Origin of the sequence: Tardiphaga robiniae (assembly GCF_001618955.1) — a bacterium.
In the GTDB taxonomy this organism is placed as follows: Bacteria; Pseudomonadota; Alphaproteobacteria; order Rhizobiales; family Xanthobacteraceae; genus Tardiphaga; species Tardiphaga robiniae_A.
Window position 1 is genome coordinate 718,580 of the sequence record NZ_LVYV01000001.1, and the last position, 57,671, is coordinate 776,250.

General features: G+C 59.3%; 51 protein-coding genes, 1 tRNA gene, 1 pseudogene and 1 riboswitch (2 of these 54 running past the window's edge). Of the genes and pseudogenes, 23 read left to right on the forward strand and 30 right to left on the reverse strand.

Going from position 1 to position 57,671, the window contains the following annotated elements; all coding sequences use genetic code 11:
• Positions 1-3, reverse strand: the beginning of a protein-coding gene (locus tag A4A58_RS03400; RefSeq protein ID WP_068729774.1) for a cupin domain-containing protein. The gene continues 507 nt to the left of window position 1, outside the view; 3 of the gene's 510 nt are visible here — the first part of the coding sequence; the start codon lies at positions 1-3; the stop codon falls past the left edge of the window.
• Between the two features lie 18 nt (positions 4-21).
• Positions 22-864: an SDR family NAD(P)-dependent oxidoreductase gene (locus tag A4A58_RS03405; protein WP_068729776.1), complete on the reverse strand. Its 843-nt coding sequence runs from the start codon at positions 862-864 to the stop codon at positions 22-24.
• Between the two features lie 252 nt (positions 865-1,116).
• Between A4A58_RS03405 and A4A58_RS03410 the strand changes: the two genes are divergently transcribed.
• Positions 1,117-2,805 (forward strand): methyl-accepting chemotaxis protein, encoded by a 1,689-nt coding sequence (locus tag A4A58_RS03410; protein WP_068730426.1) that lies wholly within the window; start codon positions 1,117-1,119, stop codon positions 2,803-2,805.
• A gap of 44 nt (positions 2,806-2,849) precedes the next feature.
• Here the strand turns inward: A4A58_RS03410 and A4A58_RS03415 are convergent, their stop codons facing one another.
• Positions 2,850-3,650: a transglutaminase-like cysteine peptidase gene (locus A4A58_RS03415; protein ID WP_081421680.1), complete on the reverse strand. Its 801-nt coding sequence runs from the start codon at positions 3,648-3,650 to the stop codon at positions 2,850-2,852.
• A 445-nt stretch (positions 3,651-4,095) separates the two neighbouring features.
• Here A4A58_RS03415 and A4A58_RS03420 point away from each other — a divergent pair, with 445 nt between their 5' ends.
• The 4 genes from A4A58_RS03420 to A4A58_RS03435 all read left to right on the forward strand — a co-directional run bounded on the left by A4A58_RS03420 (position 4,096) and on the right by A4A58_RS03435 (position 14,076).
• Positions 4,096-8,640, forward strand: coding sequence for a cadherin-like domain-containing protein (locus A4A58_RS03420; protein WP_068729778.1), 4,545 nt, complete (start codon positions 4,096-4,098; stop codon positions 8,638-8,640).
• A gap of 138 nt (positions 8,641-8,778) precedes the next feature.
• Positions 8,779-10,536 (forward strand): type I secretion system permease/ATPase, encoded by a 1,758-nt coding sequence (locus A4A58_RS03425; RefSeq protein WP_068730427.1) that lies wholly within the window; start codon positions 8,779-8,781, stop codon positions 10,534-10,536.
• Complete coding sequence (locus tag A4A58_RS03430) at positions 10,533-11,840, forward strand: HlyD family type I secretion periplasmic adaptor subunit (RefSeq protein WP_068729780.1); 1,308 nt, start codon at positions 10,533-10,535, stop codon at positions 11,838-11,840. Before A4A58_RS03425 ends, A4A58_RS03430 begins: the two co-directional genes overlap by 4 nt.
• 10 nt (positions 11,841-11,850) lie before the next feature.
• On the forward strand, positions 11,851-14,076 hold the full coding sequence (locus A4A58_RS03435) for a CHASE2 domain-containing protein (protein ID WP_068729782.1): 2,226 nt from the start codon (positions 11,851-11,853) through the stop codon (positions 14,074-14,076).
• An 839-nt stretch (positions 14,077-14,915) separates the two neighbouring features.
• On the opposite strand, the gene A4A58_RS03440 is transcribed toward A4A58_RS03435, so the two are convergent.
• From A4A58_RS03440 to ssuD, 4 genes are read right to left on the reverse strand one after another with little or no spacing between them, the layout of a single operon-like run.
• On the reverse strand, positions 14,916-15,518 hold the full coding sequence (locus A4A58_RS03440; protein ID WP_068729784.1) for a flavin reductase family protein: 603 nt from the start codon (positions 15,516-15,518) through the stop codon (positions 14,916-14,918).
• Between the two features lie 25 nt (positions 15,519-15,543).
• Positions 15,544-16,395 carry an ATP-binding cassette domain-containing protein gene (locus tag A4A58_RS03445; protein WP_068730428.1) on the reverse strand — a complete coding sequence of 284 codons (852 nt, stop codon included), beginning with the start codon at positions 16,393-16,395 and terminating at the stop codon, positions 15,544-15,546.
• Positions 16,396-16,427: 32 nt separating this feature from the next.
• Positions 16,428-17,234 carry an aliphatic sulfonate ABC transporter permease SsuC gene (gene ssuC / locus A4A58_RS03450; protein ID WP_068729785.1) on the reverse strand — a complete coding sequence of 269 codons (807 nt, stop codon included), beginning with the start codon at positions 17,232-17,234 and terminating at the stop codon, positions 16,428-16,430.
• Positions 17,235-17,252: 18 nt separating this feature from the next.
• On the reverse strand, positions 17,253-18,410 hold the full coding sequence (ssuD, locus tag A4A58_RS03455) for an FMNH2-dependent alkanesulfonate monooxygenase (protein WP_068730429.1): 1,158 nt from the start codon (positions 18,408-18,410) through the stop codon (positions 17,253-17,255).
• 612 nt (positions 18,411-19,022) lie between these two features.
• Here ssuD and A4A58_RS03460 point away from each other — a divergent pair.
• The 5 genes from A4A58_RS03460 to A4A58_RS03475 all read left to right on the forward strand — a co-directional run bounded on the left by A4A58_RS03460 (position 19,023) and on the right by A4A58_RS03475 (position 23,475).
• Positions 19,023-20,744 (forward strand): putative bifunctional diguanylate cyclase/phosphodiesterase, encoded by a 1,722-nt coding sequence (locus A4A58_RS03460; RefSeq protein ID WP_244499681.1) that lies wholly within the window; start codon positions 19,023-19,025, stop codon positions 20,742-20,744.
• Positions 20,745-20,961: 217 nt separating this feature from the next.
• The gene (locus tag A4A58_RS03465) at positions 20,962-21,366 is read left to right on the forward strand and encodes a YccF domain-containing protein (protein ID WP_068729790.1); all 405 of its coding nucleotides are present in this window, start codon (positions 20,962-20,964) and stop codon (positions 21,364-21,366) included.
• Positions 21,367-21,481: 115 nt separating this feature from the next.
• Entirely contained in the window at positions 21,482-22,543 is a 1,062-nt protein-coding gene (locus tag A4A58_RS03470; RefSeq protein ID WP_068730430.1) for a polysaccharide deacetylase family protein, read from the forward strand.
• A gap of 208 nt (positions 22,544-22,751) precedes the next feature.
• Complete coding sequence (locus tag A4A58_RS30715) at positions 22,752-22,928, forward strand: hypothetical protein (RefSeq protein WP_158005640.1); 177 nt, start codon at positions 22,752-22,754, stop codon at positions 22,926-22,928.
• Between the two features lie 46 nt (positions 22,929-22,974).
• Positions 22,975-23,475, forward strand: a complete 501-nt coding sequence (locus tag A4A58_RS03475) for a hypothetical protein (protein WP_068729791.1) — start codon at positions 22,975-22,977, stop codon at positions 23,473-23,475.
• Between the two features lie 8 nt (positions 23,476-23,483).
• Here the strand turns inward: A4A58_RS03475 and A4A58_RS03480 are convergent, their stop codons facing one another.
• The 3 genes from A4A58_RS03480 to A4A58_RS03490 all read right to left on the reverse strand — a co-directional run bounded on the left by A4A58_RS03480 (position 23,484) and on the right by A4A58_RS03490 (position 26,648).
• Entirely contained in the window at positions 23,484-24,572 is a 1,089-nt protein-coding gene (locus A4A58_RS03480; protein ID WP_068729793.1) for an acyltransferase family protein, read from the reverse strand.
• A gap of 112 nt (positions 24,573-24,684) precedes the next feature.
• On the reverse strand, positions 24,685-25,650 hold the full coding sequence (locus A4A58_RS03485) for an amidohydrolase family protein (protein WP_068729795.1): 966 nt from the start codon (positions 25,648-25,650) through the stop codon (positions 24,685-24,687).
• Positions 25,651-25,835: 185 nt separating this feature from the next.
• Positions 25,836-26,648, reverse strand: coding sequence for a class I SAM-dependent methyltransferase (locus A4A58_RS03490; RefSeq protein WP_068729798.1), 813 nt, complete (start codon positions 26,646-26,648; stop codon positions 25,836-25,838).
• Positions 26,649-27,030: 382 nt separating this feature from the next.
• Here A4A58_RS03490 and A4A58_RS03495 point away from each other — a divergent pair.
• Positions 27,031-27,107, forward strand: a tRNA-Arg gene (locus A4A58_RS03495).
• Positions 27,108-27,330: 223 nt separating this feature from the next.
• Here A4A58_RS03495 and A4A58_RS03500 read toward each other — a convergent pair.
• From A4A58_RS03500 to A4A58_RS03520, 5 genes are all read right to left on the reverse strand, one after another.
• Positions 27,331-27,756 (reverse strand): very short patch repair endonuclease, encoded by a 426-nt coding sequence (locus tag A4A58_RS03500; RefSeq protein ID WP_068729799.1) that lies wholly within the window; start codon positions 27,754-27,756, stop codon positions 27,331-27,333.
• 3 nt (positions 27,757-27,759) lie between these two features.
• Positions 27,760-28,842, reverse strand: coding sequence for a DNA cytosine methyltransferase (locus A4A58_RS03505; RefSeq protein ID WP_068729801.1), 1,083 nt, complete (start codon positions 28,840-28,842; stop codon positions 27,760-27,762).
• Positions 28,843-28,882: 40 nt separating this feature from the next.
• Positions 28,883-29,833, reverse strand: a complete 951-nt coding sequence (locus tag A4A58_RS03510; protein WP_068729803.1) for an O-methyltransferase — start codon at positions 29,831-29,833, stop codon at positions 28,883-28,885.
• Entirely contained in the window at positions 29,830-31,203 is a 1,374-nt protein-coding gene (locus A4A58_RS03515; RefSeq protein ID WP_158005641.1) for an ATP-binding protein, read from the reverse strand. The genes A4A58_RS03510 and A4A58_RS03515 overlap by 4 nt, the downstream gene beginning before the upstream one ends.
• An 88-nt stretch (positions 31,204-31,291) precedes the next feature.
• Positions 31,292-32,521, reverse strand: a complete 1,230-nt coding sequence (locus tag A4A58_RS03520) for a DNA cytosine methyltransferase (RefSeq protein ID WP_283804886.1) — start codon at positions 32,519-32,521, stop codon at positions 31,292-31,294.
• Between the two features lie 272 nt (positions 32,522-32,793).
• On the opposite strand from A4A58_RS03520, the gene A4A58_RS30145 reads away from it, so the two are divergent.
• The gene (locus A4A58_RS30145) at positions 32,794-34,671 is read left to right on the forward strand and encodes a sigma factor-like helix-turn-helix DNA-binding protein (RefSeq protein ID WP_139069772.1); all 1,878 of its coding nucleotides are present in this window, start codon (positions 32,794-32,796) and stop codon (positions 34,669-34,671) included.
• A 525-nt stretch (positions 34,672-35,196) separates the two neighbouring features.
• Positions 35,197-35,466: a hypothetical protein gene (locus A4A58_RS03535; RefSeq protein ID WP_139069773.1), complete on the forward strand. Its 270-nt coding sequence runs from the start codon at positions 35,197-35,199 to the stop codon at positions 35,464-35,466.
• 27 nt (positions 35,467-35,493) lie between these two features.
• Here A4A58_RS03535 and A4A58_RS30150 read toward each other — a convergent pair whose 3' ends face one another.
• Complete coding sequence (locus A4A58_RS30150; protein ID WP_139069774.1) at positions 35,494-35,718, reverse strand: hypothetical protein; 225 nt, start codon at positions 35,716-35,718, stop codon at positions 35,494-35,496.
• A 289-nt stretch (positions 35,719-36,007) separates the two neighbouring features.
• Here A4A58_RS30150 and A4A58_RS03545 point away from each other — a divergent pair, with 289 nt between their 5' ends.
• Positions 36,008-36,442: a hypothetical protein gene (locus A4A58_RS03545; protein ID WP_068729814.1), complete on the forward strand. Its 435-nt coding sequence runs from the start codon at positions 36,008-36,010 to the stop codon at positions 36,440-36,442.
• Between the two features lie 461 nt (positions 36,443-36,903).
• Here A4A58_RS03545 and A4A58_RS30720 read toward each other — a convergent pair whose 3' ends face one another.
• Together A4A58_RS30720 and A4A58_RS30155 are read right to left on the reverse strand one after the other, a co-directional pair.
• The gene (locus A4A58_RS30720) at positions 36,904-37,047 is read right to left on the reverse strand and encodes a hypothetical protein (RefSeq protein WP_158005642.1); all 144 of its coding nucleotides are present in this window, start codon (positions 37,045-37,047) and stop codon (positions 36,904-36,906) included.
• 34 nt (positions 37,048-37,081) lie between these two features.
• Positions 37,082-37,561 carry a hypothetical protein gene (locus tag A4A58_RS30155; RefSeq protein WP_139069775.1) on the reverse strand — a complete coding sequence of 160 codons (480 nt, stop codon included), beginning with the start codon at positions 37,559-37,561 and terminating at the stop codon, positions 37,082-37,084.
• Positions 37,562-37,873: 312 nt separating this feature from the next.
• Here A4A58_RS30155 and A4A58_RS03555 point away from each other — a divergent pair, with 312 nt between their 5' ends.
• The 6 genes and pseudogenes from A4A58_RS03555 (at position 37,874) to A4A58_RS03580 (ending at position 42,190) form a co-directional block, all read left to right on the forward strand.
• Complete coding sequence (locus A4A58_RS03555) at positions 37,874-38,131, forward strand: hypothetical protein (RefSeq protein ID WP_068729818.1); 258 nt, start codon at positions 37,874-37,876, stop codon at positions 38,129-38,131.
• 58 nt (positions 38,132-38,189) lie between these two features.
• Positions 38,190-38,629, forward strand: a pseudogene (locus A4A58_RS30160) (IS5 family transposase); the annotation flags it as partial.
• A gap of 271 nt (positions 38,630-38,900) precedes the next feature.
• Entirely contained in the window at positions 38,901-39,218 is a 318-nt protein-coding gene (locus A4A58_RS03565; protein WP_068729820.1) for a hypothetical protein, read from the forward strand.
• Positions 39,215-39,613, forward strand: coding sequence for a hypothetical protein (locus tag A4A58_RS03570; protein WP_068729822.1), 399 nt, complete (start codon positions 39,215-39,217; stop codon positions 39,611-39,613). Before A4A58_RS03565 ends, A4A58_RS03570 begins: the two co-directional genes overlap by 4 nt.
• Entirely contained in the window at positions 39,606-40,061 is a 456-nt protein-coding gene (locus tag A4A58_RS03575) for a hypothetical protein (protein ID WP_139069776.1), read from the forward strand. The genes A4A58_RS03570 and A4A58_RS03575 overlap by 8 nt, the downstream gene beginning before the upstream one ends.
• Positions 40,061-42,190 carry a relaxase/mobilization nuclease domain-containing protein gene (locus A4A58_RS03580; RefSeq protein ID WP_068729826.1) on the forward strand — a complete coding sequence of 710 codons (2,130 nt, stop codon included), beginning with the start codon at positions 40,061-40,063 and terminating at the stop codon, positions 42,188-42,190. Before A4A58_RS03575 ends, A4A58_RS03580 begins: the two co-directional genes overlap by 1 nt.
• Positions 42,191-42,243: 53 nt before the next feature.
• On the opposite strand, the gene A4A58_RS30725 is transcribed toward A4A58_RS03580, so the two are convergent.
• Both A4A58_RS30725 and A4A58_RS29525 read right to left on the reverse strand, forming a co-directional pair.
• Positions 42,244-42,381: a hypothetical protein gene (locus A4A58_RS30725; protein ID WP_158005643.1), complete on the reverse strand. Its 138-nt coding sequence runs from the start codon at positions 42,379-42,381 to the stop codon at positions 42,244-42,246.
• Between the two features lie 324 nt (positions 42,382-42,705).
• The gene (locus A4A58_RS29525) at positions 42,706-43,476 is read right to left on the reverse strand and encodes a carbon-nitrogen hydrolase family protein (protein WP_081421684.1); all 771 of its coding nucleotides are present in this window, start codon (positions 43,474-43,476) and stop codon (positions 42,706-42,708) included.
• 534 nt (positions 43,477-44,010) lie between these two features.
• Positions 44,011-44,094: riboswitch (ZMP/ZTP riboswitch) on the forward strand.
• A gap of 37 nt (positions 44,095-44,131) precedes the next feature.
• Here A4A58_RS29525 and A4A58_RS03590 point away from each other — a divergent pair.
• Positions 44,132-45,319 (forward strand): phosphoribosylaminoimidazolecarboxamide formyltransferase, encoded by a 1,188-nt coding sequence (locus A4A58_RS03590; protein WP_068729829.1) that lies wholly within the window; start codon positions 44,132-44,134, stop codon positions 45,317-45,319.
• Between the two features lie 241 nt (positions 45,320-45,560).
• Here the strand turns inward: A4A58_RS03590 and fabA are convergent, their stop codons facing one another.
• From fabA to A4A58_RS03635, 10 genes are all read right to left on the reverse strand, one after another.
• The gene (gene fabA, locus A4A58_RS03595) at positions 45,561-46,091 is read right to left on the reverse strand and encodes a bifunctional 3-hydroxydecanoyl-ACP dehydratase/trans-2-decenoyl-ACP isomerase (RefSeq protein WP_068729832.1); all 531 of its coding nucleotides are present in this window, start codon (positions 46,089-46,091) and stop codon (positions 45,561-45,563) included.
• Between the two features lie 42 nt (positions 46,092-46,133).
• The gene (locus A4A58_RS03600) at positions 46,134-46,790 is read right to left on the reverse strand and encodes a TetR/AcrR family transcriptional regulator (RefSeq protein WP_139069777.1); all 657 of its coding nucleotides are present in this window, start codon (positions 46,788-46,790) and stop codon (positions 46,134-46,136) included.
• Positions 46,791-47,366: 576 nt separating this feature from the next.
• Positions 47,367-48,149: an alpha/beta hydrolase family protein gene (locus tag A4A58_RS03605; protein WP_244499650.1), complete on the reverse strand. Its 783-nt coding sequence runs from the start codon at positions 48,147-48,149 to the stop codon at positions 47,367-47,369.
• Between the two features lie 470 nt (positions 48,150-48,619).
• The gene (locus A4A58_RS03610; RefSeq protein WP_139069778.1) at positions 48,620-49,138 is read right to left on the reverse strand and encodes a hypothetical protein; all 519 of its coding nucleotides are present in this window, start codon (positions 49,136-49,138) and stop codon (positions 48,620-48,622) included.
• Positions 49,139-49,552: 414 nt separating this feature from the next.
• Positions 49,553-49,747 carry a hypothetical protein gene (locus A4A58_RS30165; RefSeq protein ID WP_139069779.1) on the reverse strand — a complete coding sequence of 65 codons (195 nt, stop codon included), beginning with the start codon at positions 49,745-49,747 and terminating at the stop codon, positions 49,553-49,555.
• A 74-nt stretch (positions 49,748-49,821) separates the two neighbouring features.
• Complete coding sequence (locus tag A4A58_RS03615) at positions 49,822-50,082, reverse strand: hypothetical protein (protein ID WP_068729838.1); 261 nt, start codon at positions 50,080-50,082, stop codon at positions 49,822-49,824.
• Between the two features lie 102 nt (positions 50,083-50,184).
• The gene (locus A4A58_RS03620; RefSeq protein WP_158005645.1) at positions 50,185-51,243 is read right to left on the reverse strand and encodes a hypothetical protein; all 1,059 of its coding nucleotides are present in this window, start codon (positions 51,241-51,243) and stop codon (positions 50,185-50,187) included.
• Positions 51,240-52,508 carry a tyrosine-type recombinase/integrase gene (locus A4A58_RS03625; protein WP_068729841.1) on the reverse strand — a complete coding sequence of 423 codons (1,269 nt, stop codon included), beginning with the start codon at positions 52,506-52,508 and terminating at the stop codon, positions 51,240-51,242. Before A4A58_RS03625 ends, A4A58_RS03620 begins: the two co-directional genes overlap by 4 nt.
• A gap of 290 nt (positions 52,509-52,798) precedes the next feature.
• Positions 52,799-53,863, reverse strand: a complete 1,065-nt coding sequence (locus A4A58_RS03630) for a hypothetical protein (protein ID WP_068729843.1) — start codon at positions 53,861-53,863, stop codon at positions 52,799-52,801.
• 786 nt (positions 53,864-54,649) lie between these two features.
• Positions 54,650-54,997 carry a hypothetical protein gene (locus A4A58_RS03635; protein ID WP_068729845.1) on the reverse strand — a complete coding sequence of 116 codons (348 nt, stop codon included), beginning with the start codon at positions 54,995-54,997 and terminating at the stop codon, positions 54,650-54,652.
• Between the two features lie 532 nt (positions 54,998-55,529).
• On the opposite strand from A4A58_RS03635, the gene A4A58_RS03640 reads away from it, so the two are divergent.
• On the forward strand, positions 55,530-56,414 hold the full coding sequence (locus A4A58_RS03640; RefSeq protein WP_068729847.1) for a hypothetical protein: 885 nt from the start codon (positions 55,530-55,532) through the stop codon (positions 56,412-56,414).
• A gap of 899 nt (positions 56,415-57,313) precedes the next feature.
• Positions 57,314-57,671, forward strand: the 5' portion of a protein-coding gene (locus A4A58_RS03645) for a response regulator transcription factor (protein ID WP_068729849.1). 356 nt of this gene lie beyond the right edge of the window; only the first 358 of its 714 coding nucleotides appear in the window; it begins with the start codon at positions 57,314-57,316; its stop codon lies off the right edge, out of view.

Below are 57,671 nucleotides of genomic sequence, written 5' to 3' on the forward strand. Positions count from 1 at the left end.
CATTCTTCGCTCCCCTGCCCGTCAGCCATTGTCCTGGCCGAACGCCTTGCGCATCGCGACATAGCCCTGCTGCTGCTGGCTCCAGTTGCGACCGCCCGTGACGCCGCCATCGACCACCAGATCGTTGCCGTTGACGAAAGACGACTCGTCGCTGGCGAGGAAGACGGCGGCATGGGCGATGTCGTCCGGCAGACCAGCGCGCGGGATCGGCTGTGCAGCCTTGAACACCTCGCGCATCTGCGCCGGCGTCTGCTCGGCTGCTTCCACCGATAGTCCCAGCGCCTTGCCGAAGATGCCGGTCGCAATGGCACCGGGCGAGATGCTGTTGACGCGCACGCCGCTCTCGCCGAGCTCCATCGCCACGCATTTGGTCAAATGGATGACCGCGGCCTTGGCGGCGCCATAGACCACCGAGGACGAATAGCCGGCGAGCCGGCCGGCAATACTGCCATTGTTGATGATGCTGCCCGAGCCTTGCTTCTTCATATGCGGGGCGGCGTGTTTCATGCCGAGCATGACGCTGCGCACGAGTGTCGCCATCGCCGCATCGAAACGATCGACGTCGAGGCCCTCGATACCGCCGGTCTGCGCAGGACCGCCGGCATTGTTGAACAGGCAATCGATGCGGCCGAATTTCTCGACCGCGTGGCCGATCAGTGCGCTCATCTGCGCTTCATCGGTGACGTCGGTCTGACGGAAACTGCAATTTGCGCCGAGCCTCGAAGCAAGCGCATTGCCTTCCGGCGCACGACGCCCGGCAATCACGACTTTCGCACCCTGCTCGATGAAAATTTCCGCTGTACGGAACCCGATACCGCTCGTCGCACCGGTGATGACGGCAACCTTGTTGTCGAGACGCCCCATGTCGTTTCCCTAATTATTTGTTTTTGTAGTTCGCATTTGACGCCGCGGAGGCGCCCCGGTGCAAGGCGTATTTTAAGCAGGCAACCACGCGCAGTGCACTGAAATTGCGGGCGAAGTCGCTCCACTTCCAATACGTGACCCAATTCGCGGCGCCGTTATCACGATTAAGGAAGTTCTAATCGGCACATGCATATTGTGCAGCATTGTACCGCCATCGCTGCATGGCTCGCGACGTTGCTGGAGATATTTGCCGTGAAGCTGCTCAATAACCTGCCGATTTCTGCAAAGCTCGGACTTCTGGTTGGTGTTACCCTGCTGGGCCTCTGCTTGGCAGGCGTGCAGGCAACCCGTCTGGTCAGCATGGAGATGCGCGCGTCGCGCATGGAGCAGGTTCGCGCCATCGTCGATACCGCGCGCAACATGGCGCTCGGCCTGCAGAAGCAGGTGACTGCCGGCGAGATGACCAAGGATGCTGCCATCCAGGAATTCATCAAGCGCGCGCGCACGATGACCTACGACAACGGCAACGGTTACGTCTTCGCCTATGACATGAACGGCATCGCGCTGGCCACGCCAGATCCCAAGCAGTTTGGCACCAACCGCCTGGACGTTGTCGTTAATGGCCGCTCCCTGACCCGCGAATTGCGCGATGGCGTTGCCGCCAAGGGCGATGTCACGCTGTACTACGAATACATGAAGCCCGGCACGACCGAACCTATTCGCAAGTTCTCCTACGCCGTGGCGATTCCCGACTGGAACATATTCGCCGGTACGGGCGCCTATCTGGACGACCTCGATACCAAGATGACGCCGATCATCTGGTCACTGGCGACAGCGATCCTCGGTATCGCTGTTATTGCCGGCCTGATCGCCTGGTTCATCGCCCGCAGCATCACGAAGCCGCTGAGCCAGCTCGGCACCCGTATGCGGGACCTCGCTGACGGCAAGCTGGAAGCCGAGATCCCCGGCGCCAGCCGTCGCGACGAGATCGGTGCGATGGCCACGACGGTGCAAGTGTTCAAGGACAATGCGATCCGCATGCACGGCCTCGAGCAGGAAGAGGTCGCCGTCCAGCAGCGCGTCGCTGCAGAACGCAAGTCAGCCATGAACAGCCTTGCCGATGGATTCGAGCAAAGCGTCAACGGCGTCGTGAAATCGGTTGCGACGTCCGCGGCCGGAATGCAGGCCACCGCATCGTCCATGACCAATACCGCAAGCGAAACCACCGATCGCGTCGCCAGCGTCAGCATGGCGTCCGAGAAAGCACTGAACAACGTACAGACCGTTGCCGCTGCAGCGGAAGAACTGACCGCGTCCGTCGAGGAGATCTCGCGGCAGGTCGCGCAATCGACCGAGATCGCGCGGCAGGCCGTCGGCGAAGCAGACCGAACGAACGCAACGGTTCAACTCCTGTCCGGCGCAGCCGAGAAGATCGGCGTTGTGGTTCAGCTGATCGACACCATTGCAGCACAGACCAACCTGCTGGCGCTCAATGCCACCATCGAGGCCGCCCGTGCGGGCGATGCGGGGCGCGGCTTCGCGGTCGTCGCGTCGGAGGTGAAGGCCTTGGCAACCCAGACTGCCAAGGCGACGGAGGAAATCTCGGCGCAGGTCGCCAGCATGCAGTCGACAACCGGCGATGCCGTCTCGGCGATCGGCAATATCAGTGCGACCATCGAGAAGATGAGCGAGATTTCGATGGCGATCTCATCAGCCGTCGAGGAGCAAGGCGCTGCGACCCGCGAAATCGCCCGCAATATTCAGGCAGCGGCCACTGGCTCCAGCGAAATCGCTACCAATATCGGCAGCGTCAACGCAGCAGCTTCCGCCACGGGACAGGCGGCCGGCCAGGTTCTCAACGGCGCGCGCGAACTCGACGGGCAGGCCAGCATGCTGCAATCGGCGGTGACGGACTTCCTGACCAAGGTTCGCGCGGCCTAAATCAGGCGGCCGACTGAAGCTTCGACCGATACGGGCCGTTCCGCTTACAGCGCGGGGCGGCCCGATACCCTTTTGGCACTGTATGCCAGCGTGGTCAGAGCTGCTTCATCCGCAACGGGACGCTGCGTAGCTGCCAGCAGCGGCGCATCGACATATTGCCGGATGCCGTTGTGATCCATTACGAAGAGCGGCCTGGTGTTCTTCATGTTGACGTCCTCGACCATCGCCATGCGACGGTTGTCGAGCATGAACCAGCGGCCATCGAGACGGGCTGCCGCAACGGCGTGGTCTTCCTGGCGCAGCGTGTCGCGCAGGATCACGATCCGCAGATCCTCGGCCGCAACGCCAGCGGCACGTAATGCGGTGAACTTGGCGATGGCATAATCCTCGCAATCGCCGGCGCCAGTGGCGAGCAGTGCCAGCGGCGAGCGCCAGACATCCGTTGCGCCATAGAGCACAAGATCATCACCGGGCCGAACCGCCAGATTGATAGCGCGATTGACCTCGCCCATGCGGGCGCGACCGTCGCGGGCGCTGGCATCGCCAACGATATCCAGAAACTTCGCTGCCTCAGGCGAGCAGCGGACGGGCGTTTCGGCACAAAGCTCGAGCGCAAGCTGCTCGTCGTCCTGCTCGCGTTCCACCCCGCGCCATTTGGCTTTGAGCTCGCCTTCCGGCAGCGCCGATGTGGCGAGGCCAAACGGCTCCGCAGGCCGGTCGACAGCGCCGATCGCCTGGTCGGGAAAGGCCGTTCCGGCCAGGAGATCAGCGGGTGCCGCGAAAATCGCCAGCCCCAAGACCAGCACAGACGCGCAGCGCACCCGCGCAAAAGCAGAAGTCCACATTATAGACGCCCCGTCTGTCCGGGCATCGGCAAGCAGGGCTGCTCGCACGTGACCGGATCATTTGTGGGGCTATCTTGAGGCGGGGAATTTTCGACGGAATTAAAAGGGGTTAGCCGGGTCGACGAAGTTCGCGGACAGGCTGAAGGGGGGCTAACCGGCTCGACGACAATTTTATCGAAATGCCCGAAAAGCCCCTGGTAGAGGACTATATTACCTCAGACATTCGTTCCGGCGGCGTCGAGTTCCGTAATCGGAACACAGACCGAACGCGGAACATCGTTAATGAAAATTTACTATATAGATCAGTGATATCCGAACGATTTCACAAAGAAGCCGATAGCTTGAAAACGTGATGCGCAGACGTCCACTATCGCATTGCACCCCGCGGTGGTATGCATGCCTCGGAAATTAGCCAATTAATAACCATAATCATGCGCGGTAGAAATTGAACTACGCGGGTACATTCGAATTTTCGCAATCTAGCGATGCGCCGACCGAACCGGCGGCTGGCAGCGTTGGTATTGGCCATACGTTTTCCGCCCATACAGCCGGTTCCACAATTGTCGTGCAGGATGCCAACCTGCTGTTCTCCGGCGACTACAAGCGCTCCGGCGTCGATCTCGTACTGTCCAAGGACGGGCACGAACACGTTGTCTCCGACTATTTCAAGGGTTCGCTGCGCGCAGCTCTGTCGTCGCCCGATGGCGCACAGCTATCCGGCGACCTCGTCACCGCCCTTGTTGGCGAAGTGCAGGTCGCCCAGCTCGGCGGCGGCGCCAATGCCGCCGCGCAAGTCATTGGTACTGTTAGCAAGCTAGCCGGCAGCGCGACTGCCATCCGCAATGGCGTCTCTGTGATGCTCAATGTCGGCGATCAGGTGCAGAAGGGCGACGTTGTCCAGGCCGGCGGGGACTCATCGCTGACCCTGACTTTCGTCGATGGCACCGTGTTCGGCCTCTCGGCCAACGCACGCATGGTACTGAACGAGATGGTCTACGATCCCAATGGATCGTCGAACTCATCCCTGCTCAGCCTCGTGCAGGGCACGATCACCTTTGTTGCCGGCGAAACTGCCAAGCATGGCAACATGCGCGTCGACACGCCGGTTGCCACGATGGGCATCCGCGGCACTGCCGTGCTGGTCGAAATCGGTTTCGAAGTGCCGGGTCAAGGCAGCGCACCGCCGGTGAAATTCCAGGTTCTGGTCGAGCCCAACGGCGTGACCGGCTCTTATGTGCTGTATAGCAAGACAAGCGGCCAGGTCATCGGCACCGTCAATACGGCCGGTCAGGTCACCAGCGTGCTCGGCAATGGCGATACATCCACAGGCATCGCCGATCCGCTGACGCCGATGGCCCAGGCGATCATCCAGCAGACGCTGCAGCAGTATTTTCCGAACTATGTTCCGAACGCCAATCCGCGCAGCAATGGCTCGGGCGGCGGATCGTCGCCTGGCGATCCCAATTCGGGTACCAGTCCGGACCCGCTGAAATTCATGCCGCCAGATACGTTGCCGGGCCAGCCCTTCCAGGTTCCAATCAACCTGCCAGGCGACTCCCCGACTACGCCGCCGATCAACGTCACGATCACGCGCTTCAACACTGCACCGATCGTCACCGTTGCGCCGGTTGTCGTGACGCTGCCGGTCGACAAGACCAGCTTTGAAATCAAGGATCAGGTCCAGATCACCGATCCCGACAGTGGTGATGTGGCAACCCCCTATGTGCCGGGCACGGCGCATATCATTTCGGCGAGCGGCCCGAGCGGCACGCCCACGTCGCTTGACCTCAAAGCGCTGGTCACCGTCGATCCACAAACCGGTCATGTCAGTTACGATCCGGCGGCGTTCAAGTTCCTCGCCGCGGGACAACAGGCCGTCTACACGATCGGCTTCAGCAGTCAGTCCGGCCCCGACACGACGCAGCAGACACTGACGTTCACGGTCGATGGCACCAATGACGCGCCCGTCGTTGCATCTGTGCTGACAGACGCCGCAACGCAGAGCAATACCACCCAGAGCTTCGATTTGCTCGCCGGCGCGTCCGATGCCGATCTCGGTGAAACGGCGACGTTGACCGTGAGTAATGTGAAGTTCTCACTGAACAATGGCGCGCCGACCAACACCCATGCCGGCGTGACACTCAACGGCACCACGTTGGAAATCGGTTCGAACGCATTTGCCTATCTCGGCGAGGGCGAGACCGAGACCCTCAAGGTCACCTATAATGTCATCGATGCCCACGGCGCGAGCGTGGCGCAGACCGAGACGATTACGATCACGGGTGTCAACGACGCGCCGACGATCACCGGCACATCGATCGAGGTCGTCCTCGGCGGCGTAACGGTACTGAGCGATACAAGCTTCACAGTTAGCGATCCGGACGGAACGACAGACTTCACTTTCACGGTGAGCAACGTCACCGGCGGTGCATTCGAAGTGTGGACCGGCACCGAGTGGGTGCCGGCGACGAGTTCCGTGTTTCAGCTCCTGAGTGTAACCAGCGAGACGGGCACCTCCGAGACCTCCTACACTTTCACGAGCGAACAGCTCGCCCAGCATCATGTCCGCTTCGTCAGCGACGGCAGCACGAGCCAGCCCACCTTTACGGTGCAGGTGGACGATGGCGGCAGCCACAACAATCTCAGCGAACCTTACGACGGCACGGTCGTGCCCGGTGAAAACCACGCGCCGGTTGTCGAGGGTGATGTCGCGCTCACGGCCATCGCGGAAGACCACTGTCTGGTCATCACAGAAGCGCAGCTGCTGGCAAATGCCACAGATCTCGACGGCCAGACGCTGCACGTGACCTGCCTCAAGATTGCGAGCGGTTGCGGAACGCTGACATCGAATGAGGATGGCACCTGGACCTTTACGCCCGCCGCCGATTTTAACGGGCCTATATCGTTCACTTACGAAATTTCCGACGGTGTGACGTCGGTTGCCAGCAGCGCCGCGCTGGACGTTACGCCCGTCAACGATAAGCCTACCGGAGAGGTCACGATCGCCGGCACGTTCCAGGAAGGCGAGACGATCACCGCCCAGGCTGGCGACGTGGCCGATGTCGATGGACTGGGAACGTTTCACTACCAATGGCAGCGCTCCGGCCCAAATGGACCGGTCGCTATTTCCGGGGCCACGGATAGCAGCTATGTCCTGACTGCCGCGGACGTCGGCCTGACAATCTCCGTTGTCATCAGCTACACCGACGGCGACGGGACCGCCGAAGCGATTACCAGTTCCGCAACCGACACGATCATTGCCGCGCCGCCGCCTCACGGAGCGTCAAATTATTGGACTGGCGCCGCCAACGACAACGACTGGAACACGCCCGGCAACTGGTCGCTCGGGATTGTTCCGACGGCAGACGAGATCGTCTATATCAATACGGGGACCGTTACCTTCAATCTCAATGGCCTGCTGGAAATTGCCGGGCTTCACATCGGAGCCCTGGCCGAGCTCGATTTGACCGGCACCGGAACGCTGAATGTCACCGGCACACTGGTGAACGACGGCGATATCCAGCTCACACCGGGCACGACACTCGAAGTCAATGGTATCGTGCAGAACACCGGCACGCTGCTGGTCGATGATCACGCGGCCGGCGCGACCCTGCTGATCCACGGTACGGTCACGCTCGATGGCGAAGGCACCGTGACGCTCGACGGAAGCGCCGACCGGATCACCGGTGACTCCCTGCATTCGAAACTTGTCAATGCCGACAACACGATCAACGGCTATGGCCAGCTCGGCGCCGGCAAGCTCAGCATCGTCAATGAATGCGACGGCAAGATCATCGCATCCGACTGCTCGCACGCACTGATCATCGACACCGGCAAGGGCAGTCTGATCAATTTCGGTATCATCGCGTCGATGGCCACCGGCGGTCTCGAAATCAAGGGCGATCTGGTCAATTACGGGACCATCGAAGCCTATGCTGGCCTGTTCGAGATCGGCGGCAATGTCACCGGTCACGGCACCGCAAAAATCAGCGGTGGCACGCTGGAATTCGGCGGCTGGTCGGACGCCAATGTGACCTTCTCCGGCATCAGCAGCGACGAACTGATTCTCGATCGCGGATCTCATTTCGTCGGAACCGTCTCCGGTCTGTCCTACGGCGACTCGATCGAATTGCAGGGCATCTCGCCCTGGCAGCTCTGGTTCGACCAGCACAACGGCGTCGTCGATGTCCATTACGGCTGGGGCAAGAACGACTATTTCACGCTGACCGATCCAGGCGTACTGAAACATCTCGACATCGACTCCGACCATCACGGTGGCACCGAGATGACCTGGAGCAATGACGCGCCCGACATCGATACGTCATCGGCTGAGCTGTCCAAGCCCCACGACGGCTATTTCAAGATTTCCGACGTGTTCGTGTCGGACAAAGATTGGTCCAGCGGTGAGAACTATCAGCTGGACATCAACGGCACGGTGGTGAAGTCGGGATCACTGTCCTCCATAGACCATTACCTCGAAGACGGTTTCACCTTCAAACCAACCAATTCGGACACGCCTCAAGCCACCGTTGCAGTCACCGTCACTGACGGATTCGGCGCTAGCGAACATGTCAATTTCATCTTCAATACGGCGCCTCTCCAGCCCAATACGCAGGTGTCACTGAACGGCACGGATGGAAAGGACGTCATCTTCGCAACGGCCAACAAAGATACGCTGACCGGTGGCCATGGCTCGGATCAATTCGTCTTCGGGTCGCATAGCGGATCGATCGATCGGGATATCGTCACGGACTTCGAGGTCGGCATCGACAAGATCGTGCTCGACCACATTCGTGGTGTGCCCAATCTTTCAGGCGCCTTCGGCGATTTGAAGCTGACCCTTTGGGAACTGTCCGGTGGAATCGAGCAAAAGGGAAACAATACCCTGATCCATCTCGATGGCGGTGACACGCTGCAACTCAATAACGTGCACATGTCCCAGCTGCACGCCAGCGACTTCATCGTCCACCCCTATTCCAACGTGGCATAACGCGGCACCGTTAACCGTCCCGCGGACAGCACCTGCACAAGTCGCCTGACTGATGGCATAATGGCTGTCAGATCGGTGCTTGGAGCGGCGCTTGGTGCCTGACGAGCGACCGTCCGCATGATCCGCAAAGGCTTGACGATGCAGCGTGGCCTGTCACGAACCTCCAGCCTGCCGGCACGGACCGAGCTCGGCGATGCCTTGCGGGCCTGCCGCGGCGCCTTTCTGGGCGTCGGGCTGATGAGCTGCATGATCAATATCCTGTATCTGACCGGCTCGTTCTTTATGCTCGAGGTCTACGACCGCGTGCTGCCGAGCCGCAGCGTGCCGACCCTCGTCGGTCTCATCGTCCTCGCCGGCGGACTCTACGTGGCCCAGGGTATTCTCGACCTGCTGCGCGGTCGCATTCTGGTGCGGATCGGCAGTTCGCTGGATGAAGTGCTGAGCCCTCGCGTGTTCCAGACCGTGGTGCGACTGCCGCTCCTTGCCGGCGGACACAATGAAGGTCTGCAGCCGCTGCGCGACCTCGATAACGTCCGCTCGTTTCTCTCCGGCATGGGACCGAGCGCGCTGTTCGACCTGCCCTGGCTGCCGCTCTATCTGGCGATCTGTTTCGCGTTTCATCCGATGATCGGCGTCACCGCATCGGTCGGCGCCTTCCTGCTGGTGGGCCTGACGATCCTCACGGAAATCATGACCCGCGAACCTGCGCGCGAGGCCAACGGTCTCGCGGCACGCCGTAGCGGGATTGCCTCGGCGAGCCGGCGCAATGCCGAAGTCGTCGTCGCGATGGGCATGGCCGGGCGTCTGACGCAGCGCTGGCGCGAGGCCAACGAGACCTATCTGGCCGGCAACCAGCGCACCAGCGATGTGGCCGGCGGCCTCGGCGCCATCGCCAAGGTGATGCGCATGGTCCTGCAATCGGCGGTACTCGGCGTCGGCGCCTATCTCGTGATCAATCAGGAAGCCACCGCCGGCATCATCATCGCCGGCTCGATCCTCAGTGCCCGCGCGCTGGCGCCGGTCGATCTGGCGATCGCGCACTGGAAGGGTTTTGTCACCGCCCGGCAGAGCTGGCATCGGCTCAACGGGCTGCTATACGCCTTGCCGGATCAGGCAGCTGTTACTCAGCTGCAAGATCCGTCGCAGAAACTGAGTATCGAAGGCGTCAGCATCGCACCGCCGGGTGAGCAGAAGATCACGGTCAGCGACATCACTTTTGCACTCGCGGCCGGCAACGGCCTCGGCATCATCGGACCGTCGGGCTCCGGCAAATCATCGCTGCTGCGCGCGCTGGTCGGCGTCTGGAAGCCCGTGCGCGGTCATGTCCGGCTCGACGCGGCGGCGCTCGACCAATGGGCGCCGGACGATCTCGGCCGCCATATCGGCTACCTGCCACAGGATGTCGAACTGTTCGCAGGCTCCATTGCCGACAATATCTGCCGTTTCGATCCCGATGCGAAGGATGACGACATCATCACCGCGGCAAGGCAGGCCGGCGTACATGACCTCATCGTCGGCATGCGCGAGGGCTATGATACGCAGGTCGGCGATCACGGCGGCGTTCTGTCCGCCGGTCAGGCGCAACGCATCGCGCTGGCGCGGGCGCTGTATGGCGATCCGTTCCTGATCGTTCTGGACGAACCGAATTCCAATCTCGATACCGAAGGCGACGAAGCGCTGACCAAGGCTGTGCGCGCGGCCCGTACGCGCGGCGCCATCGTCATCGTGGTTGCACACCGGCCGATCGGCATCGAAGGCGTCGACATGCTGCTGGTCCTGAAGGACGGTCGCATGCAGGCCTTCGGACCGAAGGAGACCGTGCTCGGCCAGGTGCTGCAGCGCCCGGCAGCACAGCCGATCAAGATCGTCGCCGACGGCGGAGTAGCCAAGCCATGAGTGCGCCGCTCACAGGTTCGCGCCGTTCCATTCGCCTCCATCTAATGATCGGCCTCGTCGTTGTGCTCGTGCTCGCAGGCGGTTTGGGCGGCTGGGCGTCGACCGCGCAGATCTCCGGCGCTCTGATCGCGCCGGGCTCAGTGGTGGTCGATTCCAACGTCAAGAAAGTCCAGCACCCGACCGGCGGCGTCGTCGGCGAATTGCGCGCCCGCGACGGCGACCTGGTGAAGGCTGGAGATGTCGTGGTGCGCCTCGACGACACCGTGACCAAAGCCGGCCTCGCCATTGTCACCAAGAACCTCAACGGGTTGTGGGCGCGCGCCGCACGGCTTGAAGCCGAGCAGCGCGGTGCTGAATTCATTACCTTTCCGCCGCTACTGCTGGAGCAACTCGCCGAATTGGACGTGAAGAATGTCATCGCCAGCGAAACCAAACTGTTCAATGTGCGCTCGACCGGCCGCGTCGGCCAGAAGCAGCAGCTGCGCGAACGCATCGCGCAGCTCAACGAGGAGATCGCCGGCCTCACCGCGCAGGAGACTGCCAAGACCCGCGAAATCGCGCTCGTGGAAAAGGAACTGGTCGGCGTTCGCGGGCTGTTCGACCAGCAACTGGTGCAGATCTCGCGCCTGACCGTGCTGGAGCGCGATGCCGCGCGCCTCGCCGGCGAACGCGCGCAATTCATCGCTGCGCGGGCGCAGGCCAAAGGCAAGATCACCGAGATCGAGCTGCAGATTTTCCAGATCGACAAGGACCTCGTCAGCGAGGTCTCCAAAGACCTGCGCGAGACCAATGACAAGATCGGCGAATTCGTCGAACGCAAGGTCACTGCCGAGGACCAGCTGCGCCGCATCGACATCCGCGCGCCGCAGGACGGCATGGTACTGCAATCCACCGTACACACGATCGGCGGTGTCATCACCGCGGGCGACGCCATCATGCTGATCGTGCCGCAGACCGACAATCTGTCGGTGGAAGCCCGCGTCAATCCGCAGGATATCGACAAGCTGCAAATCGGCCAGAAGACGCTGCTGCGGCTCTCTGCCTTCAACCAGCGCACCACGCCGGAGCTCAACGGCGCCGTCAGCCGCGTCTCGCCGGATACGACGACGGATCAGCGCACCGGGCAGAGCTATTACACGATCCGGATTTCGATGCCGGCATCGGAAGTCGCAAAGCTCGGCGATGTTCGCCTGATCCCCGGCATGCCGGTTGAGGCCTTCGTGCAGACCGGCGACCGCACCATGCTGTCCTATCTTGCCAAGCCGCTGAGCGATCAGTTGATGCGCGCCTTCCGCGAGAAATGACCCGCCAACCATGAAGCGCATGCGGCGAGTGACACGGCTGGCGCGGCGGTTCGGTTGGGCACGTGCGTTCTGTCTTGTCTTGCTGCTGGGCCTCGCGCTGCTGCGCATCGCTGATCCGCCCGCGATCGAGGAATTGCGGCTGCGGGTCTTCGATACCTATCAAGTGATCCAGCCGCGGGTGAAAACCGCGAAGCCCGTCACGATCGTGGATATCGACGAGAAGAGCATCGCCAAGTACGGCCAGTTTCCATGGCCACGGACGCTGCTCGCGCAACTGGTAACGCGGCTGACTCAACTCGGCGCCGTCGTCATCGCCTTCGACATCGTTTTCCCCGAACCCGACCGGCTGAATCCGGCGCTGGCTGCCGACAGCTTTGCCGGCCTCGACGACGATCTGCGGGCCCGGCTGAAGACGTTGCCGAGCAACGATCAGGTATTCGCCGACGCCATCAGGCGATCCCGCGTGGTGCTCGGCGAATCCGGCCTGCCTTATGAGGTTCCGGGGCTCGACAAGGCGTTGCCGACCACCGGCCTCGCAACTCTTGGCGGCGAGCCACAGCGTTTTATGGTGGATTTCCCGGGACTGCTACGCAATGTCGACGTGCTGGAGAAAGCTGCCGCAGGCCGCGGCCTGTTCTCGATCCGCAACGAACGCGACGGGATCGTGCGACGCGTGCCAATGCTGATGCTGACCCAGGGCGTGACGATGCCCTCGCTGAGCTTCGAGATGCTGCGCGTCGCCTCGGGCGCCGACACGATCCTCGTAAAGTCCGATAGCGCCGGCATCAAGAGCATCCGCGTCGGAGGCTTCGAAATTCCGACCGACAGTGAAGGACGGCTGTGGGTGCATTTCGCCAAGCACGATCCCAGCATCTATGTCTCCGCCGCCGACGTCCTCGACGGCACTGTGCAACCTCAGGCGATCGCACGGCATCTGGTGCTGATCGGTACCTCGGCGGTCGGCTTGCTCGACACCAAGACGACACCGCTCGATGCGGTGATTCCCGGCGTCGAGGTTCATGCCCAGGTGCTGGAGAGCGCGTTGACCAAGACTGTTCTGTCGCAGCCGGCCTATGCGCGTGGCGCCGAACTATGCATTGCGATCATTCTCGGCATCATCGTGATCTGTCTCGCCCCGATGTTCGGGCCTGTCACGCTGGTCATCATGGGCGCAGTATTCGCAGGACTGCTTGCAGGCACATCCTGGTACTTCTACACGCAGCACCGCCTGCTGATCGACTTCACCTACCCCCTGCTCTCGACCACGCTGATCTATCTCACGCTGATCTTCAGCAATTTCGTGCGTGAGCAGGCGCAGCGCCGCCGCATCCGCTCGGCCTTCAGCCAGTATCTGTCGCCGGCGCTGGTGGCTCAGCTCGCGCAGTCACCGGAGAAACTGGTGCTCGGCGGCGAGGAGCGCGAGATGACCATCATGTTCTCCGATGTGCGCGGCTTCACCACGATCTCGGAATCCTACAAGCACGATCCGCATGGCCTGACCACGCTGATGAACCGCTTCCTGACGCCGCTGACCAATGCGATCCTCGATCGCAAGGGCACCATCGACAAATATATGGGCGACGCTGTCATGGCGTTCTGGAACGCGCCGCTCGATGACGACCAGCACCAGATCAATGCCTGCCACGCCGCGCTCGACATGCTGGATCGCATCGACGCCCTGAACAAGCTGCGCGAAGACGAGGCCACGCAAGGCGGCCATGTCTATATCCCGATCAATGTCGGCATCGGCCTTAATACCGGCATCTGCGTTGTCGGCAATATGGGATCGGACTTGCGCTTCGACTATTCGGTGCTCGGCGACAGCGTCAATCTGGCTTCGCGCCTCGAAGGCCAGTCCAAGGAATACGGCTTCCCGATCATCGTCGGCTCGAAGACCGCGCTCGCGGCCAAGGACAAGTTCGCCATTCTCGAACTCGACTTCATCATGGTGAAGGGCAAGAAAGAACCGGAAGTGATCTACGCCATCGCCGGACGTGAGGACGTGACGCATTCCGAACGTTTCCAGACGCTGCGCAATCTCACCATCGAAATGCTCGCCTGTTATCGCAGCCGTGACTGGGACGGTGCGCTATTCGCGATCGAACGTGGTCGCAATTCGGATGTCGCCAATGCGCTCGAACAACTCTACGGCCTCTATGAAAAGCGCATCCGCAGCTATCAGGAGAATCCGCCGCCAGAGGATTGGAGCGGCGCGTTTGCATTGCTGACGAAGTGAACCGTCATTCCGGCCCCAGGGGCGCAGGATGGGTAGAGCGGCTTCGCGAAACCCATCACGTCCGTTTCTTGGGATTGATGGGTTTCGCTTCCGCCTTCGCTCTTCGAGCCACGGCGGACGAGCCGGCGCGATGCGCCTGCGCTCGACTCATCCTACGGCCATCACCGATTCGAATTTCAAACAGCCAAGCTCTCGCCATCTCGCGGCGCCAATGGCGTCCGAGGTGTGAGCAGTCCCCCCTCGAAACATGAGGGGTGGCGGCGCGCCGTGAGGCGCAAAGGGTGGTTTTTGTCGCGATCCGCTCCACCGGAACGCCGGCAAGCTGCAACCGCGCAACGCCTTGAGGGCGCGCCACCGCGGCGATTTCTGTCCCTGGGGCCGTGCTTCCTGGGACGTGGCATCGGCAGATTTCCCCGCTTTGGCCTGTCCCAGTCCAGCCGACAAGCGGCAGAGCCCCGTAGTGGGCCCGGACGGCTACCCAAGGCCTCCCGGGTGCGCGAGGGAACGTCTCCCTCATGCCCGCAGGCACCGCATCCCTGTCCCACTTCAAGACGCCTCATGAAGCGCCCCTCGCGAACCGGACAAGCGGAGGATAATCGTTTTAGGTATATTATCAACAAGAATAGGAAAAAATGTTTGGCGACGTTGCCCTAAACTGTCATTCCGGGCGTGTGCGCATCTTAGCGCACGCGAACCTCAGCCACTCCAATTGGAGTGGCGGGGAATCTCGACATGGGAGTCTCAGAGCCTGAAGCCTCATCGGGATTCCGGGCTCGCCTGCCAGCGGCTTCGCCGCTGACCCGCGCCCCGGAATGACAGGAAGGGAGGCGCGCCGGATGTCAGATCTCGCGCAGCGCCCGCATGCTGGGCACGCTGACTTCGGCGAGCTTCAGATTGTCTTCGTTCTGGTCGATCGCCACATATTGCCCGTCCCAATAGGTCAGCGCGGTGTGCGGGACCGAGGTAATGACATCACGGACGCGGCCGATGACGATGGCATGGGAGTGGCGCTCGATGACTTCCTCGACGTCGCAATCGATCGCCGCGAGGCTACCCGCCAGCAGCGGCACGCCGGTGGCGCGGGTGACCCATTGCGCGCCGACGAAACGATCGGCGCCCTTCAATCCGCCCTTGCCGGAGAAGCGCTCGGCGACATCTAGCTGTTCAGCCGACAGAATGTTGACGCCGAAAACGCCATAGCACTGCAGCAGCGGCCAAGACGACGACTCCCTGTTGACGCTGACGATCAGTGTGGGTGGATCGACCGACAGCGACGAGACCGACGTCACCGTCATGCCCGTGATGTCCTTGCCGCGGCCCACAGTGATGACGCTGACACCGCCGGCCAGCACCCGCATGGCGCCGCGGAATTCCTGCGAAGAGACCTCGCGATCGGAAGAAACCTCACGATCGACGGTGATATTACGAACGACGGAATTCATGGCAGCCTCGCAGGTCACAATAGTCTCACAAGCCGGTGGCGTCGGCTCCCGGGCCGAGCAGATTGCGCAGGATCGAGCCTTCCAGCGCCGCAAGATCTGCCGAGCCGCGCTGCCGCGGCCGGGCGATATCAACATTGATATCGTGTGCGATACGGCCGTCTTCAATCACCAGCACGCGATCCGCCAGCGCCACGGCCTCGGACACGTCATGCGTCACCAGAATCGAGGTGAAGGTCTGGTCGTGCCAGACGCGACCGAGCAGCTGCTGCATCGAAATACGCGTCAGCGCATCGAGTGCACCGAGCGGCTCGTCGAGCGCCAGCACACGCGGATGGCTGACCAGTGCCCGCGCCAGCGCAACACGCTGCTTCTGGCCACCTGACAAGACGGACGGCCATTGATCGCGCTTCTCGGCGAGGCCGACCTCCGTCAATGCACTTTCGGCGCGCGCCTTGGCATCGGCCGATGTCCGGTCGGTCCCCAAGCCAACTTCCACATTCGAGAGCACGCTGGCCCATGGCAACAGGCGCGGTTCCTGGAACATCACGCGGATGTCCTCCGCGCGGGTTTCCTCACCAAAGCTGATCGTGCCGACGGTCGGCGCGTCAAGGCCTGCGATCAGGCGGAGCAGCGTGCTCTTGCCGCAGCCGCTCTGGCCGACAATGGCCACGAACTGGCCAGCAGGAATATGCAGATCGACGCCGCGCAGCACTTCATTGCTGCCGAAGGATTTGCGGAGACCGCGGATGGTGAGCGACAGACCGCGGGACTTCTGCTCGGCCGGACGCCGCGCTTGCGTGGCGAGGGCCTGTTCGAAATCGACGGGCGCATCGATGACCTGAGCATCGGCATGGCTGAGGCGAAGAGACTGTTGCACGGTCATTTCAAATTCTCGCTTCCGAATTTCGCTCAATGTTTCTGAAAAGCCGGGTGCCAGGACAATGTCAGCCGTTCCAGCGCGCGCGAGGCACTGTCGGCCACCTTGCCCAGCAGCGCATAGATCAGAATGCTGAGCACCACGACGTCGATCTGCATGAATTCACGCGCCTGCATCGCCATGTAGCCAAGGCCCGACGAAGCCGCGATGGTTTCCGCCACGATCAGCGTCAGCCACATGATGCCGAGCGCAAAGCGCACGCCGACGAAGATCGAGGGCAACGCACCCGGGAAGATCACGCGGCGGAACAGTTCGCTGTTGCGCATGCCATAGATGCGGCCCATCTCGATCAGTTGCGGATCGACCGTGCGAATGCCGTGCAGCGTGTTGAGATAGATCGGGAAGAATACGCCAAGCGCGACCAGGAACAGCTTGGCCGATTCATCGATGCCGAACCACAGGATGACCAGCGGGATCAGCGCCAGATGCGGCACGTTGCGCACCATCTGCAGCGTCGTGTCGGTGAGCTTGCTGCTGAGCTGCGACAGACCGTTGGCCAGACCGAAGGCAAAGCCGATGCTACCGCCGATCAGGAAGCCGACGGACGCACGCCAGAACGACACCCAGATATTCTGGGCGAGTTCGCCCGAGACCAGCAGCTTCCACCCGGCCAAGGCAACATCGGTCGGCGCCGGCATTACCCGCGCCGGCACGTAACCGGTCACGCAAGCGGCCTGCCAGACGAGCAGGATGACCAGTGGTACGATCCATTGGGTCAGGCCATCGATGCGCGGCAGGCGAAAGCTGCGAACGCGGGGAAGGATTTCAACAATGCTCATGATGGGTGCCTGTCGGAATTACGAGGCGCTCTGCGCGCGATGCTCATTGGCAACGATTTCACCGACCGGGCCGGTGCGCGTGCGTAGCGATGTGACATTGTCGTGCTGTTGCAGCGACAGCAGCGGGAAGACGAGCTCAGCGAAGCGATAGGCTTCCTCAAGATGCGGATAGCCGGACATGATGAAGGTATCGACGCCGACGTCCTGATATTCCTTGATACGCGCCGCAACGGTCTGCGCATCGCCGACCAGCGCCGTACCGGCGCCACCGCGCACGAGGCCGACGCCGGCCCAGAGATTCGGGCTGATCTCGAGCTTGTCGCGACGTCCGCCATGTAGCTGCATCATGCGCTGCTGGCCGACCGAGTCCTGCCGGGCCAAGGTCTTCTGCGCATTGGCGATGACGTCGTCTGTCACATATTGGATGAGTTCGTCGGCGGCCTTCCATGCCGCCTCATTGGTCTCGCGCACCACCACATGAAGACGGATGCCGAAAGACAGCTTGCGGCCGCGCTTTTCGGCAGCAGCCTTGACGCGCGCAACCTTCTCGGCGACCAGCGCCGGCGGCTCGCCCCAGGTGAGATATTTGTCGACGGTGTCCACCGCGACATCGATGCCGGCGTCAGACGAGCCGCCGAAATACAGCGGCGGGCGCGGCGACTGCACCGGCGGGAAGATCAGACGACCATCCTCGATCTGGATATGCTTGCCCTGGACATTGACGGTCTTGCCAGCCAGCAGGTCGTTATAGACGTTGAGGAACTCGCGTGTGACGGCATAGCGCTCATCGTGCGGCAGGAAAATGCCGTCGCCCTTGTTCTCGACGGGATCGCCGCCAGTCACGACATTGATCAGGAGACGACCGTTCGTGACACGGTCCAGCGTTGCGGTCATGCGCGCGGCGACGCTCGGCGACTGCAGGCCCGGCCGAACGGCCACGAGATAGCGAAGCTGTTCGGTCCATGGAGCCACGGCCGATGCGACCACCCATGAATCCTCACAGCTGCGTCCCGTGGGCAACAACACGCCGAAATACCCCAGCTGATCGGCGGCCTGCGCGATCTGACGGAGATATTTGAAGTCGATGTCGCGCGCACCATGGGTCGAAGCGAGATAACGTCCATCGCCGTGGGTCGGCAGGAACCAGAGAACATTGGCTTTGGATGGATTGCTCATCGGCGACGTCTCTCTCGCATCGGGCGACCATTGCGGCATCGCGAGAGGATGGTGTCATGACATAAGTCTGTCGAGTGGCCCGGGAAAATAGCGACGTGCGCACTGTGACTTACGCTGATGACGAGGCGTTCCTTTCAAACTTCCGGGCATATGCAGCGCATTTTTCTCCGCCAACCTTGCATCCTGCGGCGATCACAACCGCGTGGGTCGGAATACAAGAGCTCGGCCGGCGATCAGCGCGACTGAGTGGGGAATTTCATGCTGAGATCGCGGCGCGTGATACTCAGATTGTTTTACTCAAAGGCCGATCATGAGAATGATCATGCACGCCCTTATTGAGCGATCTGGCGCTTTCGCCCTCGTCATTGACGCTTTGTTAATGACGTCAGCACCGCTACCGCTCCAAATCGCGCGGCATTTACACAACTACCAGCGTTTTGCGAACCGATTTAACCAAATCGACAAGGCGTTTTGCGAGGCTCGGCCACCATGCAGAACGCATCCACCCCAGGCTCGTCGGCCTCTCCAATGAACAGCGACCGCCCGACCGCAACCTCTTCGACCGAGGCTGCTACCGGATTCGTGGATAGCGATGCCGCACGCGAATTGGAGATGCTGCGCGAGATCGTACGCATGCTGCCGGCCTCCGTCACTGTGCAAGACGATCAGGGCGACTTTCTGCTGGTGAATGACGCCGCGGCAATCCAGTTCAATGCATCGGCGGACCAATTCAACAGACCCGATCCGCAATCGGACTTTCTGGTGCAGGCATTGACGCATCGACGCGCCACCGCGCTCGACCTGCTGCAGTCCGGCCGCTCTGCCGTGTTCGAGGAACGCGTCAATTCCGAACGCGACAGACGGGTGTTTCTGACCACGCATCGCCCGGTGCGCATCGGTGACCGCAGCGTGCTACTGTCCAGCGCCACCGATGTGAGCCGGCAGAAAGCGATGGAAGAAGAGCTATTTCGTCGCGCCTATTACGACGAGCTGACCGATCTGCCGACGCGGCGCATGATCGAGAAACATGTCGGCGACGTCATTGGCCATTCCGGCGAAACATCACATTTCGCGCTGGCCTTCCTCGACATCGACAATTTCAAGCACATCAACGACTATTACGGTCACAGCGTCGGTGATGCGCTGCTGGTGCAGTTCGCCAAGCGGCTGGCGCTCGACCTGCGCGGCACCGACATGCTGTCGCGGATTTCCGGCGACGAATTCCTGCTGCTGCTGAACCCGATCCAGAGCCAGCAGGAGGTCGCCGAATATCTGGAGCTGCTGGTGCAGCGGCTGCGCGCGCCGTTCTTCATCGACGGCTCCGAAGTATTCGCCTCCGCCTCGATCGGTGTCAGCCTCTATCCCGAACACGGCCGCAACTACGACGCGCTGCATCAGAACGCCGATATCGCGATGTATCGCGTGAAGAACGAGACCAAGGGCGCTGCGGTGTTCTTCGACTCCAGCATGGAGAGCGAGGCGCTGGCCCGCATGGCCACCGAACAGTCATTGCGGCTGGCGATTCTCGACAAGCGGTTCTGCTGCGCGTTTCAGCCGAAGGTCGATATCCGCAGCCTGGAGATCAAGGGCATCGAGGCCCTGGTGCGGCTGCGCAACGACGATGGCGTGATCCAGGCCCCCGGCACCTTCATCAATCTGGCCGTCGAACTCGGCCTGATTGACGAGCTCACCCATCTGGTGCTCGCCGAGATCATGAAGTCGATCGACCTGATCGACGAGACCTTCGGCGCCGCGGCCACTATCAGCATCAACGTCGCTGCCAAACAGGCTGGCAATCCGGAATTCATGCGCGCCTTTGCCAGGGCGATCGAGGAGACTGGCTGCCCGACGCGCTTCATGGTCGAGGTGACCGAAGACGCATTCGTCGCCAAGACGCATTTCCAGGACGACATCCTGCCGATGTTCCGGGCGCTTGGCGTCGGCATCTCCATCGACGATTTCGGCGTCGGCTATTCGTCGCTGTCGGCGCTGGCGGATATCACCGCCGACGAGATCAAGATCGACCGCTCCTTCATCACGGACATCCACAAGCGCCCGCGCAGCCAGGGCATCCTCCGCGCCATCGAGTCGCTCAGCGAGGCGCTGGGCATGGCGGTGATCGCCGAAGGCGTCGAGACCTTCGAGGAACTGGCCTATCTTCAGGCCGCGACCAAGATCCGCTACGCGCAGGGCTATTATTTCTCCGAGCCGATTTTTCTGGAAGAACTGCAGCCACAGACGCGCACCAGTAGCGACGTGCGCGGCGCATCATCGGCTCGCCCGGCAGCAGATGCCCGCCCGGCCTATTCCCGCTCCGGCGGACGGGGATATTAAGGCACCCAACTTTCGTCGTGCCCGGGCTTGTCCCGGGCATCCACGTCTTGGCTGTAAATGAAGGAAGGCGTGGATGGCCGGACAAGCCCGGGCACGACGGAGCTTTTACAGGACCGCCAGCCAGAGCATCATTGCTGGGACGGACTGACCGCCATCTTCCACTTGTTATGCAGGCTATCTATATGTCGGTAGCACTGCGCATCACCAGAGAGCCCCCATGCCCGTCGTCCCGCTGTTTCTGAATATCCTCTGGATCGTGTTCGGCGGATTGGGAATGGCGGTCGGCTGGCTGATCGCGGCCGTCGTCATGGCCATCACCATCATCGGCCTGCCCTGGGCCCGCGCCGCCTTCAATATCGCCGCCTATACGTTGCTGCCGTTCGGCCAGCGTGCCGTCGACCGTGAGGCCGTCACCGGCCGCGGCGACATCGGCACGGGTGTGCTCGGCCTGATCGGCAATGTGATCTGGCTGGTGCTGGCAGGCTGGTGGCTGGCGATCGGCCATCTCATCGCGGCGCTCGCGCTGGCCATCACCATCGTCGGCATTCCCTTTGCCTGGGCACATCTGAAGCTCGCCGGCATCGCGCTATGGCCTATCGGCAAGGTCATCGTACCGGCCTAACGCGCATTGCGTTGAACAAATTCAAATTTTCTCGTTGAGAGTGCGCCGCGCATACGCGTGGTTAACTATTTCGCTCAATGGTGAAACGAGGTGGGCCTCGGGCGCCGGAGTGAATATGCGTAAGCTTCCTTTTTTGATCGTTGCAGGTTCTTTCACGGCGGTTGGCGCCGCGGGCGCAGGCGCCTGGCATCTTTTCGGACCCGCCCCTGCACAGACCGCCAAGGCAAAATCTGACAAGAGCGAGCTGACGACCGCCTCCATCGATACGCGCGCCGCGAAGCCGGGCGCATCGGCCGCGCCGGCCGAGCCGGCGCCACGCGTACAGGCCGTGGCGGCGGCACCGGCTGCCATGCCCACAGCTCCCGCGGTGGAAAAGCGCCCGACCGTGGCCAAGCCTGTCTGCAACAATCCGAATGCGCTCGGCGTGTCGCGCACCGTGCAGATCGACACCACCGGCGGCCCCGGCCTCGGCATGTCGCAATATCGCGACTATGACTTCCTGCAGCCCGGCGAAGTCGTACTCACCTTCGATGACGGCCCATGGCCGGTGACGACGCCCGCCGTGCTGGCGGCGCTCAGCGCTCAATGCGTACAGGCCGTGTTCTTCCCGATCGGCAAGCATGCCACCTGGCATCCCGCGGTGTTGAAGCAGGTGATCGCGGCCGGCCATTCGGTTGGCACCCATACCTGGTCGCACCAGAATCTGGCGACCAAGACGCCGCAGGAAGCCAAGGACGAGATCGAGCGCGGCATCAGCGCCATCACGCTGATGGCCGGCCAGCCGCTGTCGCCGTTCTTCCGTTTCCCGCAGCTGCGCCAGAATGCGGAGCTGAAGGCCTATCTCGCCGAGCGCAACATCGCCGCCTTCTCCATCGATATCGATTCCGAGGATTTCCGCATCCACAATGCGGGCAAGCTCGTCGCTTCGGTGATGGAAAAGCTGAAGAAGAAGGGCAAGGGCATCATCCTGATGCATGACCTGCACAAGTGGTCCGCCGCTGCGGTGCCGGATCTGCTCGCCCAGCTCAAGGCCGGCGGTTACAAGGTCGTGCATATCCGCGCCAAGGATACGCTGCCGACGATCGCGAGCTACGACGCCGCCATCGCCGCCGAGCTGCAGCCGGTGAAAACCAGCAATGCGCGTCCGATTTCCAACGTGATCCAGACGGTCGACTAGCGCCTGATCCACTCGGGTTGAACCCAATCGAGGCCGGTGCGGCACCGCTGCCCCGGCCTTTTTGTGTTTCGTGGCGAGGCGCGCGGCGAAACAAAACGATCCCCCGACGAAACCATTTTCCGTCTTGACGCAGACCGCGTGAAACCCGGCATAGTTATCCATCTGTCCAACGACGCGGCACACGGCGCCGCCCAACGGGGATAGTCACATGCGCATCATCGGTTTCATCGTCGCCTTCTCGTTCGCCTTTGCCGGCCCGTCATTCTCCGGCACCGCGATGAACGACCTGCCGGGCATCGGCACCTTTTCCTACAACGGCGCGCAGATCGCCTCTGAGACGGCGACGGCGAAATTCGCCTATCTGACGCTCACGCGTCGCGCCTGATCGCATCCCTCCCCTCCGACATCCCCAGACATAGAAAGCCATCACCATGACCTCATTCAGCGCAAATCTGATCGGACACACGCTCAAGGCCGCCACTGTCGGCGCAATCCTGATGCTGTCGGCGACAGCGAGCCAGGCCCAGTCGGCGAGCCCCTTTGCCGGCTTTGACGGATCGTGGAGCGGCAGCGGCACCGTGTCGCTGTCGGACGGCTCCTCGGAGCAGATTCGCTGCCGCGCCACCTACAATGTTGTCGGCGGTACTGCATTGAAACAGTCCCTGCGCTGCGCCAGCGACAGCTACAAGTTCGAGCTCAGCAGCGATGTGAAGAGCCAGGACGGTCAGGTGACCGGCACCTGGGGTGAGGCCAGCCGCAATATCTTCGGTAATCTGCAGGGTAGCGCCGGCGGCGGCCAGATCGACGTCTTCGTCGAGGCCGCCGGCTTCGCCGCCAACCTGACGCTGACGACCAAGGGCAACAAGCAGCTGGTCTCGATCAGCTCCAAGGGACAGATCCGCGACGTCTCGATCAATATGATCCGGAGCTGACGCAGAACCTATGCGGCTTGATGCTGTCGACCCACGGCATCAAGCCCACTGCCTGACACGCGTGTTTTGATGCCCGGCTGCCGCCTGCGCCTGATCACGCGAAGCAGCGGGTTTTCAATTGTGAGATGCACGATGATGCCCGCGCCGCCGGCTATAGCGACATAACACAGCATCATCATCGTCGATGCTTCGGGCGTCGGCAGTTGAAGCCATCGCTCATTACTTGTTTTCATGACTTCGAAAACGATCGGATGCGTGAGATAGATGGCGTAGGACGCATCGCCGATCAGAATCAGCGGCTGCCAAGTTATGGCACCGCCGGCATATTCGACAAACAGCGCACTGGCGACGATCACGACCGGCGCGGCTGCGGCGAGCGCCATATAAACCGACGGCGTGACGCTGTTTGCCCATAGCGGCCCCACGAATTGCGACCCATAGCAGAGTGTGACGAGTGCGGCGCCGATCCAGACAATGGAGCGTTGTGGTGCAGCGGGAGCAAAAACCTGCAGCGCATAGAAGATCGCGATCCCGGCGATGAAGAACTGCGTATAGTCGAAGGACAGATAGTGGCAGGCAGCCGCCGTGCAGACGGCGGCCGCGGCATAGTTCAACGCCACCAGACATCCGACGACGATCAGCGGCGCCAGACGGCGGCTGATCGCAAGCGCTGCTGCGAAGATCAGATAAAAATACACCTCGTAATTCAGCGACCACCCGACATTCAGGATCGGATATTTGTCGCCGATCGGCGCGAACATCAGGCTGCGGCCGACATAGGCCCAGAGCGGCTCGGACGAACGGCCATCCAGCGGCTTTGCCCATGTCGCTGCCTCAAGCAGCGCAGATCCGAACATCACGACAAGAAGCACGGCTGTACACAGCCAATAGAGCGGTGCGATCCGCTCCAAGCGCTTGGCGAGAAAATCGTCAGCACCCTTCCGGGTGATGAAACACATGATGAAGCCGGAGATGACGAAGAAGGTGGAGACCCCGAAGAATTCGGTGTGCCAATCGCCGGCGAACTTGTAGCCGGTGTGGAAGAACACCACACCGAGGGCAGCTATGCCGCGCAACACCTGCAGATTTGACAGCATGGGGCTCCCTCGACCGCCCGTCGCGGTCGGGGGCAAACCTCTGGCAGAGACGAGAGTTCCGCCGATCTGGAACTCTTGCGGGACAAAGAAGGCGGCGAGGTGACGCGAGTGGTCAGAAGCCGTAAAGCCGCGCCGGATTGTCGACCAGGATTGTCTTGCGAATAGCCGCGTCGGGCGCCCACACCGCAAGCTGGTTTAGCAGGCGGCCATCGTCGATCTGATAGAGCGGCGTGACATCGGTTGGCTTCCTGCCGGGCGGTGTTACCGAATCCGGATGCGGCCAGTCGGTGCCCCAGATGATCCGCTCCGGATTGGCTGCGATCAGCGCCTTCGCCAGCGGTGCGGCGTCCGGGTAATCCGGCCCTTGCGTCGAAGCGCGATAGGCGCCGGAAATCTTCACATAGGCCTTGCCGGCTTTGACGAGGTCGAGCAGGTCCGCAAAGCCCGGCTGATCCAGCCCGAGCCTGGCTTCCGCGCCGCCGAAATGATCGAACACCAGCGGCATCGACGCACTGGCAACGACCTCCTTGATCGCGGATACCAATGGCAGATTGGTGAACATCTGGATGTGCCAGCCTCGCGTCTTCATGCGCTCGATCGCAGCCAGCAGACGCTGCTTGCCGATGGCGGGATCGCTCACGCCGCTGGTCGCAAGATTGATCCGCATGCCGCGAATGCCCGCGGCCTTCATGGCGTCGAGCTCACTCTCCGGTGTCTTGTCATCGATGACAGCAACGCCGCGCGCGTCGCTGCCGCGTGCCTTCATGCCGAACAGCGTCGCCGAGTTATCAGTGCCGTAGATGCTGGGCGTGACGATCACCACACGCTTGATGCCGAGCGCTTTGTGCAGCGCCGCCATCTCCTCCGGCGACGCCAGCTCCGGCGTGTAGACGCGGCCCGCAAAGAACGGGAATTTTTCGGGATCGCCATGAATATGGGTGTGACAGTCGCAGGCGTCCGCAGGCACCTCGAAATTCACCGGCGTCGCCGGCTGCGCGGCCTTGCCAACCGCAAATCTGTTGCTGAGCACGACCGCTCCTGCGATTGAAGAGAGCAGAACACCGCGTCTTGTGAACATTGGTTCCTCCCTGAGGTCGTGACGCCATTTTGGGCCGGCGTTCACTTGATTGAGGCCAACGTGATCGTTTCGCGATCCATGTCAAGTGTGCTTCCACATGCTGCAAAGCGAAGACGACGGGGACTGCCCTCCTGCTGCACAGCCCCATGTCAAATTGGCTGTGCAGCAGCTCGCTCCCGGTCATGTCACGGTTTGCGGACGGTCACGTGCAGGAACGTCGCCTTCACCGATGTCGTCGAAGGATCGGAGCTTTTATTCTGACTCTCGAAGAGCTTTACAAGCTCTCCCTTCAAGGTGTCGGCGCGACCGTCTTTTTCAGCCGCATCGAAGGCATTCATGGTCGGGCCGTAATATGCCTTGAACTGGTCGACGAACTTTGCCGGCGTTCCAGCAAAGTTGAATTCGTAGGAGTCGCGAGCGAATGAGATATTTGGCTTCGGAATGCCAACCGACGTGAAGCGCTCGACAACATTGTCCTCGATACCCCAGGTCATGGGACTTACGAACCCTTCCGGCGGAGGAGGCGAATAGGACGAGCTGATCTTGAGGATCTGCGCCACCAGAGTGGGATCGTTCGGGATCCAGTTTCCCATCACAATCCGGCCGCCTGGCCGCGTGACGCGAACCATTTCCCTGGCAACATCCGATGGCCTGGGCGCGAACATCGCGCCGAAGATGCTGATGACGAGATCGAAACTGTCATCCTTGATATCTCTTAGATTCGATGCATCGCCTTCCTGAAAACGACACATAACCCCTTCCGCCTTCGCGCGCCCGTTGCCGGCCTCCACCAGATTGCGCGCAATGTCGACACCTGTGACGTTTGCCCCAGCTTTTGCTGCTGGAAGCGCTGTCGTGCCGTCTCCGCATCCAAGATCCAGCACATCACTTCCGCGCATGATCCCGATCGACGCGACAAGCGCTTCGCCGCTGGCACGCATCGTCTCAGCGATACGGGTGAAATCGCCTTTCTCCCAAAGAGCCTGGTTGGGATTCATTAGGACATCCTCCAATGTTCGACATGGGAACGGCCGGCGCCTGGGTCGGTTCGCAGAATGGCGCAGGTAACCGCAGTTATGTCACTCGGCTCCTGTTCTAGGTTCAGCATTCACGATCGGACGTCCCGCTGCCAAACACAGCGTGATTGAGCAAATGGACGAGGTTCCGGGACAATCGCGGGGGCGCAACCTGGTCCCCTCGCCCTCTCGAAATACCCCACAGACCCGCGGAGCGAGCGCGTCTGGGCATCCCGACACGCTTCGAACGTCTGACCGTCGCCTGAAAGAGGGCGCCGCGCCCTCCAACCGAGCCATTTTCGCCGAATCCCGCCCCGGCCAGCCGTTGCCGCCGCCCGGCCAATCGGCTAAATGGACCCTCGAAGCACCCGTAGCTCAGCTGGATAGAGCGTTGCCCTCCGAAGGCAAAGGTCACACGTTCGAATCGTGTCGGGTGCGCCAGCCTTTTCAACGACTTATAGCTTAACCTAGCGTCACTGAGATTCTTTAGGTAAGCACCGGGTAAGCGAGTGAGGTCTGCTCGCCCCTCCCTCATGCGACATTGAGTTCGCTTCCGTTGCAGCCGTTGATCCGTGCGGGAACAATCGAGTTGACGCAGTGATGGACGCGAAAGATCTCGTAGCTTCTCGTGGAAGCGATGGATTCCATGTTGATGGTCGCAGGGCTATCGACTCGCCGAATCGATTTCGAAAAACTCGGCTAACGTGTCTCGCAACGCCGACAGGTCATTCGTCTGACACTGCCAGATGACCAGCGTTCGCCAGGCCTGCGCCTCAAGCTCCCGGATCACTCGCTGATCCCGCTCGACATTTCGTTCGAACTTGCTTTGCCAAAATTCCTCACGGGACTTCGGCATCGTCGCCTTTTTGCAGCCCTCGTGACGATGCCAGAAGCAGCCATGCACGAAGATCGCCACGCGCCATCGAGGAAACACGAGATCCGGTTTGCCGGGCAGGTCCTTGGCCTGAAGCCGGAACCTTAACCCCAAGGAATGAGCCACGCGCCTGACCACCAGCTCGGGCATCGTGTCGCGCCCTTTGACTTGGGACATCAGCCACGATCTTCTCTCGACGCTCAGGCGATCGACCATGTCCTATTCGGCGGCAAGACCCATTGCAGCGTCAAGACCAAGCTTCTTCCGGATCGAAAGGAACACTGCTTCGGAGACGATCGGCGAGACGCTGTTCCCGATCATCCGGAAGCTGTGCCAGATTGTCGGATGGAACATATGGCGATCTGGAAAGCCTTGGAGACGGGCAGCTTCGCGAACGGTAATGACACGCGGCTCTTCCGGATGGAGAGGTCGTACGGCCTGCCGCGATCCCTTATCCGCACCTGTGCCGGCCCGCAGTGTCGGGCATTGGCCGTCCCACGCCAATCGTGGATGACGACCGACTGAATCCGTTGATCCCGGAGCTACCGACGCGAACCGCCGAGCGACGTCCGCCTTGTGTTCCACCATCCGATGGCCCGCGAAACATCCGTCGTTACTCCGGAGAAGGCGGGCATACTCGGAGGGACGACCGCGTTTGGTGATCCGCCAATAGTCGAAATCGTCTTCCGCAATTCCAAGCGATTCTGCATCGACAAGATCGGCAATTGCCGACTTGACGGTCGCCGCCGGACGTTCGAACGCACGAATGTCTTCCAATTGCAGGGGAGACTTCGCCTTCTTGTCTATTCCGATAACGAAAACACGACGTCGGCGCGTCGCTGCTCCGAACTCGGCAGCGTCCAAGATAACTGGACCAAGAACATCGTATTTGTCGGCGACTTGTTCGATGGCGGAATCCAATAGGCCCCGCGTGTCGTCAGAGACGAGCCCTCTGACGTTCTCCATAACGAAGAACGTCGGCTTGATCTCGGACACGATCCGAAAAAAGTGCGACAGAAGCTTTCGGCGCGGATCGCGAACATCTCGTCGACCGATGTCGCTGAAACCTTGGCATGGCGGACCGCCAAAAACACCAGTAACTGGCCGTCCAACCAGTTCGACGATCTCGCCACCTTTAAGTTTTCCAACATCGCGCAAATGGAGGCGCGTCTTTGGAAAATTCACCTTGAACGAAGACGTAAGGGTCGCATCGATGTCGAAAGCGGCTGCAACTTCGAAACCGGCATTATGCGCTCCCAACGAGAAGCCGCCACATCCGCAAAAAAGATCGACGAGCGTCATTGCGATCCGCTCCAAACCCTCGGAAGTCGGGGGGATTTCTTCACGCTGCAAGCTCCCCGAAGATCGGGTATTCCAAATAGAAGCGCTGATAGGCTTCGACTTCACTTGGCCGCAGTTCGAACTCGAGTTTTTTCCAGTCGAGTTTGCCTGCAGAGGGCAAAAGTTTATCGAGCGCGCGCTTCTCTTTTTCGGTGAGAATGGGAAGCTCGATGTCGAAAATCGTCAACCCTGTGGCTACCGATAGACTGAGGACTCCTGAATCCTCAAGCTTTGTCCGGTCTGCGCTGTTTGCGATCATTCCGCCTACGGTGACCATGGTCGCACCATCTGCGTAACGATACGACCAAATCGGAATATACTCGCAGCCTGGTTGCTTCTCCAACACGGCCGCTTTGATCCGGTCATGAATGATTTTTGCAGCCAAAAGTGGGAAGTCATTCAGCGTCAGTTGATTCCCACATTTCAGAAGTCCTTCGTCATCGCAAATGTCCGCCAAATAAGCCTCTGGCGAAACTTCTTCATCGTCCGCCTTATGTCCGCGGAGCTGATCCACCAAAGCGTTCACACTTACAAGAAGCATGCTGCCCGAGGACATGGCGCCTACTGCCGTTTCAAGATCGCCAGTCACAGCATTCTTAAGTGGTCCATCGTAATCGAGCCACACGATGCTTGGCTTCTTATCGTCAAGAACCTCGCCGAGTGCCACCGACGCCTCGTCCATCCGAACACTGATGCAGGCGAACGGCTTGTTGAACTCTACGCGCTTCTGGCGGCTCTTCTGATTTTCGATGGTTACAAGGTCGCAAATATTGAAAACTCGATGCATAAGAATGAAGTCTGAGAACCACATCGAGCCGAAACCGACATATCGGTAGTTCGGAATATCAAACTGCGAATGCAGCTTCTTCAACGTCGCGACGAATAGTTTACGTTCGACATTCTTGTTGGGGCGCAGCATGTAATTGATGGCCTCGAAAGAGCGCTTTGTCATCGAGTTACTTCTCGTTTGAAGAAATACTCGAAAGTTTGGATACCGACCTCTGCCGGCGACGATCCAACAAGACCGAGCGCCTGTGCCGCGGCCGTGACGTCGGCAGCCTCGCGAGTATATTCGATTCTCACGAGGTCGTTCGTCGACGTTATTGGCAGCCGCATCTGTTCGTTCGCCGTGACACGCGAAACGGGAACCTGCTTCGCTGCCTTCTCGATCTTCTTCAAACGCTTTGAATCGGCGCGCCGATTGTTGGTGTAGTCGGTCAACTTCTTGGTCGCTCGCATCATTATCGGCAAGGCACGCTGGTAGAACGTGTTGCTCGATTCCACATCACGCTTCGTCGTCTTCCAAGGCAGCTTCCTCGGCTCAGCACTTGAGAAGCGCACCACGCCCATGAAACCGATGTATTGAGGATGCCAAGCCGGCACGGGCTTGACACCCCAGCCGGTGTCCGAAGACTTGTCCGCACTGACGACTACGCGGTCATTACAAACGACGTACCATCCATATACGCCGCTATCTGGATTGCGTGCCGTGGCGGATGTGTCCTCGGGAGGTGGATCGGCCAAACCAACCGTAATCTCGATTGTCACGCCATCGTCCGTTTCGACATGTTTGAAAGGTGCGAAGTCGTCACTCACCCTCATAACCGGCATAACGGGGTCGATCCGCACTCCATTCACATTCACGATGAGGCCGCGGCTCAGGATAAAGGCATAATCGCGAGAAACAATGCGTCGTAACCGCTCGGCAAAAGTGGGGTTATCGAACTGACGCCAAATCCCTTCATAAAGCTCCGTAATCTTGATGGAAGTACCGGCCGGCACAGCCGTGCCAGCTCGAACGACTTCTCTCAGCGGAAAAGACCATTCGACAAGCTCATGGTCCTGATCGATCTCCTTAACTTGCGGATCCTTGCGCCATTCATCCACATTCAAGTTCAACGAGAAAGATTCCGTGCCAGTACTTGACTGCATCGCGACGACGTTGCCCATCTTGAAGATGGCCCGCTTCATACCGATCCCGTAAAGACCGATCGTGCCGTCCTTCAGCTCTGGGGCGTCGTCTGGGCGGCCAAAACGAAACGCGTAATCTTCGGCGATTCCGATTGGAATGCCGCCCGAAGCGTCTGCTATCTGGAAGCTGTCTCGGTCGAAAGAAATTTCGACAGTACTTCCTTGCAAAGGATGATCCGGATCGAGTTGCACATTGGCGCGACGAGCCGCTTCGCCGATGCCATCGACCGAATTGTCCAAGAGGTCGAGGATACAATCGATAAGGTCGATATCCCTCGTCAGCATCGCGATGAAAAAGCTCTTGGACGGATTGGCGTTGGCGCGCGAAATTCCGTTCCCGTTGTCAGCCATAATGTCCATCCCCCGCCACAAAGCGATATCCGACTACTAGTTGAAAGCCAAGGGTCGGATATCCTGATTGGCTCATTTGCCCCAAAATCTATGCCGCCATTGCTTTGATCAACCCGACCTTCTGTCGATTATTTTGTCGCGCCTTTGGAGCCTGGGATTGCCATTCTCGGTACAGTCGGAGCGACTTCCGCAAATCCGATCGCGTAGCCGTCGGCAACCTTGCGAATTCTTCGATCCCTTCTAGTGTCGCTAGTTCGACTGCGCCGTTCGCGAAGGTCCTTCCACCGAGGAGGCGACGAGCGCGATTGACCCTGCTTTTTGCATTCCGGACGGCGGCCTTCGAAAAATCACACGAGCCCGCCAGCCAACTGCCGAAGCGGCCCTGAAGCGCGGGAATCGTTCTGCCGCATTCCCTCTCAAGGATCGCCCGTCCGACCGCCTCGGCCATCGGTGCAGGGACTGCATTGGCGATCATCTGATCGATATCCCTCGATCCCACACTCGACCAATCCCAATCTGCAGGGAAGCCCTGAATTCGAGCGACCTGACCTTGTGTAAGTAGGCCGGCGTTCGAGGCCGGGACAGGATCGTCTGGGTGAGGAGAAGTCAGATAGTGTGGTCGGGGCGCTTCTCTGGTCGTCCGGATCACGGACGGGGCCGGTTCATCGAGGAGTCGAACGCCGCGTCCAGTATAGTATGGGCGGGTATAGAATGCTCCAGACGCCAATATGTTGGCGTCATCGGGGTCCGTCGCTCGCAGCATTCCGCGAACATGCATGGGCTGCGCGGACCGCGCAGCCACCAAGGCGGACTCAAGGAACCCGTCCTGCTCGCCAAGGCGACCGACCACGAACAACCGTTTCCGAGCTTGCGGCACGCCATAGTAGGAGGCGTTCAGTTTGCATTCGGTGAGCCCGTAGCCGGCACGCATCAGCATCGCACGAGCCTCCGCCCAGGATTTCGAATTCGACGCGCGCGGGACATTCTCCATGACGATCCACGGGGGTCTCGCAATGCACACGATCATCGCGAAGACCTTCGTCATCTCTGCCCGTTCCCCCTCGACGCGATCGCCAGCGGTCGAAAAGTCTTGGCAAGGAGGCCCGCCAACGATGACGTCAGGCGCAAGCGACGCGACCGCGGGACCAATCCTGAAGATTTCCTTAAGATCGGCCTGCCATGCATGCGGCCCAACGTTGTTCCGATAGACTGCGACCGCCTTGTCCCAGGAATCGTAAGCCTGAACGATCTCGTATCCGGCACGTTTTAATCCGAGAGACATCCCCCCGGCACCCGCAAACAGTTCAACAACCCGCACTTCAACCCACCCAAACCATAACTGAGTTCTCAGTTACGGTTTCCGGGTTGAGATTTCGTTGAGACCCTGCTCGAACGGTCCGTATCGGTCCCGTCATAATCGGCTAAATCGATGCGTCTTTCCCAGACAGACACTGACGTTTTTGAGTGTCGGTGGCATTGGCTGCGACACCTGCGTTTGACCGACGCGAAGATTGCTCTGAGCATTAAAAGATAAACCCCCGGTCATCGCGGCTCGCAACCGCTCTCGGGGGTCATCTCAGAGGTGATTCAATGGTCGATTTAAGTTCTGCCCGTGTCAATGATTCCGACGCCAAACCGTCTATCCCGCGTTTCCGGTACGCCTCAGACGCCGAGCGCCGAGCGTTTGGCCCTGCTGAACACATCCGCGCGGTCCACCCACCCAGCAGCGGCACAGGCCTACGTCGGGGCTTCGTCGTGTGGGGAGAGAAAGTTACGTGGACGGATGCGAAGGGACGTGAGCGACATTGGAGATCGTCATCGGATCACGTTGGTGGTGAAGCGGAGCATGCCGCCAGAAAGTTCATCGCGAACGGCAAACAAGGAACAGTAAACAATCTGTACTTTTCGATGCAGTCGTTCCGTCGACCGAATAGCCGAAGGGTCAAGAATCTCTCGGCGCTCGGCTGTGCCTTCGTTGACGTCGACTACAAGCAGGTAGAACGCTGGAAGGGAATGGACCCTTGCATCGTGATGAGTGCGATCCTTCCTGCTCTCGACGACGCGAAGATTCCGCCGCCATCGTTTGTGATGGACTCAGGAAACGGTCTTCACGCCGTCTGGCTTCACGGCCTGTTGCCAAAGGCCGCGGAAAAGCGGTGGAATCTTGTACAAGAACGCCTTCTCGATGCCTTGAAGCCATTCGGTGCGGACCCGAACGCGAAGGATGCAGCGCGAGTGCTGCGTCTTTCCGGAAGTTGGAATCCGGCTGCGCGAGGCATTGGCCGCGGACATGTTCATCTTGTCTGGATTCAAGGCAGCGAAATCGCCAAGCCATTTCGATACGACTTCGACGCACTTGCCGATGAGGTCCTGCCGCTGACAAGAGCCGAAATCGTGGTGCTTCGCGCCGAGCGCGCGAAACGCCGGGCCCAAACCACGCCCGGCTTCCGGAAGGGCCAAAAGCCCGTCGCACGAAGAGACTCGGCGAGTTACGCGGAAACGGTCCTCGAAGATCTGCATAGGCTCCGGAGTTATCGTTTTCCATCGGGAGCCCTGCCCGCTGGTCAACGGGATGCCTGGTTGTTCGTGGCCTCAATGGCCTTGTCGTGGATCACTCCAGCACCTGCACTTGAGGGCCAAATCCTTGCATTGGCTTGCAAGGTCTCTGGTTGGCGGGAGCGAGAGGCACGCTCAAGGATGGGATCAATCATCCGTCGCGCCAAGGATGCTGCAGCCGGCAAGAAGATCGAGTACGACCGAAAAGAAGTCGACCCTCGCTATCGGATGAAAGCCGAAACGATCATCAAGTGGCTGAATGTCACTGAGGATGAAATGGGCAATGCAAAGCTGCGTGTGCTCCTCAACCCCGACGCTCGCCGTGAACGGAAGGCACAGGATGCGCGCGATCGCCGCAAGAGCAGGGGCGCGACGGGGCACGGCGAGAATCGCGTCTCCCGGATCGAGATCGGGCAGCGTGCCATGTGGATGCATGTGCGCGATGGCATGACGTATGCGGAGATCGCCGCTGAACTCAAAATCTCGAAAGCGACTGTTGGGAAGGCAATCGCCGAAGTCCGTGATGCATTGTCGTCAACGAGACAAAACACCGAGAAAACAAGGGAGGCCGCGTTTCGTGCTGTATATGGTGGTATCCACCCCCTGAAAGGGGGTGGTACCCATGCATCGGGGTCTGGGGTGCTTGCACCCCGCACGACCACACCCAAAAAATCATCTTCCTTCTGTCCTTCGCCTCCCACTCAGGAAGCCGCTGCCTCAGGCAGCGGAACAGTCGCGATAGCGACTAGGGCAGCACAACGGGCGCAGAAGGCGGAGAGGACGGTGAAACTAAAGCAGATGGCATCAACACCCACCCAAGCCGATAGAACGGACAATAGGCACGCTTCCAAAGGTTCTTCGGACATCTCTGACTTCCGCCGTCCGGCCTTTCTATCTCGGAAGGCTGGCTGATCATCGTGACGACGTGGTCACCCAATGCTCCGTAGCAGAAAGGGAAAGCTCATGATCCCGCACAACGGACGCACGCGGGGCAATGGACGGCAGGAACGCCCAGTTGGCTCCAACACCCATCCAAGTAAATCGAAGCGACGAAAGGCACGCTCTAGACGGTTCTATGGCCATCACCGCCTTCCGCCGCCCAGCTACTTTGATACGGAAGGTCGGCCGATGGCCACGACTTCGTACTCGTTCGCCGCAGGAAGGCCCATCGAAACACCGTGCGACAACACACCGCACCGCCGCCGAATGCTTGGCGCGTGAAAAACTTCAGAGGGACGAATCCTTGCGCTCGAAAAACGAATCCTTGCGGCCAAGGATTGAGTCCTTACGACGCGCAAAGCGCCCCTTCCATTCGCAACTACGCGAATCCTTAGACCTCTATTTTCATCGCGTTTCCGCTATTTCGTGGCGGCTTGTGCCAGCGCGAAAGACATGCAATCAGGTCGCCCCCTCGCAACTAACAAAAGGTGTTGAGCGATGACTGTAGTAAATTTTCCCGGTTCAAACTGGCGTAAGTCGACTTCGAAAATTGCGGCTACCGGCCGCACGATAGTGTCGTGGGAGACAGTTAACGCCGGACGGCGCGCCTGCATCTTTGATGACGATGGCTATTGGTGGCGAGCATATCGCCCGATCTTGCATCGCAAGCCGACGTCGCGGCAGCGGTACCGCCCGCTGACCGATTGGATGCAGGCGGAATCGATTTCCGCCGCGATGGCATCGGCAGAATCTCACATCGCGGTGTGAAAATCCAACTGAGAAGAAGCGATGAATTTAGAGATGAAAGCAAAGATTGAGCAGGATGGCGCCGCCGTCGTGTTGACGTTTGACAACGGATATCTCGTTACCCGTAGGTTCATCGTCGGCAAAGGTGGGGCCGTCTTGGAAGATCAAGGCAGCGACGGATGGCAGCATGTCTGCCAAGGCCTCCATCGCTTGGGGAATACACTCACCTGTTCTGGAGAAGATTTGATCGACGTTATCCGTCGTGAGTTTCACGACTCGCCTTACGGCGCCGCATGAGCGACAGGGGATTGAACATGCGGCGGTTGAGTGAGAGCATGCCAGCAGCTTAGGTGCAGCATGTAGCGGCGACTCTTGCAGTCGCCGCTAGCCTATGTCTCGAGATTTTTTTATCGAGCGTTTTTCGAGGCAAGACCTGGCATTTTCGATTGTTACGCCCTTAGCGCTTGCGCTGGGGCACTTGGCACGCTCGAAAGATCGTTACAGCCTATGTGAGTGACCGCGCTAATGCGGTCATGAGTAACGAGTTGGAAGGAGTTTTTAGATGGCTAAACGTACCGGCGGAATCGCGGTGACCGACACCGACGCATTGAATGAACACATCAGCGGCATTCGCGGGGCCGCGACTTCGTGGACTTACAGCGCAGCAGACGTGCAACGCCTCGCCGTGGAGGCGGAGGCTCGCTTGTCGAAGCTTTTTCTCGCGCCGACACATCGCAGTGGCGCAGTTGCGACCGCCCGCTCAGCAGGGCCTTCCGCGGCAGCATATCGCTATTCGGTCAGCGGTGCCGATGTCACACTGCGCCGCGCGAAAGATGGATGGCGTCTCGTCGATTACCAGCGTTGCAATGTGTTCCCACGCTCCGTCGAGAAGATCGACATTCACATCTCGCCAGATCAGGCGGAGAAATCCGTTGAAACGATGCGTCGGCAAATCCGTGTCACGGTATTTGCGCAGACTGAAAAGGCGGCGGCATGACCGCGGTCTGCCGGAGGTATCTTCGGATGGAGCGAGGCGGCTTCGTCTCCCTCCCCCATTCGAGGTGGTGATCTATTTGTCGACCCCATGGTTCCACTTGTTGGCGATCAATTCCCGAACGGTTCGTGCTGCGGTCATCTTAGCTTCTTCGCCAGCCGTCTGGGATTCTTCAATGCATACTTGTAATCCAATCGAGAAATGAACGGCCACGCATTGAAGTCACCAGATGCCAGAAACTCGGTGGCACGTTCATAGGAGATCGCGTTAGGTCCGTTCAGCCACCTCATCACAATTGGTCGAGCACGGCGCAAGGGTGAGAGGCCAGGAAGAGACATCCTTGGCCAGCGATACTCCAAATCACTGTCCAAAAATAGTATCCAGCGCAGCACTTCTCGGCGCTCGCTGGGCTGGATGCTGTGACGTCCGATCAACCGATGCTCTCTCATGTCGCTATAGAGCAATCAGGCCATATCGGTGAACGCCTTGATTGCGGCGTCGTCATTCGTCTGCGAGAGACTTTCCTCAAATTGGTCGTTGCTGATCATTCCAGAAATCAAGCGCCTGAGGTTTCTGGAAAGTTGATCGCGTGATGCCCGGTCGATCATCTTGCTACTCCCAGCGGAATTTCAACAAGCCAGACTATAACAACGGCGACGGACCAACATCTAACTTCAAAATTCCTTGCTTAACGCTCAAGGTCCTCAGGGCGCTGTCCCGTCGGTCAAACACTGCCCATTGAGGATCGCCTTCGGCTGTCATGAATGACGACACGTAGAGACCCTCTGTTAGAGCTATAACGATTTCGGGCAGCCTGCCTACCACAGATAAATCAACGACCACCTTGTTGCGGAGCAGATCGAACGCCGGTGCCCACAAGTGCTCTTCGCTCCAGCTTCCGCACAAGATGGACGCGGTGTTTTCAATGCGCCAACTCCACTGGATCATCAGTCCAAGTTCGCCTGTCGGGTTACCGGCTTCTCCGGAATGACGTGTCCTAGGTGTGAGACGCCCAAATTGAAGAAAAATGGCTGAGCCGCCTCCTCGCCAGACGTGGGACAAAGGCAGGCCTATCATCGCATCGCGAAATGTCTGTAAGACAGTAACGCCTTCATTACTCAAGCGCGGCTCTCCCGATTTTCGTTCCGCTGTCTTTAACGGTACACCGTGCACGGCGAGCCGTGAAAAGGCCCGCGCGTGGTTGCATAAGCTAAGTATCGCTACTTTCTACGCCACCAAATGCTAAACTTTGAATGAAACGGCACGACGTCCGATTCGAGTCATTCGCTCCTCCATTGCATCGTGGACGGCCGACGGCGGCGCGGTGACGAAAGTTCGGCTGGGCTGAGAACCCATAAACAGGGATGGCGGCCAGGCGTGCTGGTCGGCGCCGTTATCGTACCATTGGCGATGGGCCTAGGATAGATAGGTGCCATGACGGTCGTTTATGATCTTTGGTTCGAGCGCGAGTATCCGGATCGTGAGGATACAGAACTGCACATTGGCATCTACCCGACCAATGCCGATGCGGCGGAAGCAATAGCTCGTTTGCGCGATCAACCGGGATTTCGAGACTTTCCCGACGGGTTCAATATCTATCCTGTCACACTCGGAGTGACCGGGTGGCAGGGAGGATTTGTAACCGAGTTTGTTCCGGCAAAAAAGCTCGATGCGACCGATCGTCCAGCATAATCGCCCATCTGACGACTGGTGGCTTTCATATCGCGACGGGGTCTGATTCAGCATCGGCATGAGCCGATATGATCTGACCGACTTCGAGTGGCGCGCTTCCGGAAGCCGCCCCAACAAGCCCCGAGGCGTACCGCGCGTCGATGATCGCCGCGTGCTAAAATGGCATCTTCTGGGTGCTGCGGTCAGGTGCGCCTTGCCGTGACCTGCCCGATCGCTATGGCCCGCGCACCAACTGCTACAACCGCTTCAATCGATGGCGGCAGGCAGGCGTGTGGGATCGGCTGATGGATGCCATCAGCGCCGCGCATGACGGGCAAATCCAGATGATCGACTGAGTTTCGTCCGAGCGCACCAGCAGGCTGCGACTGCAAAAAAGGGGGTCCAGATCATTGTCTCGGTCGCTCCCGAGGCGGGCTCACGACCAAGATCCACGTCGTCGTCGACGCGCAAGGGCTCCCGATCCGGCTCGGCCTCACCGCAGGCAGACGCACGACGGGCAGTTTGGACGCAAGCAATCTGAGAGAGCGAGAAATCTGAGAGAGCCAGCCATCGTATTTAATGCTGCGCATTAATCCGAACTGGTGAGGTGGGAGGCAAAGCCTCCCCCTCAACCCCCACCAAGCGATTTCACGCTGCCGTTCCGCCTCCGCGTTTAATCGCATGGCTTGTCGATCACATCGCGCCATTTCAAAGCATGGCTTGTCGACTTGTTTCATTCGCGCCGGCGATCACATCATTGCGGAGTCCCTCAGATTAGGAGGTCTCCGCAATGAACCTGAAACAGAGTCGCCGGGCCGACCCGGATATCCATTATCAACTGCCAGTCTCCGCTCATTACCGCGGCGAAAACCTTCCGGCCACGCTCATCGTTAAGCGGCGCGCGGATGGAAATTTTTGGGAGGGACGACTTTTCGTCAACCCGGCCTTGCACATGACCGTGAATCAGACTGCGTCGCCTATTAATGGCGGGTTTAGTCACCTCTCCGATGAAGATTTCTTGGATCGGGTTCGCCTCGTTTTTGATTTTTGCGGCGGAGCGGAATTCGACTTCGTCTCCGACGATTATCGCCCGAGGAACCTGCAGTGAAGGGCTTTCGCTTCTTCGCATTCCGAGCCGACCCGGCGACCGGCACAGCGATCGAGGCCGCCGCAGCCGCAGCGAAAACCTCGTTGTCGAGCTGGATTCGTAATGCGATTCGCGCCGCCCTTCCGGAAGGCGCATCCCTTCCGGCCTTGCCCCCATCTCCGCTCCGCCGCCGTGCGGCCGTCCCGGAAGCCGATGTCGCCGCCCTCGCCCGCTTGATGGCTGCCGTCAATCGGCTCAACGGCGCGATGATCCAGCTTTCGAAAGGACTTCGTGAAGCCGGACATGTTCCGGAACATCAGTCGATGGAATCCGCGATCAGAGATGTCCGCGACATCAAAGCCGAGGGCGTCCGCCTTTTCAAATGTCTGCAAGCGCCGGAGGTTAGTCGTGGCTGATTTCGATGCCGAGCGACACGACCGAGCGCGCGTCGCCTGCCTTTTCTTAGGCGAGCCTGAACCTCCGACTCCGGTGAACGACGGTGCATATCTCGCGCCGTTCATCGCTTTCGCAGCCGTGAACACCTGGATTCATTGCGGCCGCCCTGGATCGCGTGAATTGCCGCGCGATCTGGCCGACGAATTCTGCGTTTATGCTGATCTGGCTGGCTGGCAAAACGAGCCGTACCTTGCCGGACTGCTTAGTGGTCTTGAGCATCCGGGATGGCACCCGAAGTCTGCCACCTTCAAAATCGACGCGAATCCGTATCGCATCGAGGTGAATCGAAATTCTTTCGACAACGGTCGCATTTTCGCGAAGACCGACGCAGGGCAGCGTTACCGCGCATACGTTGCCGATTGCCGTAAAGATGCGGCGGCGTTTTCGTCGCACCTGAGGATTCCGTGATGATCGCCGGCGCCACACGCGGAGCCGGCGGCCCCTCTCTTGCTCGACATCTCATGTCGCGCAAAGGCGGCCAGAACGTTGAGGTTATGCCCGCGCGACACTTGATGGGCGAAACGCTGCGGGAGCAGCTCGACGATCTCGTAATGACGTCAGCACACGGCCGGACGTCGCGTCCCGTCCATCACGTTCATATCGATCCGCCGCCTGACTGCGCTGATCCAGAAGCGGCCATTGAGACTTTCCTTAAGCACTACGAAGCCGAATTCGGCTTCGAAAATTCGCAACGTTGCGGCGTCTATCACACCAAGCACGGTCGTCGGCACGCACACGTCGTCTGGTCTCTTGTACGCGACGACGGCTCCGTTGTGTCACTTGCTCACGATCACGCGCGGCGGGAGAAAGTGTCGAGGATCGTTGAGTTCGAGCATGGCTTGCCGTTTACGAAGGGCAGGCACAACCGGAGCGCGGCGGCTGCGCTGCGCAAGGAAGGCCGCGCCGACGTCGCCACCGCTATGGAAGCCGCCGGACTCCTCGATGGGCGCCCCGGCATAGCGCATTCGACGCCTCGTCAGCGGGCTCAGGCCGAACGCACGACGGTGCCGATTGATGAAATCAGATCGGATGCTTTGGCGGCGTGGAAAGCCTCTGACGACGCGAAGAGTTTCGCGATCGCGCTCCACGCTTTCGGCTCGATCGTTGCCACCGGTAACAAGGGCTTCGTGTTGGTCGATCGTTCCGGATCGACGCATTCTTTGAATCGCGTTCTCGCCGCTGCCGGCCGGCAGGCCGGCGAAGACCGCATCACAGCAGCCGCCGTCCGGAAGCGTCTCGCAGGAATCAATTTTCCAACCGTGGAGGAAGCCAAAAATGCCCGATCAAAGCGACGAAATTCTGAGCGAAGCGAAAGGCGCGCACCAGACGGCGCAGGAGCTTCTTCCCCTCCTGGATCTGTTGAACGATCCGGAAGGCGTGAGCCCGCTCGACGAAATCAAGCATCTCTTGCAAGCGATTCTGGAGATCCTCGGTCATCACCAGACAGCACTTCAGCGCATCGAAAGTTCGTTCGCGAGCGTGCCGCCGCCATCGCACTGAGCACCATCGATCTACAAGCAATAAATACAACGCGGAGGGACGTCATGAAGTCTATCAAAGCCCAAGACTACAAAGCGAAAATCCTCGCCGAGATCGCGCCGAAGGGATTCAACTCTCATGCTTTTGCGCTTGATTTGCGCATGATCAAGCAGCCTTCGCCAGGCAACTCGACGTCACGCATCATGACGACCGACGGTGGCTGGATCGAATACGATTCAGTCAGAAAATCTGTCCGCACGTGGGGGCCAGCCGGCCGCGCCCAAGTCCTTGCCGCCGCCCTCGCCCACGCCGTCGGCGTCGAGGTCGAACACCTGGCGAAAACGGCATCTGTCGGCGCCGACGCCGCCGCTCTCAAAGTCACCAAAGTCTCAGAAGATGCCGTGAAATCACTAGTCATTTGGTGGTCGATGCGGGGTTACTCCGCGACCGGCGGCCCGGACGGCTGTTGGATCACCGCGGGACACTCCCGGATTCGCGATACCGGCGACCTTCTCGAAATCCACGGCGGCCTGACGGACGAAGCCATCGCCGCAACGCTTGTGAAGGCTCGCGACGCATGGGGCGGCGGCGTGTACCTCTATGGACATTGGACCGAAGCGGAGCAGGATCGCATGTGGATCGCCGCGATGCGCGCAGGAATCGAAATTCAAAACTGCAATCCGTCTGAGTCAATTCAGAAAGCATGGCAGCGCGAACAGGAAGCTACCGCGAAGACGGCGAAAACGATTTCTGCCGTCCGAACAGAGGTCATCGAAGCTCAACGGCTACTTGAGGCGGCAAAGGGCGATGTCGAATCCGCAAAAAAACTGCCGGGCAATTTACAAGCTTTTGTCGCCGTTTTTCTCGATGACGACCAGAGGCGCGAACTCGCTGCGCAACCAATTGCGGAGATCGTTCCTCAGCTTGAGCGCTTCCGGAAGCTCGGCACCACCGAACTCCAATCTTACGAAGCGCCTGCTGGTCAGAAAGTGGCTTTTGCCGAGCGCGAGAAAGACAAGCCGAGCGTCGGCCCGAGCGGCGCACATGCTCCCCAATGACAGTCGCCCCTCACGTCCTCCGGCGCTACATCATCGGCAGCGCGGCCGGTCGATCACCGCATCTGGAATGGTCCTTCCTTTCGCAGGATATCGGCGCTTGGATTCTCGCCGATGAAGCCACGGCGCGGCGGCACGAGCACCATCGCCGCATCCGGATGGATGGGCGGCCATGGTGCCACGTGCTCGGTCATCGAACCGACGTCGCCGACGACGAGGCCTTGCAGGTTTATTTCCTGACGATCGCATCGGACGAATGGCCACGCCTCGCGATCGCCGTGATGCGCGCGCCGACGCGATGCTTGCGAGACTGGCGCGCTTCCGGAAGCCGCATCATCGCCGCCGTTGACGCGACCGCAGCGCCTTCCGGAACGACATCATCGGGACCATTATCTGACTGGCCGAAATCACGCGGCACAGGACCAAGGTCAATGCTGCCGCAATGAAGGGGGTCATTTTCCGTAGGCAATCACCCCAGCCACATCGACGACCGCTCTAAAACCATGGCTATCGCGATATCAAGCGAGTTCCTTCACATAACAGGGATAGCTTTTCTGCTTCTCTTTGACCAAGGCAATATCGAGCTCGACCACCGCGAGCGGTTTTTCCGGAGAGGTCATGTCGATTAAGTCTCCATTAGGACCGCACGCAAAACCTTTGCCTCCAAACGTCGGCCCATTTGATCCTGATCCCACGCGGTTGGAACTTACGACATAACAGCCTGAAACAATCGAGGCCATCTCGCCTGCAGTTTGAAAAACCTTCACGGCTCTTCCCGTGGCTCTCGGGACAACGATCAACTCCGCGCCTTGTTTACGATAATGGCGAGCATGTTCATTGAACATCACTTCCGTGCAGAGAAGTACCCCTACGGATACACCGCAAATTACGACCGGTTCGAATTCGTGCGACAGTGTCGCGTACCAATTCGTCTCATACCAGCCAAACTCTGCAGGAAAATATTGCTTTGTATGGAGGTGTTTTATTAGTCCCCCTTCAAGGCAGAAGGCTTCATTAGCAAGCCGCTTCCCTTCCCACACTGGCCGAGAAGAAATGATCGCCGGGATATTTAGCCTTTCGAGTGCCGCCGCGCCGGCGCGATGACACTGAATACTGTGTTCAGCCATTCGAGGATCGAAATCCGGAGTTGATGCAATCCAGGGGCCGAAAGGCAATTCATTCGTTACCAATATATCGACATTGGCCTTGGAGAGATTCTCCGCCAAACTAAGCCATTGGTCGCTGTCGGCAATCAAGTTTTCGGGCCACTCAACAAATCCTACGCGCATCGCCTGTCCTCCCCATGTCGTGCGTCGGTGTTATATGAGGATGTATGTCGTTTGCCAGTAAGAACGTCGCACCCTTTCTCTATATGGCCCCGTTTAGATATGAAGCCAAAGCGACACTGTGGTCGCACCTCTCGATCGCCGTCATGCGCCGCCCTTCCCGATGCCTCCTTGAGTGGCGCGCGGCCGGCGCGCGCATCATCGCAACCGTTTCCGGGACGACGCCCGCTTCCGGAACGGGACCGCTCTCCGACTGGCCCAAAGCACGCGGCACCGGCCCCCGCTCATTGCTGCCGCGTTAATTGAAGGGGCGTTTTCTTTCCCGGCAGGCAAACACCCGTGCCCCCCCTCGCCGAGGCCATAAAACCCACATGCAAACGCGTCGGATTTTGGCAGCCCCCTGCCCTAATTTCAAAATTCCGTGCTATGCGGGCTTAGGGCTGAGTTTGCGCGCGCCTCTGGATTGGGAGAGTTACGAGGCAGCCAGTCGGCCGAGACTGGCGATTGTTGCACCACCGGTCGAGCATGGTTATTGTCGCTTGTCTGCGTGACTGGCGAGAACAGGATGGGGCACCATCATGGAGCGCAGACACATTCTGGCCGTTCGCCTGGGCCGCCGATGTAATCGGCACATCCGTAAGTTCGGAGCCCATAGGTCATGGTCAAATCTAATTTCGATTCAATCCAACTCCGCTACGGTCTCAACCCAAATCAGGCGTTCGCTGAAATACGGGTCGAGCAACCGTCCCCGCTTGCTGTTCTCTCAGGATCACCGAGTTACATAAATTTCTTGGACGCTTTACGAGGCTGGAGACTGGTAAAGGAGTTGCGGGACCGATTTGGATTGCCTGCAGCGGCTTCCTACAAGCACGTCAATCCGGCAGGGGTTGGACTAGGAGACGGAAGCCTTGATGAAACATATAGGCAAGCTCATTTTCTCCCTGACTGGAATCTTTCGCCACTGGCCATCGCATACATCAGGGCGCGCCAAGCCGACCGCATCTCGTCGTATGGCGACTTCATTTCCCTGAGTGATCCCGTTGATGTCGCAACTGCTCTTGTCATAAAGGACGTGGCATCGGATGGCGTGATTGCGCCAGCTTATGACCCTGAAGCTCTGCGAATTCTACGTGGAAAACGTTCGGGTCGGTTTCTCGTACTGAGCATTGATCCAAGCTACGAGCCCGTCGGTGTTGAGGCTAAAGACGAGTTCGGTGTCACTCTTCTTCAGGATTACGACGCTTCCAACATTCCGGAAATCTCCGCGGCTCGGATCGTGACTGCAAGATCTTTCACGAGCGCTAAGGCAAGCCGTGGGCTTACATTGGCAATGATCGTGGCGAAACATACCCAATCCAACGCGATCTGTGTTGCCTTTGGCGATCACACCCTCGGAATTGGGGCGGGTCAGCAGTCTCGTATCGCCGCGACGAGGCTCGCCTGCGATAAGGCAGAGATTTATCTGTTGTACGACCATCCAAAAGTTCGGGATCTGCACTTTCAGCAAAACCTTAGCCGAATGGAGAAGATGAACATCGTTGATCTGTTTTTGCGTTTCGATTCGCTTTCGGACGAGGAGCGCGCTGCGGTGCAGGAAAGGCTACGATCTGCGCCTTCGCCGATCGGCCCCGAGGAGAAGGCGACTTGGATCAAACAGAAAGGTCCAGTTGTTCTTGCGTCTGACGCCGCGATTCCCTTTCGCGATAATTTGGATCGCGCGGCAAGAACCTCGATTACTCATATCGTACAGAGCGGCGGCTCGAAGCGCGATCCGGAGGTCACGATCGCCGCCGATCAATACGGCATGGTGATGTTTCATACTGGCGTGAGGCACTTCCTACATTAGACGCTGACAAGCCCGAGCGGGTTCCCGATGCCACCTTGAGTGGCGCGCGGCCAGCACGCGCATCATCGCAAGCGTTTCCGGAACGACGCCCGCTTCCGGAACGTCGGGACCGCTCTTAGACCGAAGGCGCGCGGCACGGGACCACGCTCTATGCTGCCGCGTTGAATGAAGGGGGGCATTTTCCGTAGGCAATCACCCCAGTTACATCGACGATCGCTCCAAACCACCGCGTGTTTATATCTCAGATCGCGGACGTTATCAGGCCTACCCTCATGCCTTCGGCAATGTAGACGCATCTGTCATCAGCAAGAACGCGGCCGTCCGCGATGCCTAGAACCAGTTTGCCCCGCCTAACCTGGCGCATATCAATCTCATAGCGAACGCATTTAGTATCTGGCGTGATATGCCCTTTGAACTTCACCTCACCGACGCCAAGAGCGCGGCCTTTCCCCGGCGAGCCCGACCAGCCGAGCCAAAAGCCGATGATCTGCCACATGGCGTCCACCCCCAGACACCCCGGCATCACTGGGTCGCCAGAAAAGTGGCAGTTAAAAAACCAGAGGCTCGGCTCAATATCCAACTCACCGGTGACATGGCCCTTTCCGAATTCGCCGCCGTCCACGCTGATCTTGGTGATGCGGTCCATCATCAGCATAGGCGGTGCTGGCAGCTGCGCATTGCCTGGGCCAAAATAGCCGCCTCTGCTTGATTTGAGCAGGTCCTCCTTTGTGTAAGACGATTGCGGAGCATGATAATCGTGAGGATTGGACAAGATAACATGACCTTTGATGATGTGCGGGGCTTTTACTGAACGTCAGGCGACCTTGTTGCGATTGCTTACTCTGGCGTTCGAGTTCCTGTTCAGGCGTAGTGCAGCAGCAATGAAGGCCCAGATGTCGCTCGTCAATTTCTCTGGATTGGGCCGCCTTTTGCGCATTAGGGCGCCGATCAGTGCTTGGCGAATTCCACCGATCATCAGTGCAATGGTGAGGTGAGGATCGACGTCATCAGGAACGATGCCGTCACGCTGGGCATCCTGAAGCATGAGTGCACCCGCAGCGAGCTGTCGGTTGGTAAAGGCTATCTCGACATCCAATACTTCAGACGCGCGGCTCAATGCCCCGATCACAAGGGGAGCAAAGGGGTGGTCATAGTGAAACGCGACATATGCGGCTATCCGCGCTCTCTCTCTGTGCACCCAGCTTTCCGAGGACAGCTTCGCGCCACTGAAAGCTGCCTCATCAAGGCGCCTATAGAATTCCTCAACAACTGCGGCGATCAAACCGGCCTTCGATCCGAAGTGGTGATAGGCTAACCCAACTGAAACCCGTGCGCGCTTTGCGACGGCCTGCATCTCCAAGTGTCCTTGGCTTTGAACCAGTTCCTCTTGAGCCGCGCAGATCAGTCTTTCTCGCGTCCCGACACCCTTAGCGGCCATCTTGCCCTCGATCTTTAATTGAACTGAATTCAATTCAAGATCGAAGGCATGTCAAGTCCACGGTGAGATCAGCGAGTGAACCGAACAATGTTTCCGATCGCGGCAGGCACCCGGATCGCCCGGTCCGCTGTCTAGATGACCCACAGCACGCGGTGAGCGATGCTGCCGCGTTAAATGGATGGGGGTCTTTTCCCGGCAGGCAAACATCCACGCCATCTCGACGAAGGCCAAAAAACCACCGCTTGAGGCCTTCGAATTGTGGCAGACCGTTGCCAGAGCTATTGAAATCGATGCTTTTGGCGCTTTCCTTCGCATCGCTCGCCCCTTTCCCTCGAACTGGCACACCGACGTGCCGGGCGGCCTTGCGGGCCTCGCAAAGGGGGCCGTGGCTCAGTCGCTCCGCTCCCTGCGCCCGCACCGAGTCCCCCTTGCGCCGCCGCACCGGCGCGGCAGCCCGGTCTTAGGGCGAGCGACGCGAAGGGAAAGAGATCACCGTTCGGGCGGAGTCCGCTGCTGACGCAGCGAGCCTTCCGGAAGGAAGAAGGGGCTCGCTCCGCTCAAGGAAAGGCGGTCCAATCAAATCCACCGAGGCTAACGATACTTGCTACCTCACTTTGCCAACACAGTGCCGCTGGCGAGGTGATGTCTAAAAAACCTTACCACGTCGACGTTGAACTGCCTGTGGAACGCTTCCCGGTCGAATCCCGATGGATCGGAGCAAAAAAGTGGCTTGCTTGCTGCAAACTCTGGCGAGCACGGCGGCAGAAAGGCAAAGTGACCGGCCGATACAACGTGAGCTTCAGGGTTTCCAGGAACGTCATTCAGCACTCGCGAGACGCCACTTGGATCAACACCTCGTTCCTTTGCACCGAGTTCGGAGCGCCAAGTCTGAATCGGGATCGAGATCGCCGCAAGGGTATCCTTTGTGAACGCGACGGTAGGCGCAGGATCGACCAACACAGCGGCCTTGATCCGATGATCCTGCGGTAGATTGCGAGGGACGTCACCACTATTGACCTGCTCGCAGAACCGACTCTTGTTGTTACAATTGGAGGCGCCCCTCTGGAAGTCGAGGGTTGCACCGACAAGAACCAATCCCGTATAGCCGCCTTTCGAAAAGCCGAAGAAGCCAATTTTCTCAGGATCGATCGCGGTATGATCCTTCCAATCGTTCAACATGAAGTCGAACGCGCGGACGACGTCCTGCGGGCGTGACACCCAATTCGATAGACCCTCACTTGGTGAAGAATCGTAACCGCTATCGCCGGGATGATTGATGGCTACGACGATAAACCCAGCATCAGCCAACGTCTCAGCTGTATCGTGATGTCCGGCAAACCATCCACCGGTGCCATGAGAGATAAGGACCAGCGGATGTTTCCTTTTTGACACCGGGCAATCTCGGACGCCTCGGAGTTGATCAGCGGCCGGCAGCGCCAGTTTGCCCAATTCGACAGGCGCAGGGGTGCCGTCGCACGGATACCAAATGCCTCCCGAAATCTGTGGACCGCGGTCCAGGAGCTGGATCCCAGCAGCCTGGCCCGAAATTGTCGAAAGGCAGAATAGAACTAGGCACGTGGCAACTTGGGATAACCGCAACACAACCTCCCCAAACAACTTCGGGCCATTCAGCTAGTCGCTGCTGAACGAAGTCAACGGCCAAATAGCATGCCGACGATCGTGATTGCTGTCACATATTATCCTGAGATCACAAGCTCAGACCCCAGGGCTTCCCATACCGGATGGCGACCACCGTCTTCGCGGCCGGCATCAATCCCGACTGGCTTTAGGAAAGTGTGTCCGTTCGCAACGACCCTCTAACGCGGGAATCCCTCATCCCGACACTGTACGGGCTCTTGTCGTCAGTATTCCCAGACCACTTCAGTCGCCAAGAAATTGTAAAGTACGGTGCGCACCGTCATCAGTCCGACTTGGACTGTGAGGTAGCGATAGACGTTTTCCTGAACGATCACCCATCCATTCTGGTTCAAATCCGAACCAGTCGCTAGGCGATTCATCATTCGGCATCCGACCTCCGGCCAAATTCCGGTCGAGTCCCATCCACTTTCGAACCGGTCGCGTTCGTCACCCTTTAGGTGTTCAAGCGCACCCACCCAGACCGACGCAGGGTCATTCATCATTGGCTCGCCCATTTCATAGAATGCGTGGCCGCGAGCGTTCTTCACGACCACCCGTTGAATTCGCTCTATGTCTGGCTTCCAGACGAGACGGCTCTCCCCCGCTATCGTCGTGTAACTGCTTGAACGTTGAATGAGAGCCTGCAAATGCTCGCTCTTCGCGAGGATGCGCCGTGCGCTGGGAATGATTTGCTTTTCCGGTGCAGTCGTCCCGCTGATCGCGGAGCTTAGGGATGCGACCATATAGGCCTCACTTTCGAAAACCCGTTGTTGCATTCGATGCAGGCGGGAATCATTGGCAGATTTTCGGGGCGAGGTTCCTGCAGGAAGCTCTGTGATGGCGCATGATCACGGTTAGTCGTTAGATCGACGAGCAGGCCTCGGCAATAAAGGCACCAACTTTTGTGACGTTTGTCGGCGAAGTCTTCGATCTTCTCCATAGCCACTCCGACAACGCGACTCATTTGTCTATCTTAGGCATTGCGCCTCGATCCGTCCTACCAGTGGCCTGCGCAGGCCCCTCAGGCGAGGCATCCAGCGGTCCAGGCTCGTCGGCATGAGAAATCTATCGGTCGGACAAACGCGGGCCTTTCTGTTCGCGAGAACGTAGAGACAATTGCACTGACGGCTATCCTAACATGCCGAGTTTGTCGTTCTTCACAGGCTTTCCTCCATCCACATGCCCGACAAACGGACGACGGCGGTGGCGTACGCGTCTGACATGCCGTAGCGCTGGGTCAATCGGCGGACTGCAAGCGGCACAGCGTTCAGCACGGGTGCGGGGCCACGGTCGAAGTGCGGCTGTCCAGAGATCGGATGACAGATGCGGGGGTGGGTAGTAGATTTGTTCACGTTAAAGACTCCTGAGAGCCCGGCCGCTTTCCTGCCACGGAAAACCAGCGCGCCGGGTTTTCTATTGGGGGAAATCAAGCGACCCGACGCGTGTGCTCAGAGGTCGAGCGAACAAGCGGCCCGATCTTGCTGCGAGCCCATGCGTCGAGGCCGTTCTGCGGGTAAAGGGGAATGCGGCCCGCAATCCGGAAGGGAGGGCCGTTCGAACTGACGCAGGCAAGCTTTGCGAGCGTGTTCGGCGAGCACGGGAAACCGTAGGTATCCGTGACGTATTTCGCGGCTTCTTTGCGCCGCATCAGCCGGGCGGCACCGCCGCTATCTTGATCAATGGCCATCTAGTCCTCGCAATTTGGGGCAATTCCCAAATGCGAGGAAGCCAGATCACGGCCGGATCTGTCCGCCGATAACGTGGATAAACTGATGAGAACCGGTTTCCATCAGTTTTCAGCAAACTCCTTCAGCCATTTCGTGGATCGACCACGAACAGTAGAGTCTTCGGGGTGCTGATCAAATCGCCGGGCAAACTCCACTTTGATGGCCTCGGCGAATTGCGATTTGCTCGGAAAGTAAGTATTACCTTTCCCAGGAAGCCCTTTCAATCGCACCATCTCGCGTGCGACCTCCTTCATCTCATCCCATTTGAATTCCTGCGGACGGCCGCCCCTATCTGGCTCTACCGTGACCGTCGCCGGACGGCTATTTGCTGGCCAGAGCTTCATCAGGTCAGCCCGCATGAACCTCACCTCATTGTAAGCGAACTGCCCCGCAGTCTTGCGATAGTAGAGCTCCCCTTTTTCGTTCACCTCGATATGCGTCCACTTGAACGCTTCGATCTCGACCGGACACCCTAAACCGCTCTCTGCTCCGATGGCTGTTAACCGACCTTCGACAAGTGCATTTTTGAGAAGCGCGTCTGCTGACTTAACCGTTACAACCAATCGTGCAGCGGTGGCGGTCTCCATCACGGTCAATATTCGACCGTTCATTGGCGCATCAGCCTGGAAGACGTGTCTATCAACTTGCCCTGACGGCGGAAATCTTCGCCTGAGAGGCGAAGTTGTATCATTGCGTGGAACAAAGCTCGCTTTTATCGAGTAGCGCCAGCAGTTTGCTCGATATTCGTCGCAGCACTTCCGAACGTCGCTCGGGTTTCGCCAAGCAATCCACGCGAGCACCATGAACCACGACCATGCTGGCATCGCCATCGGGTCAAATTCATCGGCGCTCGGCTCTTTGTCATAAGCGAGATAATGGTCGAGCAATTCTTGCTCTGCGTTTGGATCTGAATGATCAGGTTCATAATCCGGTTGAGCGCCCTCGTCCTCCGGCGCCGGCCAGGTGTAGGGCTCGCCGTCCGGCTCATGACCCTCGTAATCTGTCGGTGGTGTCTTGCCCATAATTGCCCTGCCGCATGGAGCATCCGCAGAGTGACGACGCGGCAGGCTGGTGCGGACCAGCTTTTTGGGAACTACCCTAGCCGCGCCGAACTTGATCAAGCCGTCCGGAGTTGGATCACTTCGCTGTCCTTCCGACCGGTCATTGAATTGTCGATGTGCCGCGCGATTCGATCGGCTGCGGCGACGAGCGCCGAGTCGATCTTATGGATGTATCCTTCTGTCACACTTGATCGAGCGTGGCCCACCAGCGCTTTGATTGTTGGTAAAGAGAATCCAAGGTCTTCGGCAGTTGAGCTGAAGGAATGACGGAGGCCATGGCAGGTGATGCCTGGCACATCCTTGGCTGACACCTTTTGAAGCCACCGCGTGAGGCCGGTGTGGTGCTTGCTTTCCGAAGTTATCGCCGGGAAGACAAACTTCGATTTGGATTTGACCGAAGCGGCCTTGAGCAGGGCGATGACAGCGGAGCCTACCGGCCGAATGCTCTTGCCGGTCTTTGTGTCGCCGAGGCGAAGCGCCATGCCGACCGCATCTACTTGGGTTTTGAGCAGCCCCTCAATCTCATCCAAGCGGCATCCGGTCAGGGCCGCAGCCTTGCTAGCCATGATCGGCTGCCAATGCTCGCCGTTTGCCTCAGCTATCGCAAGACAGTTGCCCAGCCGCCGATAGCCGTCGTCGTCAAGCCGCCACTCGCGGGTGCTGTCTTTCGGCCTGACGATGCCGTGAATCGGATTGTCCGGCCGGTATCCCTCGCCGACCGCATAGCTGAAGATGCCGCCCAATAGGCCCATGGTCCGAGACGCCGTGCCTTTGCCGCCGGTGACGATGGCCCGGCCGCGCAGCTTGGTCTTTACGTCAGCGGCCGACTTCCCGGCAATCACATCACGCTGGAAGCGTCCCGCGTCAGATGTGGTGAAATCTTTGACGGTGCGCTTGCCAATCAGAGGGACAATGTGACGGGCAACACGCCCCTTGTCCGTGTAGATCGTGGACTCGCTTTTGGCCTTGCCCGTCCGCGTGAGGATCAAGCCCTTCTCAGCCTCGTCCATGTATTCGGCGGCCAGCTCTTCGATCGTCATGGCGCCGCGGGCCAGTTTCCGGCTCTCGGCAGGATCTGAGCCCTTCACGACCTCAGCCAGCGCCAGCTTTGCCGCCTTCCGTGCCTCTTCCACCGTTAGGACGCCATAGCGCCCGACGGTGAGCCGCCGGCTCCGGCCATTGGCATTGCGATACTGGACGATGAAGGATTTAGCGCCGCTGGATTTTGCCCGGAGACCGAAGCCTGGCAGTTCGTCATCCCACAGAACCAACTCGCCCTCGGTAGGCTTGATCGCGTCCACGGTCCGCTTCGTCAACTTGGTCATCAAATCCTCGGGTAAGCACTGGGTAAGCAGAGCCTGGTAAACCGAGGAAATGGCGGGAAAGACCGCTGCCCTCTAAATCAGGCGTGAATCAGCCTAGATTGTGCATTCGGTAATTCCAAGCAATTTCGGGTAAGCACGGGAAAACACGACACCTTTGCCCTCCGAAGGCAAAGGTCACACGTTCGAATCGTGTCGGGTGCGCCATATCTTGCCGCGCCGCGCTAGACGGCATGGCGGCATGTGCGGCGGGGTCAAGCCCAACGGGATTGCGCCTCAGAGCTTTGCTTCCGTTAAGCCGTTCGACCATCAGCACGCAGCGTCTCGCCGATGACATAATCGACCATCGCGTCCTGCAAATGATATTTGCGAACATGCTCGCGCAGATCCAATGCCATCTGGCGCAGACGCGGCTTGTCGCTCAGTCCGCGCTCGATCGCGGACGACAGACTGCCCGGGGTTACATCGTACAACAGGACATGCTCGTGTTCTCGAACGGGCGCGTGACGCTCGACCGTCGGATAGTTGAGAACCGGCACGGTCAGGCATTGCGCTGCCTCTGCGGTTCGATAGCACTCCCAGCTATAGCCCGACGGTGACCATGCCAGCCATGCGCTCGAAAGCCGCCGCAGGAATTCGTCATGCGGTAGCCTCTCATGCGGAATATCGATCTTGAGGCCCTTGCTTCTCAACGCCTCGAGTTCTGAAAGACCGACACGGCGCACCCACGAATTTTCCGCGACTTCGCCAACGAAAAACACGTCAGATATCTTTTCCGGATGTTCGCCAGCGGTATCGATCCTTGCTGCAGGAAGCGAAATGGGGCGTATCTTCGCCAGACGTTCGTTCCAGCGCCGATTGCGCCGTATGCGTCGCGTCGGAAGTGCCGGATGGGCCGAGTGGCAGAGAATGTGCCACCGATCGACGGGGAGCTCGCGCTTGAAAGCCGCGGCAGCCTTGTCGAGCAGAAAGAAATTATGCGAGCCGACGACGAAGGCATCGTTCATATCCAGAACGGCGATCGGCACGGGAAGCTTCACGAATCTTAACCAGGAAACGCCGAACACTCTTGTCATCGCGGAGAGCGGGCGAAGCGGTTGCCGGAAGAAAGCGCGTAGCCAGTAGCGCGGATGCCACGCCGGGCGTAGTGGCATATAGACGATGATCAGGTCGTATTTCCCGCGTCGCGCCTCACGCATTGCCTTGATGAATCGCCAGGGCGTGCAGTCGGCGAAGCCTTTAGCCGCTCGCCCGCGAGGGATCGGACGTTCCCCCGTCCAAAGCACATCCGTCTCTTCGGGATAGACGTCCTTGCAGTAGTGCCAGGAGCCCAATTCGAGGATTTTCGGTCTCGTCATATTTGGGCTTTCAGCCGTCGCACTCACCGATGGGATTCCTTAACAGACGAGGCCAGCTCACAGGAGTTGCAATAGAACGGTAATCACCATCACGGATTGATGCGCGACACGGCATGAATGCAACAAAAAAACGCGTCTGACGAGGGCGAAGAAGGCTGCAATATGCCCAGCTCGCAAGCGCTTTTGGCGAGCTGACCTCAAGGCGCCTTTTGGCCTCTCCCAGAGCTACCTGCGATCGGACACCGGTTGTCCGCTTGCTGCACCGGCTGCAGTTTCTACAACACTCGGCGGGGACCGCTGCTCAACCTGTTGAAGATCGCCGGGCATTCCCATTTTCACTTTCCGCGCCCGGCGACCGTTGACGCTGCAGGATCAGTCGATGAACGACCCGCGCGCCACCATCCATATTCCATGTCGTCAACTGGGCGCACCACGCGCTATAGCCACATCCTCTACAGGACATGATGAAGCATGACATCCTGAGCGCGCGGCGGACTGGATCCATACCTGGTTGGTCATGAAACTGATCACATATCAGGATGGACAAGGCCGAGCGTCGGCACGTCAGGTGACCGTCCGAACGGTCGGAGCTGAAGGACCGGCGCCGCACAAGATAATCAACGTCGAGCGAACGCCAAAGGCAGAGCCCATGCCGCAATCCAATGCGGCGGGAGCACCATGCCGGTCCTCTTTCAACTCGATCCACTTCAACGACATTCGTGGCAGAACGCCGTCAACGAGACGCGTCATTTTGAATGGATCTAATTGATAATCCGCAACGACGCGTCAGTCGCCACTGCCTTGTGGCTCGGGCGGCTCCTCATCAGGCGCATCAACGAGCGCCTTCTCCCGGGCAAGACCCCGCTCTTCCTGCACCCTGATATTATGCATCAAGGCTGTCAGGCGACGGCCAGTGATGGGCTGACCATCCCCCTGGGTAACGCCCTGCGCAGCAAGGCCCGCAGCAATTTCGGTCCACGTTGCGCCGTCTTCACGGTGCATCCGCTCCAGTTCCCGAAGGTTCTTTCGAATAATTTCAGTCGCGCCTGACTTGATCTTGCCGATCGGCGAATCCTGCCGTTCGGCTTTCAACAATTTCACGTAATCGCGAAGGCTTTTGAGATCGATATCCATGGCCACGGCAATAGTGTCGGTTTCTTAAAACGCCACTTCATCAACCGATGAATAGCCCCTACCGATCTATTATCAAGACTTCCGGCATTTAACTCAATGCGCAGTTTACTGATTCGATCTCACAGACTTTCGCGTGAGGCGGCCCGGCTCATCTATATTTGATGAATCAATTTCAATATTGTTTGGCTCTTCTTTGATTTGATTGCGTCGCATTTCATCAAGGATGCATGCGCTACGTGTCACGCTTTCAATCAAACGGCCGCCACGCGACGACGAGAAGCTCATCGGCCAGCAGTTTGTGACCACACGACTACCACACAAATAACTACACGATGGCTTTGCGCTCTTGTGCACTGCGTGTCAGTCCGCACGGCATCACTCGGTAGTATGATCATTGATCAGAAAATCCGCATCGGTCTGCGATGTGCAGCCACCTTCAGTTGATCATTTGCTCAGACACGCACCACGACGGCTTCGCGCAAGCTTCGCTTGTTACGCCGCTTTCACGATCTGATTGCCACTACAGACAGTCATGACCAATGCAAAGATCAGCATGACGATGTCCAAGATAACGTCGAATTCACGGTCAAGCGCTGTGGAAAACGGCAGCCTGTTTCGTGAGCAATCACCGAATTCACACTCCACGCCAAAACCTCATATCGCTGCTGCCGCCGCGATCGACGAGCTTCTCGCCAACGAAGCGCGGGCAAATATGCAACGCGCTCGCGCTTCCACCCTCGAAGAGCCGATCAAGGCAAAGGTGCGCTTCACTGTGCCGCCGGCCCGTATTGTCGCAAGACCGTTACAATCGCCGGCATGGAAAGCTCCCTTCTTCTCCCTGGCGATGGTGGTCGGCCTGTCAACGCTCGTTTCCGCTGGCGCAATTGCCTATCTGTTCCTGCGGCCGATGACATCTTCAGCCGTATCTGATGCGGATCTTCGCAGCCTTCGCGATTCCGTCGCGCAGTTACGACGGCAAGTTGCGGAGATGACTGGCGACGTGGCTAGCAGTCGCGCTGCCGTTGAAGCTGCCCGTACACAGGCCGCCGAACAGGCAAGCCGCGCACAAGATCGCGCCGACCGCGAACAAACGGCTCTGGCTGCGAAATTTGCACGCATTGCTGACGAGAAATCGCAACTGGTTCAGGCCGCGGCAACACTGGCGAACGCTCCCGATATCACCGGGACAGTGCAGCCTCAGGCGCAACGGCCAGCAACTACGTCTCGCGACGTTATTCCCGGCTGGCACGTGCGCCGCGCCTATGATGGCATCGCGGTGCTTGAGGGGAAGACCGGTGTGATTGAGGTCGTGCCGGGGCAGGATGTCCCCGCTCTCGGGCGAATCCAGGAAATCAAGAACGAAAACAACCGCTGGCAGGTTCTGACCAGCAGAGGCGTCATCCTTTCAGGTCGCTGAATCGATGCCTCGATCTGACTGATTGATACTAACGGCCACGCACAGGCAGGATGCTCGTGACACGCTGGATGACTACCAAGGACGACGCCGACAAGAACGGCAGCTTCGGATTCGCATCGAGCGATCCGAGTGTCCTATATGGCACGCTCTTGAGAGTGGATATCAGTATTGGCCGATGCCGGCTGATATCGGGCCCACGCAATCGCATGTTGCTGCCTCGCGCATGACGAACAGACTCTCGCTCCACATGTCCGCGCACGATAATCGATGCGTTTTTCCGTGTGGTACTCCACTGGTTCAAACCAATGAAGTCGCGACTGCATCTGTGATGGCACGCTGTGAGATAGTTCGATGCAAAACAGATCCGACAAAATCGTCGCCCTTCATGAATTATCCACTTGTTAGTTTGCTTCAACTGCATGGTTTGCAAGCACGACTCTTTGCAAATTTGTGCACCTCGACTAATTGATGATGCGGTATCATTTTGATGATCAGTATGCCGATTCGCGTGTGTGACAACTCGGGCAAGTCCAGCCGATCAAGCGCCAGATATCGACGATACGGCACGCGATCGGCCACTTCCCCCGTTTTGACATTAGCGCTGGTTCGGTTCTGCCACCGACCGTGCACGACCATGAGATGTCATGTCGTGTTCACATAGCGAGAGGGAGCTCTCTGAAACTACGGATGAATGCAAGCCGGAGAACGTGAGCTGACCGCATCACAGCATTGGGTATCCCGTAAAAAGCGACCGGCCTCCCATTGCAAGTCAGCGAATCGCTCAAAGGCTCATCCATCCGCTCAAGTAACTGTTGTGTTGCGTCTTCAAGACAAAAATGGGGCGAGTGCGCCTAATTCGACCCCATAACGATATCAAGGCGAACACGCAGGGGATTAAAATGTTTGTTGTAATCGATGACCGAGAGGGCGTCACACAAGGCTATGCGGCCGGGTTTGATCGCGAAGGGGTTGTATCGATTGGCTTCACGTCTACAGACTTTCGCGATTGGCTGGAATGTGCCGTTGGTAATGATTTAACTGTCATTCGGGCCTTTCTGCTGGGCGATTGTCCGGATCGGACGAGCATCCCATCCAGTATCCGCAACAGGTCACGGGCGCCGATCATTGCGCTCAACAGCCTAAAGCACCTCAAGCAGACCATTGAGTTGTTCGAAGCTGGCGTCGATGACGTGGTTCACGCGCCGGTCCACGTCCGCGAGATCATGGCACGAACGGCAGTTATTCGCCGCCGTACCA

Coding starts and splice junctions, on each gene's coding strand:
- A4A58_RS30725 (WP_158005643.1), bottom strand. CDS start 42,381: ATGACCGAGCACGTGGCACCATGGCCGCCCATCCATCCGGATGCGGCG.
- A4A58_RS03625 (WP_068729841.1), bottom strand. CDS start 52,508: ATGACCAAGTTGACGAAGCGGACCGTGGACGCGATCAAGCCTACCGAG.
- A4A58_RS03440 (WP_068729784.1), bottom strand. CDS start 15,518: ATGAATTCCGTCGTTCGTAATATCACCGTCGATCGTGAGGTTTCTTCC.
- A4A58_RS03430 (WP_068729780.1), top strand. CDS start 10,533: ATGAGTGCGCCGCTCACAGGTTCGCGCCGTTCCATTCGCCTCCATCTA.
- A4A58_RS03435 (WP_068729782.1), top strand. CDS start 11,851: ATGAAGCGCATGCGGCGAGTGACACGGCTGGCGCGGCGGTTCGGTTGG.
- A4A58_RS03635 (WP_068729845.1), bottom strand. CDS start 54,997: ATGGATATCGATCTCAAAAGCCTTCGCGATTACGTGAAATTGTTGAAA.
- A4A58_RS03565 (WP_068729820.1), top strand. CDS start 38,901: ATGAACCTGAAACAGAGTCGCCGGGCCGACCCGGATATCCATTATCAA.
- A4A58_RS03535 (WP_139069773.1), top strand. CDS start 35,197: ATGACTGTAGTAAATTTTCCCGGTTCAAACTGGCGTAAGTCGACTTCG.
- A4A58_RS30720 (WP_158005642.1), bottom strand. CDS start 37,047: ATGATCGACCGGGCATCACGCGATCAACTTTCCAGAAACCTCAGGCGC.
- A4A58_RS03640 (WP_068729847.1), top strand. CDS start 55,530: ATGACCAATGCAAAGATCAGCATGACGATGTCCAAGATAACGTCGAAT.
- A4A58_RS03475 (WP_068729791.1), top strand. CDS start 22,975: ATGACCTCATTCAGCGCAAATCTGATCGGACACACGCTCAAGGCCGCC.
- A4A58_RS03630 (WP_068729843.1), bottom strand. CDS start 53,863: ATGACGAGACCGAAAATCCTCGAATTGGGCTCCTGGCACTACTGCAAG.
- A4A58_RS29525 (WP_081421684.1), bottom strand. CDS start 43,476: ATGCGCGTAGGATTTGTTGAGTGGCCCGAAAACTTGATTGCCGACAGC.
- A4A58_RS03470 (WP_068730430.1), top strand. CDS start 21,482: ATGCGTAAGCTTCCTTTTTTGATCGTTGCAGGTTCTTTCACGGCGGTT.
- A4A58_RS03465 (WP_068729790.1), top strand. CDS start 20,962: ATGCCCGTCGTCCCGCTGTTTCTGAATATCCTCTGGATCGTGTTCGGC.
- ssuC (WP_068729785.1), bottom strand. CDS start 17,234: ATGAGCATTGTTGAAATCCTTCCCCGCGTTCGCAGCTTTCGCCTGCCG.
- A4A58_RS03615 (WP_068729838.1), bottom strand. CDS start 50,082: ATGGCCATTGATCAAGATAGCGGCGGTGCCGCCCGGCTGATGCGGCGC.
- A4A58_RS30715 (WP_158005640.1), top strand. CDS start 22,752: ATGCGCATCATCGGTTTCATCGTCGCCTTCTCGTTCGCCTTTGCCGGC.
- ssuD (WP_068730429.1), bottom strand. CDS start 18,410: ATGAGCAATCCATCCAAAGCCAATGTTCTCTGGTTCCTGCCGACCCAC.
- A4A58_RS03405 (WP_068729776.1), bottom strand. CDS start 864: ATGGGGCGTCTCGACAACAAGGTTGCCGTCATCACCGGTGCGACGAGC.
- A4A58_RS03425 (WP_068730427.1), top strand. CDS start 8,779: ATGCAGCGTGGCCTGTCACGAACCTCCAGCCTGCCGGCACGGACCGAG.
- A4A58_RS03610 (WP_139069778.1), bottom strand. CDS start 49,138: ATGGTCGCATCCCTAAGCTCCGCGATCAGCGGGACGACTGCACCGGAA.
- A4A58_RS03480 (WP_068729793.1), bottom strand. CDS start 24,572: ATGCTGTCAAATCTGCAGGTGTTGCGCGGCATAGCTGCCCTCGGTGTG.
- A4A58_RS03580 (WP_068729826.1), top strand. CDS start 40,061: ATGATCGCCGGCGCCACACGCGGAGCCGGCGGCCCCTCTCTTGCTCGA.
- A4A58_RS03510 (WP_068729803.1), bottom strand. CDS start 29,833: ATGACAAAGCGCTCTTTCGAGGCCATCAATTACATGCTGCGCCCCAAC.
- A4A58_RS03460 (WP_244499681.1), top strand. CDS start 19,023: ATGCTGCGCGAGATCGTACGCATGCTGCCGGCCTCCGTCACTGTGCAA.
- A4A58_RS03505 (WP_068729801.1), bottom strand. CDS start 28,842: ATGACGCTCGTCGATCTTTTTTGCGGATGTGGCGGCTTCTCGTTGGGA.
- A4A58_RS30145 (WP_139069772.1), top strand. CDS start 32,794: ATGGTCGATTTAAGTTCTGCCCGTGTCAATGATTCCGACGCCAAACCG.
- A4A58_RS03415 (WP_081421680.1), bottom strand. CDS start 3,650: ATGTGGACTTCTGCTTTTGCGCGGGTGCGCTGCGCGTCTGTGCTGGTC.
- A4A58_RS03490 (WP_068729798.1), bottom strand. CDS start 26,648: ATGAATCCCAACCAGGCTCTTTGGGAGAAAGGCGATTTCACCCGTATC.
- A4A58_RS03545 (WP_068729814.1), top strand. CDS start 36,008: ATGGCTAAACGTACCGGCGGAATCGCGGTGACCGACACCGACGCATTG.
- A4A58_RS03515 (WP_158005641.1), bottom strand. CDS start 31,203: ATGGCTGACAACGGGAACGGAATTTCGCGCGCCAACGCCAATCCGTCC.
- A4A58_RS03485 (WP_068729795.1), bottom strand. CDS start 25,650: ATGTTCACAAGACGCGGTGTTCTGCTCTCTTCAATCGCAGGAGCGGTC.
- A4A58_RS03500 (WP_068729799.1), bottom strand. CDS start 27,756: ATGGTCGATCGCCTGAGCGTCGAGAGAAGATCGTGGCTGATGTCCCAA.
- A4A58_RS03590 (WP_068729829.1), top strand. CDS start 44,132: ATGGTCAAATCTAATTTCGATTCAATCCAACTCCGCTACGGTCTCAAC.
- A4A58_RS03555 (WP_068729818.1), top strand. CDS start 37,874: ATGACGGTCGTTTATGATCTTTGGTTCGAGCGCGAGTATCCGGATCGT.